Annotated in this window: 50 protein-coding genes, 1 tRNA gene and 2 pseudogenes; 31 read left to right on the top strand and 22 right to left on the bottom strand. The window is 43.5% G+C overall.

All coding sequences use genetic code 11. From position 1 onward, the window contains the following. Window positions 1-39 precede the first annotated feature (39 nt). The 3 genes from V2I46_06990 to V2I46_07000 form a co-directional block, all read right to left on the bottom strand. On the bottom strand, window positions 40-357 hold the full coding sequence (locus V2I46_06990; GenBank protein MEE4177239.1) for a GIY-YIG nuclease family protein: 318 nt from the start codon (window positions 355-357) through the stop codon (window positions 40-42). After that, window positions 339-412 (bottom strand) — tRNA-Arg (locus V2I46_06995). Before V2I46_06995 ends, V2I46_06990 begins: the two co-directional genes overlap by 19 nt. 63 nt (window positions 413-475) lie before the next feature. Further along, window positions 476-1,834 (bottom strand): MATE family efflux transporter, encoded by a 1,359-nt coding sequence (locus V2I46_07000; protein MEE4177240.1) that lies wholly within the window; start codon window positions 1,832-1,834, stop codon window positions 476-478. Between the two features lie 135 nt (window positions 1,835-1,969). On the opposite strand from V2I46_07000, the gene V2I46_07005 reads away from it, so the two are divergent. The 8 genes from V2I46_07005 (at window position 1,970) to V2I46_07040 (ending at window position 9,989) form a co-directional block, all read left to right on the top strand. Continuing rightward, complete coding sequence (locus V2I46_07005) at window positions 1,970-2,923, top strand: glycosyltransferase family 2 protein (protein ID MEE4177241.1); 954 nt, start codon at window positions 1,970-1,972, stop codon at window positions 2,921-2,923. Next, window positions 2,908-4,047 (top strand): glycosyltransferase family 4 protein, encoded by a 1,140-nt coding sequence (locus V2I46_07010; protein ID MEE4177242.1) that lies wholly within the window; start codon window positions 2,908-2,910, stop codon window positions 4,045-4,047. The genes V2I46_07005 and V2I46_07010 overlap by 16 nt, the downstream gene beginning before the upstream one ends. Window positions 4,048-4,050: 3 nt before the next feature. Next, entirely contained in the window at window positions 4,051-4,623 is a 573-nt protein-coding gene (locus V2I46_07015) for a D-sedoheptulose 7-phosphate isomerase (GenBank protein MEE4177243.1), read from the top strand. Window positions 4,624-4,725: 102 nt separating this feature from the next. Continuing rightward, window positions 4,726-5,289, top strand: coding sequence for an HAD-IIIA family hydrolase (locus V2I46_07020; GenBank protein MEE4177244.1), 564 nt, complete (start codon window positions 4,726-4,728; stop codon window positions 5,287-5,289). Between the two features lie 24 nt (window positions 5,290-5,313). Beyond that, window positions 5,314-6,105, top strand: coding sequence for a toxin-antitoxin system YwqK family antitoxin (locus tag V2I46_07025; protein ID MEE4177245.1), 792 nt, complete (start codon window positions 5,314-5,316; stop codon window positions 6,103-6,105). A gap of 79 nt (window positions 6,106-6,184) precedes the next feature. Continuing rightward, a complete protein-coding gene (locus V2I46_07030; protein MEE4177246.1) occupies window positions 6,185-6,853 on the top strand; it encodes a hypothetical protein in 669 nt (222 codons plus the stop codon). A gap of 62 nt (window positions 6,854-6,915) precedes the next feature. After that, the gene (locus V2I46_07035) at window positions 6,916-8,610 is read left to right on the top strand and encodes a S8 family serine peptidase (GenBank protein ID MEE4177247.1); all 1,695 of its coding nucleotides are present in this window, start codon (window positions 6,916-6,918) and stop codon (window positions 8,608-8,610) included. A gap of 827 nt (window positions 8,611-9,437) precedes the next feature. Continuing rightward, entirely contained in the window at window positions 9,438-9,989 is a 552-nt protein-coding gene (locus tag V2I46_07040) for a helix-turn-helix transcriptional regulator (GenBank protein ID MEE4177248.1), read from the top strand. 6 nt (window positions 9,990-9,995) lie between these two features. Here the strand turns inward: V2I46_07040 and ndk are convergent, their stop codons facing one another. After that, window positions 9,996-10,418 (bottom strand): nucleoside-diphosphate kinase, encoded by a 423-nt coding sequence (ndk, locus tag V2I46_07045; GenBank protein ID MEE4177249.1) that lies wholly within the window; start codon window positions 10,416-10,418, stop codon window positions 9,996-9,998. 144 nt (window positions 10,419-10,562) lie between these two features. Between ndk and V2I46_07050 the strand changes: the two genes are divergently transcribed. From V2I46_07050 to lgt, 6 genes and pseudogenes are all read left to right on the top strand, one after another. Then, complete coding sequence (locus V2I46_07050; protein MEE4177250.1) at window positions 10,563-11,567, top strand: bifunctional oligoribonuclease/PAP phosphatase NrnA; 1,005 nt, start codon at window positions 10,563-10,565, stop codon at window positions 11,565-11,567. Between the two features lie 20 nt (window positions 11,568-11,587). Beyond that, window positions 11,588-12,109, top strand: a complete 522-nt coding sequence (locus tag V2I46_07055) for an FKBP-type peptidyl-prolyl cis-trans isomerase (protein MEE4177251.1) — start codon at window positions 11,588-11,590, stop codon at window positions 12,107-12,109. A 103-nt stretch (window positions 12,110-12,212) separates the two neighbouring features. Continuing rightward, window positions 12,213-12,617, top strand: a pseudogene (locus tag V2I46_07060) (hypothetical protein). A 156-nt stretch (window positions 12,618-12,773) separates the two neighbouring features. After that, window positions 12,774-13,100 (top strand): annotated as a pseudogene (locus tag V2I46_07065) (FKBP-type peptidyl-prolyl cis-trans isomerase). Window positions 13,101-13,110: 10 nt separating this feature from the next. After that, the gene (locus tag V2I46_07070) at window positions 13,111-14,337 is read left to right on the top strand and encodes an FKBP-type peptidyl-prolyl cis-trans isomerase (GenBank protein ID MEE4177252.1); all 1,227 of its coding nucleotides are present in this window, start codon (window positions 13,111-13,113) and stop codon (window positions 14,335-14,337) included. 16 nt (window positions 14,338-14,353) lie between these two features. Further along, a complete protein-coding gene (gene lgt, locus V2I46_07075; GenBank protein MEE4177253.1) occupies window positions 14,354-15,160 on the top strand; it encodes a prolipoprotein diacylglyceryl transferase in 807 nt (268 codons plus the stop codon). A 7-nt stretch (window positions 15,161-15,167) separates the two neighbouring features. Here the strand turns inward: lgt and V2I46_07080 are convergent, their stop codons facing one another. From V2I46_07080 to V2I46_07135, 12 genes are all read right to left on the bottom strand, one after another. Further along, complete coding sequence (locus tag V2I46_07080) at window positions 15,168-15,884, bottom strand: SAM-dependent methyltransferase (protein ID MEE4177254.1); 717 nt, start codon at window positions 15,882-15,884, stop codon at window positions 15,168-15,170. A 15-nt stretch (window positions 15,885-15,899) separates the two neighbouring features. After that, window positions 15,900-16,895, bottom strand: a complete 996-nt coding sequence (locus V2I46_07085; protein ID MEE4177255.1) for a pyridoxal-phosphate dependent enzyme — start codon at window positions 16,893-16,895, stop codon at window positions 15,900-15,902. Between the two features lie 4 nt (window positions 16,896-16,899). Continuing rightward, complete coding sequence (locus V2I46_07090; protein MEE4177256.1) at window positions 16,900-17,358, bottom strand: low molecular weight protein-tyrosine-phosphatase; 459 nt, start codon at window positions 17,356-17,358, stop codon at window positions 16,900-16,902. Window positions 17,359-17,442: 84 nt separating this feature from the next. Further along, window positions 17,443-18,894, bottom strand: coding sequence for a chromosomal replication initiator protein DnaA (gene dnaA / locus V2I46_07095; GenBank protein MEE4177257.1), 1,452 nt, complete (start codon window positions 18,892-18,894; stop codon window positions 17,443-17,445). A 132-nt stretch (window positions 18,895-19,026) separates the two neighbouring features. Beyond that, window positions 19,027-19,962, bottom strand: a complete 936-nt coding sequence (locus V2I46_07100) for a metallophosphoesterase (protein MEE4177258.1) — start codon at window positions 19,960-19,962, stop codon at window positions 19,027-19,029. A gap of 35 nt (window positions 19,963-19,997) precedes the next feature. Beyond that, the gene (locus V2I46_07105) at window positions 19,998-20,582 is read right to left on the bottom strand and encodes a 5'-nucleotidase (GenBank protein MEE4177259.1); all 585 of its coding nucleotides are present in this window, start codon (window positions 20,580-20,582) and stop codon (window positions 19,998-20,000) included. Between the two features lie 432 nt (window positions 20,583-21,014). Then, window positions 21,015-21,626, bottom strand: coding sequence for a YigZ family protein (locus V2I46_07110; GenBank protein ID MEE4177260.1), 612 nt, complete (start codon window positions 21,624-21,626; stop codon window positions 21,015-21,017). A 54-nt stretch (window positions 21,627-21,680) separates the two neighbouring features. Continuing rightward, entirely contained in the window at window positions 21,681-22,553 is an 873-nt protein-coding gene (locus tag V2I46_07115) for a DMT family transporter (GenBank protein MEE4177261.1), read from the bottom strand. A 12-nt stretch (window positions 22,554-22,565) separates the two neighbouring features. Beyond that, window positions 22,566-23,624 carry a bifunctional diaminohydroxyphosphoribosylaminopyrimidine deaminase/5-amino-6-(5-phosphoribosylamino)uracil reductase RibD gene (gene ribD, locus V2I46_07120; protein ID MEE4177262.1) on the bottom strand — a complete coding sequence of 353 codons (1,059 nt, stop codon included), beginning with the start codon at window positions 23,622-23,624 and terminating at the stop codon, window positions 22,566-22,568. 138 nt (window positions 23,625-23,762) lie between these two features. Beyond that, window positions 23,763-26,528, bottom strand: a complete 2,766-nt coding sequence (locus V2I46_07125; GenBank protein MEE4177263.1) for a PAS domain S-box protein — start codon at window positions 26,526-26,528, stop codon at window positions 23,763-23,765. 281 nt (window positions 26,529-26,809) lie between these two features. Next, the gene (locus V2I46_07130) at window positions 26,810-27,994 is read right to left on the bottom strand and encodes a SpoIIE family protein phosphatase (GenBank protein MEE4177264.1); all 1,185 of its coding nucleotides are present in this window, start codon (window positions 27,992-27,994) and stop codon (window positions 26,810-26,812) included. An 8-nt stretch (window positions 27,995-28,002) separates the two neighbouring features. Then, entirely contained in the window at window positions 28,003-29,853 is a 1,851-nt protein-coding gene (locus tag V2I46_07135) for a [Fe-Fe] hydrogenase large subunit C-terminal domain-containing protein (GenBank protein ID MEE4177265.1), read from the bottom strand. A 602-nt stretch (window positions 29,854-30,455) separates the two neighbouring features. On the opposite strand from V2I46_07135, the gene V2I46_07140 reads away from it, so the two are divergent. Both V2I46_07140 and V2I46_07145 read left to right on the top strand, forming a co-directional pair. Then, entirely contained in the window at window positions 30,456-30,935 is a 480-nt protein-coding gene (locus V2I46_07140; protein MEE4177266.1) for an NAD(P)H-dependent oxidoreductase subunit E, read from the top strand. Then, window positions 30,925-32,874, top strand: a complete 1,950-nt coding sequence (locus tag V2I46_07145; GenBank protein MEE4177267.1) for an NADH-ubiquinone oxidoreductase-F iron-sulfur binding region domain-containing protein — start codon at window positions 30,925-30,927, stop codon at window positions 32,872-32,874. Before V2I46_07140 ends, V2I46_07145 begins: the two co-directional genes overlap by 11 nt. A 120-nt stretch (window positions 32,875-32,994) precedes the next feature. On the opposite strand, the gene V2I46_07150 is transcribed toward V2I46_07145, so the two are convergent. Continuing rightward, window positions 32,995-33,171, bottom strand: a complete 177-nt coding sequence (locus tag V2I46_07150) for a hypothetical protein (GenBank protein ID MEE4177268.1) — start codon at window positions 33,169-33,171, stop codon at window positions 32,995-32,997. 331 nt (window positions 33,172-33,502) lie between these two features. Here V2I46_07150 and V2I46_07155 point away from each other — a divergent pair, with 331 nt between their 5' ends. The 13 genes from V2I46_07155 to zupT all read left to right on the top strand — a co-directional run bounded on the left by V2I46_07155 (window position 33,503) and on the right by zupT (window position 46,088). Then, complete coding sequence (locus V2I46_07155; protein ID MEE4177269.1) at window positions 33,503-34,618, top strand: [Fe-Fe] hydrogenase large subunit C-terminal domain-containing protein; 1,116 nt, start codon at window positions 33,503-33,505, stop codon at window positions 34,616-34,618. Between the two features lie 10 nt (window positions 34,619-34,628). Beyond that, a complete protein-coding gene (locus V2I46_07160; protein MEE4177270.1) occupies window positions 34,629-36,671 on the top strand; it encodes a [Fe-Fe] hydrogenase large subunit C-terminal domain-containing protein in 2,043 nt (680 codons plus the stop codon). Window positions 36,672-36,683: 12 nt separating this feature from the next. Continuing rightward, window positions 36,684-37,082, top strand: coding sequence for a response regulator (locus V2I46_07165; protein ID MEE4177271.1), 399 nt, complete (start codon window positions 36,684-36,686; stop codon window positions 37,080-37,082). 2 nt (window positions 37,083-37,084) lie between these two features. After that, a complete protein-coding gene (locus V2I46_07170; protein MEE4177272.1) occupies window positions 37,085-38,212 on the top strand; it encodes an ATP-binding protein in 1,128 nt (375 codons plus the stop codon). 15 nt (window positions 38,213-38,227) lie between these two features. Next, a complete protein-coding gene (locus V2I46_07175; protein ID MEE4177273.1) occupies window positions 38,228-38,860 on the top strand; it encodes a redox-sensing transcriptional repressor Rex in 633 nt (210 codons plus the stop codon). A gap of 41 nt (window positions 38,861-38,901) precedes the next feature. Continuing rightward, window positions 38,902-39,822 carry an adenylyltransferase/cytidyltransferase family protein gene (locus V2I46_07180; GenBank protein ID MEE4177274.1) on the top strand — a complete coding sequence of 307 codons (921 nt, stop codon included), beginning with the start codon at window positions 38,902-38,904 and terminating at the stop codon, window positions 39,820-39,822. 26 nt (window positions 39,823-39,848) lie between these two features. Then, window positions 39,849-40,613 carry an MBL fold metallo-hydrolase gene (locus V2I46_07185; GenBank protein MEE4177275.1) on the top strand — a complete coding sequence of 255 codons (765 nt, stop codon included), beginning with the start codon at window positions 39,849-39,851 and terminating at the stop codon, window positions 40,611-40,613. Window positions 40,614-40,723: 110 nt separating this feature from the next. Then, entirely contained in the window at window positions 40,724-42,154 is a 1,431-nt protein-coding gene (gene hydG, locus V2I46_07190) for a [FeFe] hydrogenase H-cluster radical SAM maturase HydG (GenBank protein MEE4177276.1), read from the top strand. A gap of 11 nt (window positions 42,155-42,165) precedes the next feature. Continuing rightward, a complete protein-coding gene (locus V2I46_07195) occupies window positions 42,166-42,432 on the top strand; it encodes a hypothetical protein (GenBank protein MEE4177277.1) in 267 nt (88 codons plus the stop codon). 10 nt (window positions 42,433-42,442) lie between these two features. Continuing rightward, a complete protein-coding gene (locus V2I46_07200; GenBank protein MEE4177278.1) occupies window positions 42,443-42,694 on the top strand; it encodes a hypothetical protein in 252 nt (83 codons plus the stop codon). Between the two features lie 65 nt (window positions 42,695-42,759). Next, window positions 42,760-43,182 (top strand): Rrf2 family transcriptional regulator, encoded by a 423-nt coding sequence (locus V2I46_07205; GenBank protein MEE4177279.1) that lies wholly within the window; start codon window positions 42,760-42,762, stop codon window positions 43,180-43,182. A 120-nt stretch (window positions 43,183-43,302) separates the two neighbouring features. Continuing rightward, window positions 43,303-45,243 (top strand): 1-deoxy-D-xylulose-5-phosphate synthase, encoded by a 1,941-nt coding sequence (dxs, locus tag V2I46_07210; GenBank protein MEE4177280.1) that lies wholly within the window; start codon window positions 43,303-43,305, stop codon window positions 45,241-45,243. A gap of 2 nt (window positions 45,244-45,245) precedes the next feature. After that, complete coding sequence (gene zupT, locus V2I46_07215; GenBank protein MEE4177281.1) at window positions 45,246-46,088, top strand: zinc transporter ZupT; 843 nt, start codon at window positions 45,246-45,248, stop codon at window positions 46,086-46,088. A 323-nt stretch (window positions 46,089-46,411) separates the two neighbouring features. Here the strand turns inward: zupT and V2I46_07220 are convergent, their stop codons facing one another. Then, a complete protein-coding gene (locus V2I46_07220; GenBank protein ID MEE4177282.1) occupies window positions 46,412-47,278 on the bottom strand; it encodes an aminotransferase class IV in 867 nt (288 codons plus the stop codon). Between the two features lie 13 nt (window positions 47,279-47,291). After that, window positions 47,292-47,900 carry a rhomboid family intramembrane serine protease gene (locus V2I46_07225; GenBank protein ID MEE4177283.1) on the bottom strand — a complete coding sequence of 203 codons (609 nt, stop codon included), beginning with the start codon at window positions 47,898-47,900 and terminating at the stop codon, window positions 47,292-47,294. An 88-nt stretch (window positions 47,901-47,988) separates the two neighbouring features. Between V2I46_07225 and V2I46_07230 the strand changes: the two genes are divergently transcribed. Then, window positions 47,989-48,627, top strand: a complete 639-nt coding sequence (locus V2I46_07230; GenBank protein MEE4177284.1) for an HAD family hydrolase — start codon at window positions 47,989-47,991, stop codon at window positions 48,625-48,627. 71 nt (window positions 48,628-48,698) lie between these two features. Here the strand turns inward: V2I46_07230 and V2I46_07235 are convergent, their stop codons facing one another. Further along, a complete protein-coding gene (locus tag V2I46_07235) occupies window positions 48,699-50,309 on the bottom strand; it encodes a S41 family peptidase (protein ID MEE4177285.1) in 1,611 nt (536 codons plus the stop codon). Window positions 50,310-50,584: 275 nt separating this feature from the next. Here V2I46_07235 and V2I46_07240 point away from each other — a divergent pair, with 275 nt between their 5' ends. After that, entirely contained in the window at window positions 50,585-51,364 is a 780-nt protein-coding gene (locus V2I46_07240) for a rhomboid family intramembrane serine protease (GenBank protein ID MEE4177286.1), read from the top strand. A gap of 84 nt (window positions 51,365-51,448) precedes the next feature. Here the strand turns inward: V2I46_07240 and smpB are convergent, their stop codons facing one another. Together smpB and V2I46_07250 are read right to left on the bottom strand one after the other, a co-directional pair. Further along, window positions 51,449-51,892 carry an SsrA-binding protein SmpB gene (gene smpB / locus V2I46_07245; protein ID MEE4177287.1) on the bottom strand — a complete coding sequence of 148 codons (444 nt, stop codon included), beginning with the start codon at window positions 51,890-51,892 and terminating at the stop codon, window positions 51,449-51,451. Between the two features lie 148 nt (window positions 51,893-52,040). After that, window positions 52,041-55,844: a choice-of-anchor J domain-containing protein gene (locus V2I46_07250; GenBank protein ID MEE4177288.1), complete on the bottom strand. Its 3,804-nt coding sequence runs from the start codon at window positions 55,842-55,844 to the stop codon at window positions 52,041-52,043. Window positions 55,845-56,097 lie beyond the last annotated feature (253 nt).

Below are 56,097 nucleotides of genomic sequence, written 5' to 3' on the forward strand. Positions count from 1 at the left end.
TCAACCCTGCCTGCCGGCAGGCAGGCTTCTGATCGGCAGTCAAATGCTCTTGTCTTCTAAATATTTTCTCAAGAATTCCCTTCCGATACCTGATTTAAGATACTTTTCATACTTCCTAGCTTCGTTGAGGGCATCAAATTCTTGGGAGTAAACCAAAACCCAGGGTTGGTATGGTTTGGTGGAGAAGTTTTTACTAGAATTGTGTTCTTTTAGTCTCTGGGAAATGTCTTTTGCAAGGCCTTTGTAAAGCCTTTTGTCCACATCACTTTGTATAACATAAACAGTATAACCCATAGCAAAAAAGGCTGCCAATTTTAGTTGACAACCTTTTGTTTTAGTGACTCCGTCAGGATTCAAACCTGAAACCTTCTGATCCGTAGTCAGATGCTCTATTCAGTTGAGCTACGGAGCCATTTGCGGTTGCAAAGATAATATTTTTTCGGGAATGAAAAACGGTTTTTCAAATTTTTTCGTGCTATTCCATGCGCTGGTTGTTGTCGGCGTATTTGACCACGGCTTTTGAACGCCATTTGCCGGTTCGGTAATAGAACCAGGAGAGGAGCCACCCAAAGAACCAGGCCAGGGGGATGCCCCACCAGATGCCATCGGTACCCATTCGCTGGGAGAGGAAATAGGAACCGGGGATGCGAAGGACCCAGAGGGAGAAAAGGGTGATGAACATCGGGACAATGGTGTCGCCGGCACCACGCATAATACCGTTGGTGGTGAACATCGCCGAGAAGAGGATGTAAAAGCTGCTGACGATGACCAGGTATTCATAGCCGATTTGGATGACTTCGGGGTCCGTGGTAAATGCCCCCATCATTTGGCGCCCAAAGAGCCATGCCAACAGGGACACCAACAGCGATATGATGGTTGTCATGGAAAGGGTACTGCGGTAGCCAGCCTTTACCCGTTCGGGCTTGTTGGCACCCAGGTTTTGCCCCACGAAGGTGGACAGGGCCATGGAGAAGTTCATGGCAGGCATTGCGGCCAGAGAGTCGATGCGTCCGGCAATGGTATAGGCCGCAATGGTGCTGGTGCCGAAGCCATTGACGATCCTGAGGAGTGCCATCATCCCCAGTGAGACGAATGTGTGCTGCAGCCCGGTGGGGATGCCAATGCGCAAACTTTTTCGGAAAATGTCGCGGTCGAACACCAGTCCGGAGTAAGACACGCGGATGAGCTGGTGGTAACGGTTGAGGTAATAAACGCTGAGTCCAAAGGAAATTCCCTGGGCGACAACGGTGGCAATGGCCACTCCGGCAATCCCCCATCCAAATACCAGGACAAACAGGAGGTCGAGGAAAATGTTGAGGATGGTGGCGATGATCAGGAAATAAAGAGGTGTCTTGGAGTCACCCAGTCCCCTGAGCACGGCGCTCACGCCATTGTAGCCAAACATTAGCACCAGGCCCAAGGCGAAAATGTTGAAATAGAGGGTAGCGTCCTTCACCAGGTGTTCGGGCAGGGCAAGCAATCTCCAGATGGGCCCAATGAGAACCAGCCCCAGGACCGTAAGGATGACGGAACCAAAGAAAAGGATGATGAAAGCAGTGTCGATGGCCCGCTTCACCTTCTCATAATCCTTGGCGCCGTAATATTGTGAGATGATGATGGTAGTGCCGGTAGTGATACCTATGACCAAACTGATGAGCACAAAGATGACGGGGAAGGAGGCTCCTGCAGCAGCCACGGCATTGGTGCCAATGTATCTGCCAATGATAATGGTGTCAACAATGTTGTATAACTGCTGAAACACATTGCCCAGGAGCATGGGCAGGGCAAATAAAAAAATCTGTTTCCCGGGGGATCCCGTGGTCAGGTCGCGCATTGAAATTTCCGGATTTGCAATACCTTTATTAACAACGGCACAAAGGTATGGTTTTTCAGGTAGTCGATTATTTGGTAAAAAAAAACGTAAATTTGTCGCATAAGTTGAAATTAGGTGCAAATCAAAGTTTTTATGATGGATATTTCGGTGGTAGTGCCCTTATACAATGAAATGGAATCGCTTCCTGAGCTGACGGAATGGATTGCCCGTGTGATGCAGGCAGAAGGATTCAGCTATGAGGTGCTCCTTATAGATGACGGCAGCCGGGATGGTTCCTGGGAGGTGATAGAACGTCTGGCCAAAGGCAATCCTGCGCTTAAGGGGATCCGTTTCCGGCGAAATTACGGGAAGTCAGCGGCACTGAACGTGGGTTTTCAGCACGTTTCGGGCAAAGTGGTCATCACCATGGATGCCGACCTGCAGGACAGCCCCGAAGAGATCCCTGAGCTTTACCAGATGATCCGCAAGGATGGCTTTGACCTTGTGAGTGGCTGGAAAAAGAAGCGGTATGACCCGGTGACCAAGACCATCCCCACCAAATTGTATAATTGGGCTACCCGTTGCGCTACAGGAATCAAGTTACACGATTTCAACTGCGGGTTGAAAGCCTATAAGCTGGAAGTGGTAAAAAGCATTGAAGTCTATGGCGAGATGCACCGTTACATTCCGGTCATTGCTAAGTGGGCTGGTTTTACACACATTGGGGAAAAGGTCGTACATCACCAGAAACGCAAGTATGGTAAGACAAAATTTGGGCTTGAACGCTTTGTAAACGGCTTTCTGGACCTGATGTCCATCACCTTTGTGACGCGTTTCGGGCGCAAGCCCATGCATTTCTTTGGCTTGCTTGGCACCTTGCTCTTCCTTGCAGGTTTGGTGATAGCCCTTTACCTGGCTTATGCCAAGTTCTTTATGATGGGTTACCGGATGACCGACCGCCCCCTATTCTATTTTGGACTGCTGGCAATGGTGCTGGGAACCCAATTGTTCCTGGCGGGCTTCCTCGGGGAACTGATCTCGCGCAGTGCGGCCGACAGAAATCATTATCTCATTGAAAAAACAACCGAGAAACAGTGGCAAAAGTCGTAATATTGGGATCGGCGCATCCCCTGAGAGGCGGTGGGCTGGCGACCTTCAACGAAAGGCTTGCCCGTGCTTTCCAGGATGAAGGGCACGAGGTTATCATCTATACCTTCTCCCTTCAATACCCGGGCTTCCTGTTCCCGGGGAAGACCCAGTACTCGGAAGATCCTGCACCTGAAGGACTGGATATCCGGGTGAAGGTCAACAGCTTGAGCCCATTGAACTGGTGGAAAGTGGGGCGCGAATTGCGTAAACTGAAGCCTGATTTGCTGGTTGTTCGTTACTGGATTCCCTTTATGGCCCCCTGCCTTGGCACCATTGCTTCAATGGTGAAAAAGAATAAACATACACGGGTGGTGGCCATTGCCGATAACATCATCCCACACGAAAAACGCCCTGGAGACCGCCTGTTGACGCATTATTTCGTAAAACGAATACAAGGGTTCGTAACCCTCTCTGAGTCCGTCAGGGAGGATCTGATGCAGTTTGGCGTACCTGAAACGCGCAGTATCTATTGCGCTCATCCGTTGTATGACAACTTTGGAGAATTCCTGCCGATGGAGCAGGCACGCAAGCAACTGGGCATAGCTCATAAGGGCCCCATCGTGCTGTTTTTTGGGTTTATTCGTGATTACAAAGGGCTTGATCTGCTGCTGAAGGCATTTGCCAGTCCAGAGATTAAAGCATTGCCACTGAAATTGCTGGTGGCAGGAGAGTTTTACACCGATCCTGAACCTTATCACGAGCTTGCCGAGGAATTCGGCATGGAGGAACAGGTCCTCTGGCAAACGCATTTCATCCCAAACGAAAAAGTTCGGGAATATTTTTGTGCTGCCAACCTGGTGGCACAACCTTATAAAAGTGCCACGCAAAGCGGGGTGACGCAGGTGGCCTACCATTTTGAGGTTCCTATGCTCGTAACGCGGGTTGGGGGATTGCCTGAGATGGTGCCACATGGAAAGGTGGGTTATGTGGTGGAACCCGAACCAAAAGAGATTTCAAAGGCTATTGCTGAATTCTTTAAGGAGGGCAGGGAAAAGGCCTACAGGGAAAACATAAAGGAAGAAAAAAAACGTTTCACCTGGCAAAAGCTTGTGAATGCCCTGATTGAACAGGGTAATAAGAGATAAACAATGAAGATAAAAAAACAAATAGAAGATTCCATAGGGCTGAAACAGCAAGTGCTTGCTGACCATGAGTTGCTGGAGGAACTGGAGCGGTGCATAGGGGAAATGATTCATTGTTATGAAAAGGGGCATAAGGTGCTCTTGTGCGGGAATGGGGGCAGTGCGGCAGATGCACAGCACCTGGCCGCAGAGTTGTCGGGCCGCTTTTATTTTGACCGGCCACCACTGAATGCTGAAGCGCTTCACGTGAACACCTCGTTTTTAACGGCAGTGGCCAATGACTATTCTTTCGAACAGATCTATGAGCGGATGGTCATGGCACTTGGCAAGGAGGGTGATATGCTGCTGGCATTTAGCACCTCGGGACATTCACCCAATATCGTCAATGCACTGGTTGCAGCTCGCAAACTGGGGATGATCACGGTGGGTTTTACAGGACAGGAGGGAGGCAAAATAAACGAATTCTGCGACATCCTGTTTAAGGTGCCTTCAGCAGATACCCCGCGGATTCAGGAAGTGCACATTTTGCTGGGCCATATTATCTGCGAGAATGTGGAGGAGATATTGTTTAAGTTATAGCACTTTTTGGGCCCCGTGGGACTAAGGCGACGGAAAGTAGTTTAAGTAAAGATAATGAAGATTATTTGTTTTCGTGAAAAAGTGTGCCATTAGCCATTAAAAATGAATTTATTTCCGGATAAAAACTGGACGCTTTTTCTGGACCGTGATGGGGTGTTGAACAGGCGCCTTGAGGGCGATTATGTGAAGCGCAAGGAAGATTTTGAATGGCAGGAAGGGGTATTGGAAAGTCTGGCCTGGTTAAGCGGGGTATTTGGTACGATTGTTGTCGTAACCAATCAGCAGGGTATTGGAAAAGGCCTGATGACAGAAAAGGAGCTGGAACAGATCCACCACAAGATGCTGAACGATTTAAAGCAAGCGGGTGGCCGGATTGACAAGGTTTATTTTTGTCCTGACCTGGAGAACAGCGGAAGCTTTAACCGTAAACCAATGGTGGGTATGGGCTTGCAGGCCAGACGGGATTTCCCGGAAATAAACTTCCGGCAATCAGTCATGGTTGGTGATACGCTCAGTGACATGCGTTTTGGCAAGCGATTAAAAATGAAAACGGTTTTAATTTCGGAAGATTTAACAATGGCCAGGCAACATCACTTCCTTATTGATTTAAGATTCAGCAGCCTTAAGGATTTTTCTAAATGGGCTGAACAGAAATTAAAGAAATAGGCAGATTTTTGTAAATTCGTTGTAATGATAAGGGTGCACAAAAACATTCGAAATATTCTTTTTTTTCTTATCCTTTTTCAGGCTTTTCCGGCCCTTTCACAAGGGAATGGAGTAAACCAGCGGGATGAGGAAGGCAGGCGGCAGGGACCCTGGCAGGGGATTTTTGCAAATGGGATGCTTCGCTACCAGGGGCAGTTTGTGAATGATATACCCCAGGGAACCTTTAGGTACTTTTATCCGGAAGGGGGGTTGCGTGCTGAACTGCATCATGATACATCCAAGGATGTTGTCCCTGCAGTTTACTTTCACAAGAACAACCAGCCCATGGCAACCGGTCAGTTTAAAAACAATCAGAGAACTGGTCTTTGGCGCTTTTTTTCTGAGTCAGGAATTAAACTGGCAGAAACTGAGTACACGGAAGGTCAACTGGAAGGGAAATCCATCACTTTTTTCCCATCGGGAGAAGTGGCAGAAATCGTTGAATACAGCGCTGGGGTTAAACAAGGAGCCTGGCAGCAATTTTATGAAGATGGAAAGGTCAGGCTGCTGGCTAGCTATGAAAACAACGAATTGAATGGCCCCTTCAAATTGTTCTATGAAGATGGAAAGGAACAACTGCTTGCCAACTATAGCAATAACCTTCCTCATGACAGCTGGAAGTTTTTTACCAAAGAAGGTGAATTGGAGAAAGAAGTTATTTATCAGCATGGTATCATTGTGAAAGAGATGATTTATATTGAGCGGGAGGAAGAAATTACCATTCCCCTGGTACCTGACAGCGAAGCTTCGGAAGATATTTTTACCTCTCCGTTTTAATGAGCGCATAGAGGGTATTTCAAACAAATAGATAACTACATATCTTATGAAAATCAGCCGGAATAACTTCTTTAACAAAATGACTTGGTTGATCACTTTAGGCATGGTAGTTTTTTTTACGGGTTGTAAAGAGGAACAGGCAGATCCGACTGAGATGTATTACGCTTATTTTCCAGAAGCAGTTGGTCATTTTGTGATTTATGAAGTGGATTCGGTGGTTTACGACGATTTCACCGGGCAGGTTTTGGAGTTTCAATATGAGGTAAAGGAATTGATTGAAAGCCGTTTAACCGACGGGGAGGAGGGTGAAAGCCTCCGGCTGGAACGTTATATCAGGCCAGATGCCGCATCCTCGTGGGAGATCAAAGATATCTGGCAGGCCAGGGTATTGGCAGACAGAGCTGAAAAAACAGAAGAAAATATCACTTACATCAAACTGGTATTTCCTCCCAAGCTTGGTAAAAAATGGAATGGGAACGCCTATAATACCCTGCCAGAACAGGAATACAGGATTACTGAAGCGCATAAACCCTATCTGATTTCGCCCAGCCTGTCGTTTGATTCAACCATAACTGTATTGCAAAATGATTTCTTTACACTGATCAGTGAAGATTTCCAGCAAGAAATATACGCCAAGGATATTGGGATGGTGTTTAAACGTTTCAGGAAGGTAGATAAAGAAGTGGACGGAACTATTACCCGGGGGGTGGATTATACCTACCAGTTCAAGGCTTTTGGTCAGGAATAAGAATTAAATTGCATATGGGCAAAACCGGTTTTTCTTTCCTTTTAGTCCTGTTATGCCTTCTCATGGCTTTACCAGGGCTTGCCCAGGATGAATTCAAAGCAGGGTATTACTGGATATCTTTCACAGATAAACTGGGCACTCCCTATAACCTCAATCAGCCGGAAGAATTCCTCTCGCCAAGAGCCCTCAGCCGGAGGGTACATCAGGGTATTGCCCTGACCCCAAATGACTTACCACCAAATCCGGCGTATATTGACAGCCTGAAAGCAGATATTGAGGTGCAGGTATTGTATGCAAGCCGCTGGTTGAATGGTGCCATGATTTTAAGCTCGGAGGCAGAAAGCCTTGAAAGGATCCGGAGTTTTCCGTTTGTTTCGGGAACGGAGCTGGTGAAGCCCTTGCCAATTATTTTCCAGAGCATCGGTGATGATCAGGATTTATGGGAGGGGGAAAGGCGGCCTTCGGCCACTCAGACAAATGAAATTGAACTGGCATATGAGGATCTTTTTGGTAAAAAGGCTTGGAGAAGTGTTTTCCACGGTCTGGATCCAGGATATTCTGGGGCATCTATTGATCAAATCAATGGACAAAAATTACTACATGACGGCTATCGCGGTGAAGGGATGTTGATTGCTGTGTTGGATGGCGGCTTTTATGCTGCTGACCAGTTGTCAGTTTTTTCGCATTTATGGGGATCGGGCCGTATCGCCGGTACCAGGGATTTCGTGGAAATACCTGAGAATCTTTATGCCAGCAGTCCCCATGGCACGTATGTATTATCAGTCATGGGTGGATTAAGGCCAGGTGCACTCATGGGAACGGCAATCGAGGCCACCTACTGGTTAATACGGACAGAAGATGTGGCAACCGAATACCTGATAGAAGAGTACAACTGGCTTGCAGGGGCAGAACTGGCCGACAGTCTTGGCGCAGATGTAATCAATTCCTCCCTGGGCTACACCCGTTTTGATGATCCGGAGCAAGATCATTTTTATTCGGATTTGAATGGCGAAACCACTGTGGTTGCAAAAGCCGCCAACAAGGCTTTTGAAAGAGGCATACTGGTGGTGAATAGTGCGGGGAATTATGGGAATCAGACCTGGCGTTATGTCGGGTCTCCTGCCGACAGTTTTGGGGCTTTAAGTATTGGGGCAGTTGATATTGATGGGTTAGTTGCTGGTTTTAGTTCACGTGGCCCTACTGCAGATGGACGTATTAAACCGGATGTTATGGCTCACGGATTAAGTGTTCCGGTAGCTGATTTGTCAGAGGGTGTGGGACTTGCGAGTGGGACCTCTTTCTCAAGCCCTATGATTGCAGGTATGTCAGCTTCGCTCTGGGGAAAATTTCCTCATGTTAGTGCCAGCCAACTGAAAAGAGCCATCATCGAAAGCGGACACCTGTTTCTTCATCCGGATTCTATCTACGGAAACGGTATTCCTGATTTTAACTGGGCTTCCCGTTTGCTGCAATATGATTTTCAACCTGCGGAACAATTAGTCATTTACCCAAATCCTATTTCGCCTTCCTCTTTTTTAACCTTCCACTCGGAAAGTCATCAGCCATTTCATCTTGAAGTATTTGACCTCAGGGGGCAATTGGTTTATAGTGCCGGGGGAGAATCTTTTTTTCCCGGGTATAACCGCATTCAGCCCTTTGAAGAAATGACGCATCTGGATAATGGGGTTTATTTCCTTCGGATGATTTTGAATGCATCGGGAGAATTTTCTGTTGCAAAATTCATTAAGGTCTGGTAAAGATCCTTAATTTCCTTGTTTGCCCTATTTCCAACGTTTTTTCATTGGAATAAAGTTCCTTTTTTTTAACGCATAATGCGCTGAAAGCTAATATTCAAACCTCCACTACAAAGAAAAAAAGACTGTTTTATCTTTTCCCTATTAAAAAATTCAAGGGTCGGGGACAGGAAAGAAAGATTTTTTCTATTCTCAGGGACTTATCGGTTATTACTGGCAAACACTTTCCCGGATAGGGGAAAGTGAACCTTCCATTTAAACCTAATGACTTAGCCTTAAGTCAAACATAAATATACAGAGTAATTTTAAAAAAGTGATAATTGAGATTATTGAATATAAATTCAGATTTAATTCCAATCCCGGGTTTAATTCATTTTTGTAAACAGTCCTAATGTTTAATTATGTAAACCGCAGCTTCATCAGTTAATTACCAAATGTAAATATCCATATTAATCAGGGTTGTACCAATTGTGAATTATGTAATTGATTACAAAAGTTTATTTGTATTGTTAAACTCATAATTATTTCAATACAAAAACCCTTAGTTTAATAATATTGTATTTTATAACCCTATTTTCCAGTTTTTTATGAAATTCAAATTATGTATTACTTCAATAAAAGGAGGAAAAGGTTTATGTTTCCCAGTAAATTAGAAGTTATCATTTAAAATATTGATTTTTATTATTTTATAAGGTTTATAGAAAGTATAAAATTAATGTAAATTATTATTTACAATGGTGAATCATTTAAATTGTTTACAAATTCAATAGTGGGGTTACAATTTTTTATAATTTTATAATATTGTAAATGGTTTAAAAAATTGAATTCAAATGATCGCACGAATACAAAAGATCATTCAATTAAAGAAATTGACTTCTTCGGGTTTTGCCGACAAGGTTGGAGTACCACGATCCACCATCAGTCATATTCTATCGGGCAGGAATAACCCCAGTCTTGAATTTGTTCAGAAGGTTTTGGATTCCTTTCCTGAAATTCGGACTGAATGGCTTATTCGTGGAGATGGCCATATGTTAAAGGCGAGCAACACACTTTTCCCTGATGAGGACTTTGAAATTTCTGCTGAGCTTGAGGCCCCTTTAGAAGAAATGTCAGGTATGTCAGGAGAAGAAAAGGAAATGTCAGGAAAAACTTTTCAAGATGAAAATGAAAAGATAAGTCTCTCCAGGATCCAAGCCATGCAGGAAATATTGAAATCTGAAGGGGATAAGAAAATAGCAGAAAAAGAAGATAAACCTGACAAGACCATGATATCAGCTGTCAAAAATACTGACATTTCTGATAAATGTAAGAATAAAGCCATCCGGGTTATGTTGTTTTATGCTGATGGCACATTTTTTGAATACTTTCCAGGAGAGCAATAAGATCCTTTAGAAGCGTTCAAGTTCAGAAAAGAAGAAGTTGGCTTCGCGAATGGCATTTTCGTCGGAGTCTGATCCGTGGACGGCATTTTGTTCGATGCTGGCGCCAAATAGTTTTCTAAGCGTACCTTCCTCGGCCTTGGTGGGGTCAGTGGCACCAATCAGGAGGCGATAATCCTCCACTGCATTTCCCTTTTCCAGGATGGCGGCTACGATGGGGCCATTTGACATAAAGCGGGTAAGACGTTCAAAAAATGGTTTCTCGCGGTGCACTTCATAAAAGGCTTCAGCCTGTTGAAGGGACAAGTGAAGGTATTTCATTGCAATTATTCGGAATCCTGCTTCATTGATCCGGGCAAGGATAGGTCCAACGTAACCATGCTTTACAGCATATGGTTTTATCATGGTAAGGGTGGTGTTGCCTTTGGCCATTATGGGTAGAATTATTGGTGCCTTCTGTTATACAAGTTAACAAGGTAATTAGATTGCATAAAAATAATTAATTTGATGGGTAAAAAACAAACTCAGTCTTTTTTTTTACCTTTGTTCAACTTTAAAAAAAAATATAGCTGGGAATTGGACCCTACAAGCATCAACCAGGTTAATAACCTTCTTTCAGATAAGGATCAGCCCATAGCCATTATTACCCACACCAATCCAGACGGAGACGCCCTGGGCTCCTCCCTTGGGTTGTACGGTTATTTGCAACTTTCGGGTTATAAGGATGTGCGTTTTATCAGTCCTGACCCTTATCCTTCCTTTTTGCAATGGATGCCCTGGGAGCAGGAGAGCATTATAGCCAGTCAGTTTCCTGAACGTGCTGAAAAAGCCATATTGGGTGCAGCCGTTGTTTTTTGTCTTGATTTCAATGGCATGGGCAGGGTTAATCATCTTGAAGATTCGCTGAGGAGATCAAAAGGGAAAAAGATACTGATAGATCATCATCCCCAACCTGAACCTGTGTTTGATTTTGTGTTTTCGAATACCAGGGTAAGCAGTACGGCCGAATTATTGTATGACTTTATTGTGGCTCTTGGAGGCGAAAATAAAATAGACCGCAGGGTTGCTGAATGCTTGTACGCCGGGATTGTTACCGATACCGGGTCTTTCAGTTACGGTTGCAATGAGCCAAAAACATATGAGATTACTGCCCGCCTCATCGGGCTTGGGGTGGATGGGGAACATTTACACCGGCTTATTTACAATACCTATTCAGCTGACCGCATACGCCTGCTTGGTTATTGTTTAAGTGAAAAACTTAAAGTGTTACCTGAGGAACAGGCTGCCTATATTAGTCTTTCAGCAAAGGACCTGGAAAGATTCAATCATCAGGATGGAGATACTGAAGGAGTTGTAAATTATGCCATGAGCATTGAGAACATTCATCTGGCTGCATTGTTTATAGAGAAGTCAGACCATGTGAAGATATCTTTCCGCTCGGCGGGAGACGTGGATGTGAATATGCTCGCCCGCGAATTTTTCAATGGGGGTGGACATCGCAATGCTGCAGGAGGGAAAAGCTTTGACAGCCTGGAAGAAACTGTCAGGTGCTTTGAAGAAGTAATTAAAAAGGGGCAGTAATAAATTTGATCGGGGAAAAAATGCGCATTTTGACTGGCTTTTTCGTTGTCTTGATTTTATGGTTTGCTGCTTGCCAACGGACCGGGGAAGAGCAAAAGGTCCCGGATTCAGAACAAATCAGGGAAACCCTGGAGGAAACCAATAAGATTTTGCTTGAGTCGGAAAAGCAGGAAATTAAGGATTTTATTGCCCGTTATGGCTGGGAAATGCAAGAAACCGGAACAGGGCTTTGGTACCAGGTTTATAAAGCTGGGGATGGCGAAAAGGCCAAGGAGGGAAATATCGCCCTCATCCATTACAGCATTCACTTGCTTACCGGGGATCTCGTGTATTCTTCGGCAACAGATGGTGCCAAGGAATTCAAAATAGGGCGCGGGGGTGTAGAATCCGGCCTTGAAGAAGGGATTCTTTTTCTACGTGAGGGAGATAAGGCCCGTTTTATCATGCCCTCACATCTTGCCCATGGGGTGCCTGGAGATGGGGTGAAGATTCCTTCACGGGCAACGATTGTTTATGATGTTGAACTCATTGAAATCAAGTAATTTACAACAAAACTTTTAAAAACGAGCATGTTCGTAAAACCATCACAAGGATGAGATATTCACATGCGGGACTCATCCAATTAACTTTTCAAATAAAAACAGAATGAAAAACCTGAGAATCTTAATTATTTTGTTACTTGCTGTTTTCGTTGCAGCGTGTTCAAACAGCCCGCATAAGGGATTCAAAGAAAATGATAATGGAATATATTATCGTTTTCATGAAAAAGCCGACGGGGTAAAGCCTGAAGTTGGTAAGCTGGTATCCATGACCATGGTTTACAGTGATTCCAAAGGCGAGGTTTTGCTTGACAGTCGGGAAACCGGAATTCCTTTTGTACTGGAGTTTATCGAACCTGAATATCCCGGAGATATTTATGAAGCCATTGGCATGATGTCGGTAGGTGACAGTGCATCCTTTATTATTGATGCAGAACAATTTTTTACTACAACTGCCCAAATGCCCATGATACCGGAGACCATTGAACCGGGATCACATCTGACTTTCGATATTAAACTCTTAAATGTAATGACAGAGGACGAATATATGGAAGAGCAGAAAGTTCTTGCTGAAGAACAGATGCGAGAGAATGAGGTACGTGCCGGTGCTGAGGAAGGACTTCTGCAGGATTATCTTGCAGAAAACAACATCACAATTCCTGCGCTTGAGAGCGGTTTAATTTATGTTGAGAAAGAAAAAGGAACCGGTGCAAAAGCAGAAGCGGGCAAAACCGTTGCCGTTCATTATGAAGGCCGTTTGCTTGATGGGACAGTTTTCGATTCAAGCCTGGAGCGTGGTGAACCCATTGAATTTCCCTTGGGTGTTGGACAAGTTATTCCCGGCTGGGATGAAGGCATCAGCCTGATGCAAGTGGGTGGGAAAGCCCAGTTGATTATTCCGTCACACCTTGCCTATGGCGAGCGCGGTGCTGGCAATCTTATCCCTGCTTATTCCACACTGGTATTTGACGTGGAACTTGTTGAGGTAAAATAATGAACCAGTCATGAAAAAGCACACGCAAGAAAGAAGGTTTCATTTAAGATTCCTAAGGGAGCAAGTTGTACCCATAATCAGTGTGATAGCTTTTCTTATGGTTCCGGGATGTCGTAGTATCCAATTACAGCAGGCTGGGGATGAGTCTCCAGTCATGAAAAGTACAGAATCGGGGCTTCAATATGCCATTATCCCTGAAGGAGATGGTGAATTGGCTAAGGATGGTGACCTGGTTTTTGTGCATTATTCAGGCAGCCTTGAAGATGGCTCTGTTTTTGACAGTTCCCATGATCGTGGTGAACCCATCTCTTTTAAATTAGGTGCCGGACAGGTCATAGCTGGTTGGGAAGAAGGGATTAAAATGCTTAGAAAAGGTGATAAAGCCACCTTTATCATACCCCCTCAATTGGCATATGGTGAAAACGCCATTGGGCCTATACCAGCCAATGCCACTCTGACTTTTTCCCTGGAACTGATTGATATTGTAAATCCAGCAGCGCCATTGAATGCTGAGGGTTTAAAAGGTATAACGACTGAGAACGGGGTAAAAATTTTCGTTTTCCGTGAAGGAGATGGTGCTAAGCTTGATTCCAATATGCGTGTGAAGGTACACTACAATGGCTTTCTTGAGAATGACACGCTTTTTGACGCCTCGTATGAGCGAGGAAACCCCATTGAGTTTGTTCTTGGCCGGGGGATGGTTATCCCCGGCCTAGAGGATGGATTAAAACATCTAAAAGTTGGGGCTCAGGCAAAAATATGGATTCCATATCAACTTGCTTATGGTGAGCGAGGCAGGGGTCCAATTCCCGCGCAGGCTAACCTTATATTTGATGTGGAGGTTTTAGATGCTGTAATTGTTGAGAATCCAAAACCTTTTGACGTGGAAGACCTGCCGATTGTGTCCACTGAATCCGGACTTCAATATATTGTTTTAAAAGAAGGAGAAGGAGAATTACCAATACCTGGCAATCTTCTTCTCGTTCATTATTCGGGGTATCTTGAAGATGGCACTTTATTTGACTCCTCCGTTCAGCGGGGTGAACCCTTCCGGTTTATCCTGGGAAGTAACCAAGTGATTCCAGCTTGGGATGAAGGTTTTGCTTTGTTAAAGAAAGGCAGCAAAGTCAGGTTTATTGTTCCTCCTGAACTTGGATATGGTGATCGGGAAGTAGGCCCCATTCCTGCAGGCTCTAAGCTGATTTTTGATGTCGAGTTGATAGATTTTCAAAATTAATAATGACTGTATGAATATTTTGCAAATCACATGGGATGCGAGTCCCATAATCTTTGAACTCGGTCCCCTAGCTGTTCGCTGGTATGGTCTGTTTTGGGCCCTTTCCTTTTATCTCGGTTACGAAATCATGTACCGTATTTTTAAGTGGGAAGGCATTCCTCTTCAGCAAGTGGATAAACTCTTGTTATACATAGCCATCGGTACTGTAGCTGGGGCAAGACTGGGACATTGTTTCTTTTACGATTTCAGCTACTATATTCAAAACCCCCTTGAAATACTGATGATTTGGAAGGGCGGCCTGGCCAGCCATGGTGGTGCCATAGGAATCATTTTAGCCCTTTATTACTATCAGAAGAAGGTAAGCAATAAGTCCTATGCCTGGCTTTTAGACCGTTTGGTGATACCCATTTCCCTTGGCGCCTTCTTTATTCGGATGGGAAATTTGATGAATTCAGAGATATATGGGCATCAGACAGATCTTCCCTGGGGATTTATCTTTGTCAGGGCAGGAGAGGTTGTGCCAAAGCATCCCACGCAATTCTACGAAGGGATTCCTTACCTGCTTTTGTTCCTTTTGCTTGGATATTTGTACCTGAAAAAGATCAAAGTTCTTCCACCCGCCTTCCTGCTTTCACTTTTTGCAATCATCATGTTTACCGTAAGGTTCCTGGTTGAGCTTGTGAAAGAGGATCAATCGGCTTTTGAAGCCAATATGAGCCTTAATATGGGCCAGTGGCTAAGTCTTCCACTCATTGTTGCTGGTATACTTGTCATGATCAGGTCCCTGAAACAGAAGCCTAAAGGGGAAAAGAAAAAAGGTTGATGAAGTCCTATGAATGATACAAAAGGAAAATGCTCGTCCGTTTATGCAGGTCGGGCATTTCTTTTTTCCAAAAGCCAATGGGCTGGGTTTTGATAAATTCTACTGGCAGCGTCAGGTCGCACGCCACACAAAGGAGGGTATCTCTTCTTAGGGTAGAAACCATGTGATCCATTAGCTGGTTGTTTCTGAAAGGGGTTTCCATAAAGATCTGAGTCTGCCCTTCGTTCCACGCTTTTTGTTCCAGGTTTTTTAGTTTGCTTGTCCTTTCTGGTTTTTGAATTGGCAGGTATCCATTGAAGGCAAAGTTTTGTCCATTGAACCCTGAAGCCATCAGTGCCAGCAGGATGGAGGAAGGACCCACCAAAGGAATGACCCTAATGTTTTTTTGGTGGGCAATGGCAACGATTGCCTGCCCTGGATCGGCAATACAAGGGCACCCCGCCTCTGACAACAATCCAATAGACTTTCCTTTCAAAGCAGCGTTAAGGTATCCGCTAATCTCTATGGGTTTGGTATGTTTATTAAGCAAATGAAAGGGGACATCCTCAAAAGGGCGCGAAAAACCAGCAGAACGAAGAAAACGCCGGGCAGTTCTGACATTCTCAACAATAAACTCGTCCAATTGGTTTACCAAGGCAACATTGGCTGAAGGCCATATGGATGTAATATCATCCCCTCCCAATGACGCGGGTATTAAATACAAATTACCACCTCCGTAATTCATTGCTCATAATTTTTATTAACGTTTGCTAAAAGAGGTATCATTTAACCAGGGTAAGCGGAACAGATCGGTATTACCACCGGAGAGGATCAGCCCAACCCGTTTCCCAGCAAACATATCTTTATTTTCAAACATAACCGCCAATGGTAAAACGCCACTTGGTTCCACGATAATCTTCATTCTTTCCCAAATCAACTTCATCGTGGAAACAATGGTTTCTTCTGAAGCGGTAAGAATATCTTCAACTCCATTTAGGATAATAGGATAAGTAAGACTCCCAAGGGATGTTCTTAAACCATCTGCAATGGTTTGAGGGTTCTGAGAGGGAATGAATTTTTTGTTCTTGAAAGATTGCCAGGCATCATTGGCTTGCAGGGGTTCGCCTGCCATAACTTTCACCTTGGGAGCAAAATACCTTGCTGACAGAATAGTGCCGCTAAGAAGTCCGCCTCCACCGACAGGGGCTATTACAATATCCAAGTCTTTAATCTCTTCAAGCAGTTCCGCACAGGCAGTGGCTTGGCCCGCAATGATCCTGTAATCGTTATAAGGGTGGATTTCGATGGCTCCGGTTCTTTCAATGACCTTCTGCAACGTTGCTTCCCTGGCCTGTAAAGTAGGCATACAGAATGTGATATCACCCCCATAACCTTTAACGGCATCCACTTTTATCTCAGGTGCATTCTCTGGCATCACGATATGGGCTTTAATCCCCCGCATATTGGCGGCTAAAGCTAAAGCCTGGGCGTGGTTTCCTGAAGAATGGGTGCATACTCCAAGTTCAGCATCCGCATTACTTAATGTCATAACGGCGTGAGAGGCTCCCCTGAATTTAAAGGCGCCACCTTTCTGAAAATTTTCACATTTAAAAAAGAGGCTAGCCCCCAAAATCTGATTGAATGTTTGAGAAGTCAGGACAGGTGTTTTGTGAATACAAGGGGCAATAATTTTCCTAACCTTAATAATATCCTCTGCTCCAGGAATATCAGAATTATGAGAAAAAACATTTGCCATAAAATCAATTTTTAAGTTTACCTAAAATAGCCTCACACCCATCGTCGAGCAATCTAAACACCTTCTCGAAACCTTCCTTTCCACCATAATATGGGTCTGGAACCTCTTTCTCTTCGTCAGGGAAAAGATTATCCAGAATCAGATTGACTTTCCGTTTGTCTTTATCAGAGCGCGCTTTTCTGATAATATTACTAAAATTTTCCTGGTCCATGGCAAAAATATAGTCAAAGTGATCAAAATCAGAAACATTAAAAGCTCTTGCAACCTGACCTGAAATATCTATCCCATATTTTGAGGCAATGTCAATGGATCTTGGATCTGGTGGCTCACCAATATGATAGGAAGCGGTCCCAGCTGAATCCACTTTTCCCTCCAGGCCATAATTTTTAAATTTTTCCTTCATAATACCTTCGGCCAGAGGCGACCTGCAAATATTACCTAAACAAACCATCAAAATCCTCATGTTGACTCTTTGAAAAAATAAAAAAACCCGGGAACAAAGATAATTTTTTGTTTCCGGGCTAAAACCCAAAAAATGAAAAGAAAATCAAAGTTTTATTTTAATGATGTTCTCAATTTCATCCACGTATTTCTTAAAATTTTTGTCGGTATCAGCCAGGTTTTTAACTGTTTTGCAAGCGTGCAGTACGGTAGCATGGTCTCTGTTACCACACTTGCTTCCAATGGCAGCCAGGGAAGATTTGGTATAGTTTTTGGAGAAAAACATGGCAAGCTGCCTCGCCTGGACAATTTCACGTTTACGGGTCTTGGATTGAATCTTTTCGACAGGGATGCTAAAATAGTCACAAACCACTTTCTGGATATATTCGACTGTAATTTCTTTCGGTGTGTTTTTTACAAACTTCTCGATGACCTTCAATGCAAGTTCAGGTGTAATCTCTTTCTTATTCATTGAGGATTGAGCCAGGATGGAGATCAGGGCTCCTTCCATTTCCCGGATATTGCTGGTAATCCTGGAGGCAATGAGTTCCACCACTTCCTGTGGCATTTCTACACCATCGTTGTATAACTTTTTTTGCAGGATAGCAATCCGGGTTTCATAATCTGGCGCCTGTAAATCTGCAGAAAGACCCCATTTAAACCTGGAAAGCAATCTGGGTTCAAAGCCTTTCATTTCCACAGGTGGCAAATCGCTGGTGATGATAATTTGCTTGCCATTTTGATGGAGGTGGTTAAAAATGTGGAAAAAGACATCTTGGGTTTTTTCCTTTCCTGCCAGGCAATAGATATCGTCAACAATCAAGACATCAATCATTTGGTAGAAATGAATAAAATCGTTTTGATTGTTGTTTCTTACTGAATCTACAAACTGGTTGGTAAACTGCTCTGATGAAATATAGAGAACGGTCTTCTCGGGAAAGTTGTTTTTTACTTCAATGCCAATGGCATGCGCCAGGTGGGTTTTTCCCAAACCATTTGCGCTATAAATTAACAAGGGGTTAAAACTGGTTTTCCCAGGATTCTGACCAACTGCAAGACCAGCACTTCGGGCCAAACGATTACAGTCACCCTGGATAAAATTATCGAAATTGTAAGAATCAATAAGCTGAGGATGGATGTTCAGTTTTTTTAGCCCGGGAATGACAAAAGGGTTGGGTATGGATTTTCCCTGCTCTTTGTTCAGGTCGATGGGCATGCTAACCGGAGGGTTCTTCAGTGCCTTTTTATTCAGGGTTGGAGCACTGACAGTGTAAGGATTGGCAGGGGAAGCATGAAAATTAGTATCCATAATAATGCTGTACTCCAGTCTGCCTTCAGGACCTAACTCTCTTTTAATGGTTTTCTTTAGCAAATCAATGAAGTGTTCCTCAAGCCATTCATAAAAAAACTGGCTGGGAACCTGAATGGTAAGAATACTGTTCTCCAATTTCACAGGTTTAATGGGTGCAAACCAAGTATTAAAACTATTGGGACTGATATTATCCCTGATAATACTTAAGCACCTTGACCAAACCCTTTCGTGTACTCTCTCCATCATCCTGTACTTAACTTCCTATGAAAAAAATCTTGCTAATTTTCCTTTTTGATTGATTCTCAGACATTGCAAAAAAGAAAAGGCCTCAATTGATTTGTTAACAAATTTTACTGAAAAATAGTTAATAAAAAAACATTAAGCCTCTTGATTTTTATAAATTTTTGTTGTAATGGATTCGACAAGTTTTTCTTCTGAGGAAGGATCAAAGATTACCTCGATTTTTCCCAATCGAACACCACCCGATCCAGTTTGTCCAATTATTACATCCTGATTTCTCATGTTCTTCTCAATTACCGCAGGGTCGAGAAGAGTATGTGTATGCCCGCCGATGATAATGTCAGTCCAGCGGGTTTGACGAGCCACGACAACATCGCTTACTTTGTCATGATTATAACTAAACCCAAGGTGTGAGAGACAAACAATTAACTGGCACTCATGTTGATTTTTTAAAGTTTCTTCTGTAGCACGAGCCACTTCAACGGGATCATTGTATTTCAGTCCGGCAAACATACTTGGAGCCACTAAGCCACGCAATTCAATTCCAAGTCCATAGATTCCCACTTTGATGCCATTCCTTTTCAAAACAATAAAGGGTTGGATCTTACCTTTCAGGAGTGTATCTGAAAAATCGTAGTTGGCATTTACAAACGGAAATTGAGCATGTTTGATTGCATTATTAAATCCATAAACCCCATTATCAAATTCATGGTTACCCAATGTGGCCGCATCATACCCTAATGTACTCATAAGTTTTAATTCAACTTCTCCTCCAAACATATTGTAATAAGGAGTTCCCTGGAAGAAATCCCCAGCATCCAGCAAGAGCAATTCAGGATCCTCAAATCTTAGCTGCTTAATCATGGCCGCTCGCCGGGCATAGCCACCCATGTCTGGAAAATTAGGATCGTTTTGAGGGTATGGATCAATCCGACTGTGGGTATCATTGGTATGAAGAATGGTAATTTTTTTCTTACTGCTTTTCATAGCTGCCATAACAGGAAATCCCCCAAAAGTAGCGGCTCCTGTTAGACCCGCCATGGCAATAAATTTTCTTCGACTGATAGTATGCATTTTCTTAACAATTTTTGACAATCGAACTGGATAACCTAGTCCATAAAATAAATCCTGCCATCCAATTCAGAAAAAAGTTCCCTTCCGCTTGCTGCTTCACGCTCCATAAACAAAATGATGGCATCCCTAATTCTCATTCCAACCACTTCAGTGTTCAGCGGGTTGAGAAAGAAACGCATCCGGTCACCACCTTCAGCCAGGTAATCGGAAGTAACCACTTTATAATTCTGGTTTGGATTAAATTCTTTTCCCTGAATTAAAACGTGTCCCAGTTTTCCTTCTTTAATTCCTAACTTCAGGCCGGAAATGGGCATTCCCCTGTCGCTGCTGGCAACATATTCAAACAATTCGTAAGCTTTCTCACCAGATAGGGTAATTACCACCATTTCATTCTCAAAAGGCATGATTTCAAAAACTCGGGACTTGGTAATAGGGCCTTCAGGAAGGCTTGCCCTTAATCCACCATAATTTAAAAGGCAAAAATCAATTTTCTGTCCATCTTCGGGGACATAAAATTCATCTGCAACCTCAAAAACCAGATCCGCAATAAAATTGTTAAGTAAGCCTTCCGGCGATGCTTTTCTCATTGGGAAAGGAGAGAAAGCCAGAACCTGGTTCATCTCTTTCTCAAGTTCAAAGCGGTAACCTGAAATAAAAGAATCTATTTCTGGGTCTGGATCTGGTATTGTTTTTGAATCAACCGCAATCAATTCACTGCTTATTTCCTTTGAAAAATGTTTTTGCTGGCAAGCAGGGAAAACCAGAAAAATACAAATGATAAGAGAAAACACAAGCCTTTGGTGGATAACCATTGCAAAACTTTTTTAAATATTATGATTTACAGGGAAAGCAATATTATAACTAATTAAAGTAATATGCAAAAAAAAATGTATGTATTACTTTATTTATAAAGACTTTAACCAAGCCGATTTTAATTTACTGTGTAGAGTTATAAACTATTAGTATTAAATTGTTTATGAAATAGTCATAAAAAAAAAGAAAAATCATTTAGCAAATAAATCAAAAACATTTTGAAAACAGGATAATAAGAATTAATCTTCTGCAATTTTAGTTACACTAATCTCCTGTATCAAATCTAGGCTTTCAATTATCTGGCGGGACAGACTCTTTCGAACCTTAAATTTTAGATTACATTTTAAATCAAACTTATGATCAAATTGTTCCAGGTCAAATTCTTTCATGATCTTCATTACATCATTCATCGCCAGGTAGTCAAAATCAATCTGATAATATTCGTGTAAAATCCTTATAACCAGGTTAGCATTCTGCAAGGCATCTAAAGTTGCTCCTTTGTATGCATCAATCAGACCACGGACACCGAGTTTTGTTCCACCGAAATACCGCACAACAATCACAAAAACATTGGAGAGGCCATTAGAAAGCAACTGGCCATAAATTGGTTTTCCTGCAGTTCCTGAAGGTTCACCATCGTCATTCATGCGATAATGCTCACCGGTTTGCCCCAAAATCCAGGCATAACAATGGTGGCGTGCATCATGATATTCTTTTTTTACGGAGACCAGAATCTCATTAATCTGTTCTTCATTCTCAACAGGCCAGGCAAGGGCAATGAATTTACTTCCCTTATCCTTGTAAAGGCCTAGGGAGGGCCCATCAATTGTAAGGTAAGTATCCCCTTCCATAAAAAAGAAATTTAACTATTATTCAGTGACAAAAAGATTTGAGCTCATTTGGCTTTAACCTCCCATAGCAACAAGTATTATGGCACAAACTGCCAGGAATATTCCAAACCAATTTACTGGCAGTAGTTTTTCCTTGAAAAGGAGAAAGCCCGAAAGAGCTGAAAGACCTACAATGCTAACATTAAAGATTGGAAAAAATACGGAGCTGTCGAAGTACCCGAGTGCAACAATAAAATAGTAACTCGAGCCAAAGTTTAGCAGACCAAGCCAAGTTCCCGCCAATATGCTTTTAGGTGAAAATTTAGACGAAGTATTTTTTTTATAAAGCCCGGAAACCAACCAAATACTCAGACCAATTAAAAAACTTACGGAAAAAACCACTCCAAGGAAAAGCATGAAATCATTACCAAAATCGGGCAGTTTGGTTGTGGCATGCTTGGTAAGCGAATCATTGGAACCATTCCCGAGGAACAAGAAAATTGGTAAGATGATGAGGCGAAAATCAATCCTGATGTTACTTTTCTTTTTAAATGTAAGGTAAAAGGCCAAAAGTGAAATTAATATCCCAGCTAATTTAAGGGTCGTTGGAGGTTCAGCATAAAGGAAAATACCAATTGAAACCGGGATAACCACCGACATCTTGCTTGTTACAGAAGTAAGGGCCACCCCAACCTTTTGGGCCGAGAGGGCAAAAAGGAAAAAGGTCAGAATAAATGTGACCCCTATTATGCATGAAAAGATAAACCAGTTCTTTTCAGGTAGCCCTGCAAAGGAATATGTTTCGGGATGCAAAACAAAACTCAGGATGGCCGCTATCAGGTAATTTGCTGTGATGGCTTGGGTGTTATTGATAGAGAACCGGGTAAAAAGCCTAAAAGTTATGACAATGCTAGTTGATATGATGATTGCAAGAAGCAGGTAAACCATGGTTAGAGGATGTTAATAATTTAAAAAGTTTTTAAACCAGAAAAAGCCTTCATTCCCAATTATTATATGCGCTAAATTGGAGGGTTTAATTGAGGGGGCTTTTATCCCCTCACCAAAAAATTGAGGTCCGCTAAAAACCCTGGCTTCATCCCATAGGTCTTGTTTAACAAAGGATTGAATAAGCTTTTGTCCGCCTTCAACAAAAACAGATTGGATTCCCTGACTATAAAGATATTGCATCAGATGTGACAAGCTTACCAGTTCACCATCAAAAGGAAGTTTTAAAAAAGTGGAAGTGCCGTCTTTTTTATCCAGCCTTTCATTCAATATGAGGGTTTCCTGTTTTTTGTCAAAAAGGTGCAAGTTTTGGGGTAGTGCCAATTTCCGGTCAACAACAATACGAAGCGGTTGGTGCCCAGACCAGTCGCGAACATTCAAACGTGGATTGTCTGCCAAGGCTGTGTGTGTTCCTACCATGATTGCAGGTTCTTCACTGCGCCATTTATGTACAAGAATACGCAGATTCTCACTTGTTATCCAGGCTGGGCGTAGCACAGAACCAGGGGGACGCAATGAATCAATAAAGCCATCAGCGGTTTGCGCCCATTTAAGGATAATAAATGGCCTCTTCTTTTCGTGAAAGGTGAAAAACCTTTTATTTATGGCCTGACATTGGTTTTTCAAAACCCCAACGGTCACTTCGCATCCATTATTTCTTAATCGGGCAATCCCTTTTCCGGTGACCACATCAAAAGGGTCAACACTTCCAATGACTACACGCCTGATTCTTTTACGGATAATCAAATCAGAGCAGGGAGGTGTTTTTCCAAAATGACTGCAGGGTTCCAGATTTACAAATAAGGTGGATTCAGAAAGAACTGAAGAATCCTTGACTGATGCTATAGCATTGACTTCAGCATGAGGACCTCCATAAACACGATGGTAGCCTTCACCTATGATTTGGTCATTATAAACAATTACACTACCCACTAAAGGGTTCGGTGCCACCGACCCAAGCCCTTTGGAGGCTAGGTCGAGGCACCGTTGCATGTATTGCTCATCTTTGGTCATGAAACTACTCCGGAGAAATTCAAAAATTTCAGGCCAAATGTAGCATTTTATTCTGAAAGGTTAAATAGTAGGGTTGTTATCAAAGGCGCTTGTTTTGTTAATACTTTTTTCGTTTTCTGACTTTTTTTGTTTAGTTTATCAGGTTTCACCTGGTTCACTGGATTCAATATCCTTAAGTATCTCTATAAGCACATGCATGATCTTCGTTATGTCGCTTTCGAGGACCAGCATGTGCTTGCGTATGTCTCCCGGAGCCCTGGCTTTTCTAATCACTTCCTGCAGTTCTTCTACCTTAATGGCAGTTTTACTGAACCCAAGATAGTGAAAACCTGGTTTAATACGGTGTAAGGCCTGAGCTGCAAACTCGCCTTCGTCCTGCTCAATATATTCATTGACACGATCGATAGTAGCAGGGATCTGCTTCATGAAATGTTGAATCATTGAAGTAGTAGCCCCGGTATTATCTTCAAAAATCTCCTTTAGGGCAGATTTTACTGTAAGCTTAAGTTCTTTCAACTCATATCCACTAGTGAGCGTAGTTGTACCATAGGTATCTTGCCTTTCTTCAGTCTGCTCAACCTCAAGTTTAGAGTTTTCCAATACTTTCTGAAATAACACATCTGGCTCAGAAGGCTTCGTAATGAAATCATTCATTCCCGTTTCTCTTACCCGGGTGCGGGTTTCGTTATTAACATCCGCTGTAAGGGCAATGATCGGTACCTGGTGATCCAGAACGCTGGAAGATTCATCGCGAATCACCTGGGTAGCTTCAAACCCATCCATTTCGGGCATGTGAACATCCATCAAAACCAAGTCAAAGTTCTTCTCAGAAAGTTTCTTAATCGCCAAACGCCCGTTTTCAGCAGTCTCAACCTGGGCATTCCACTTCTTGAAAAACTGTGACATTACAAACTGGTTCATGCGATCATCCTCAACGAGAAGAATCCGGATGCCATGAAGGTCTTTAACCCCTTGAGACAATTTGCCAGTTTCAACTTCCATTTTCTTTTCGCTGATTTCCATGGGAAGTTCAAACCAGAATGTTGAACCAATTCCTTCGATGCTTTTTAAGCCAATTTCACCGCCTTGCAGTTCAACCAGCTTTTTGCTGATGGAAAGTCCAAGACCAGTGCCACCAAACTTCCGGAAAGTATTTTCTTCAGCCTGAGTGAAACTTTCAAAAATGCTTTGACGCTTTTCCTCTGGGATCCCAATGCCAGTATCAGAAACTGAAAACCTCAATCGACAGCTTTGTCCACTTCGCTCAAGCATTTTCACATAAACATCAATGTGCCCTTCAGAGGTAAACTTAACTGCATTACCTAAAAGATTAAGCATGATCTGACGTAACCTGCCGGCATCTCCAACTACTGTTTGAGGAACGTTTGGATTAATACGAACCCTTACCGGAATGCCCTTTTCGTGTGCCTTAAAATCAATGGCTCTGGAGGTTTCATTAACAAGTTGTTCAAGGTTAAAATCAGTTTTATCCAGATTAACTTTCCCTGCTTCCAGCTTTGAAAAGTCCAGCACATCATTGATAATGCCTAATAAATGATCGCTTGAGAATTTAAGGGATTTAAGGTTCTCAGCTTGTTGTTCACTAAGTCCTTCTTCCTGAATCAGCAAGTCTGCCAAGCCGATAATGGCATTCAGAGGGGTCCGGATTTCATGGCTTACACTTGAAATAAAACTGGATTTGGCCCTTGCAGCTTCTTCTGCAGCTTCTTTTGCAGCAATGAGTTCCTGCTTGCTCTTCTTGGTTTCAGAAATGTCACCTTGCGATCCAAGTACCCGAATAGGTTTGGTGTTTTCGTCATAAACAACGGTAATCTTCACTTCTACCCATTTATAGGTACCATCACTACATTTCATTCTGAATTCAAGATCTTTCTGAGGAACAATGCCACCTTTAATACTGTCAAAAAGCAAGCTTGCAGAATCCTTGTCATCTGGATGAATCAACATTTCCCAGACGCTAAGGGTATTTTTTATCTCCTGTTCATTATAACCCAAAATCTCCTTCCATTTGGGTGAAAGGTAGAGTTCATCGGAATTCAGGTCATAATCAAAAACGCCATCATTGCTGGCTAAATGGAGAAGAGATAGCCTCTCAGAGGACTTGCTCTCATTGCTTTGCTCTTGAACTCGCTCTGTAACGTCAATAGCTGTGGCCAAAAATGCAGGCTTTCCATAAAAGTCAATAAGCCGTGCAGAGAAATCAACCCATTTTTCGGTCTGGAATTTATTCTGTAAACGAAATTCAAATCGCATCCCACTGTCTTTCTTTACAAGAAACCAGTTCTCGGCGCGAATACCTGAAAGACTGTCAGGGTGAATGAGCTGCCAGATTTCCATTGTCAACAATTCTTTTTGGGCATACCCACTTAAGTTTTCCATGGCAGGATTCACATATTCAATTCTCAAATCCTGAAAAATGACCATGGCGAGGGGAGACTCATCAATAAGTGCCCTGAAGAATGCTTCGCTGGTTTCAGCATCACGTTTTGCTTTTGATAATCTTAGCAAATAAATACCAAAACCAATAAAAATGCCAAGCATTAATAATAAGGCCAGGGCATAATAAACAAATACCTTCAAAGAAAGCGGACGGAATAACTGGCTTGTCAGCCTGAGCATGCTCAACCCTAAAATTTGGGCAGTTTGGCCCTGGTATCCCAGCGGCTCTGTACCCATGAATTTTAGGGGAGCAACATTCTCTTTGGCTGAAAAAAGAATGAAGTGCCTTTCAGAATTTGGGGAGGGGAGGTCTGAAAAGCCTTGTTGCTCAGAATATACCTGTATTTCTTCCCCTTGCGACAGACGTATTCTGTCAGTAATGGGGATTGAGATTGTTTGGTATGTAAGTAGGCAACAAAAAACAGAGAGTAGAATTTTTTTCACGCAGTTTATTTAGTTATACATTCAATTTTCTTGTCGGACTGTCAAATTTATTCTGCTTTGACATTACAAATGTAAAACAAAAAAATCGTTTTCCAAATAAAAAAGTATGTTATAATGTAAAAAAATGTAGACTAAAATTAAACCTATTCGTAAAAACCCTTATTTATCAAGGGTTTTTACTAGTTAACAAACTAGAAAAAACACGTACTTTTTTTAAAATTTAGAATCAATCTAAATAACTATTAAATAATATCATTAAATTAATTAATATGTAAGTATCTCTAAATGAAATGAAAGCTTATTTCTTTTAAAAATTTGCTTTCAAGTATTTTTGCAATTTTTTTCATAACTGTCCGGCGAATTTCTAATTCAACAGGTAAATTTGGGTCTTGGTGAGCTACATTAATGGCTGTGCCGATCCAGAGATGAATAGAATCACTTTCTAAAAACAATTTTACTATAATATCTGCTGGTCCTTTGCCAAGCTCTGTGCGGGTGCTATACTTTTCCAGAATCTCTGATACCTTGCTTAGGGTTAGGATTCCTTCCGTAACAAGATCAATACCTTCCATAAAAGAAATTGGGGGGAGTTCTGGATCATCAAATTCAAGGGTATCTTTTATGGGAATATTCAATTCCCTGGAGATAATATCTGCAGTAGTACCACCACAAATAATTTTTTCTCCATTAAATCCCCCTACTATTTGCGCCAATTCTTTATCCTTTGCCTGGTCAAAAGGAGGTCCTGAACACAATAAAAGTTGTCTGGGTTCACGAAAATAAATAACAACCACACTCATATCATCCTTAGCCTGGTAGTTATCATTGGCGTGTGCCTTATTCACGATTTTTCCAGCCAGTTTGGCTGCTGAAATCTCTGGCTTTTCCCTTACACGATCCAGAACGAGTTGCTCAACGTTTTCAAGTCCCCAGCCTAGCAGATAATTACCCTTACCCATACCTGACTGAGTGATGCCGTCACTCATTAGAATAATCCTGTCTTCTTTTTGAGCTAAAAAGGAACAGGCTTTAATTTCCTTTCCAGCATTGTTTTCCGACTCCAGCATTAAATATTGCCAGTCAGGCTTAAACGTATCTTTGTCCCTTAAAACAATGGGGTCAGGATTATCATAGTTTATAATTGTCGTTTGCCCTGAATCCTCCAGGTCAACAATAGTAAAGGTTGAATAACTAATTTTTCTTTCACTGCAAACCGGCAGTGTGTTCATTATTATCTCGGCAATTTTCCTTGCATCCTTATGCTCGCGAGTAAAATTCATACCCATTGTAGCCGTAAGGGTAGCAAGTAAATTGGCCTTAACACCATGCCCCATGCCATCCGAAAGCACTACAACCGTGCGATTTTCTTCTTTCACTTTCTGGGAAACGAAAACGTCCCCGCAGATTCTTTCACCTGCATGACTCTTTTGAAATGAACCAACCTCAATATAAAATAGATCCTTCATGCTTAATTTCAGGGTTTATTGATTTTTTGATACGTTTCAATAATTGAGTTAAGCATTTTTTCAGTTGTGCTGGCCCCTTCACCAAGTAAAAATGCAATGTTCTGTACCATTTTCAGGTTTTCGTCAATGACCTCGGTTACACGATTTATGATCTCTTCCTGGCGCACCTCTGCCACATACATATCGCGGAAAACCGCACCTACTATTTTATTTGGCTTCAGGCTGTAAACACTAACGTTTAATAAACTGTCACCATGTGTAACATCTTTTCCTACAACATTTTCATCATTTTCAAGGACATAAGAAAACAGGTTATAAATTGGATATGGCAACAAGGTCTTAAGATCGGCCCCAACCAATCCCGGAATAACTTCATTGATCATTTCCGCATCTTCACCCAATACTTTAATAAAACTTTTATTCGATTCAATGATCTTTAGTTTGTCGTCAACAATGACAGCAGCTGAAGGTAAGTTTTGAAGCAGTGTGGAGATAGTATCTGTTTCCTGTATAATTTTCTGGTTTTCTGACTTTAACGCTTTTTCTGTCTCCTGTAAAAGTTCATTCTGCTTTTTCAGCTTCTCATTATTATTTTTTAATGTTTTAATATATTCAGTCTTGCTTTTCAGTGAAAAGGTCTGACACATTTCCGGCTTGCTCAAACCCTGGCTAATGGATATGGCAAAGTCCTTGCAACTGTTGAATCCACAGGCACTGCATGCAGAGCGATCTTCCATGTCCTTTCCCAAGCTTTTCATAATTTCCTCAACCTGGTCATTACTTGGAACCGGTAGCCTTTGATCGTCCTTTTGAAAAGTTCTTGAAAGGTCTAGACCCGAATATTCATTAAGTTCCTTTTCCCATTGTTTGGAATCAAAATTCTTTAGTCTTTTATTAGAGTATGCCAGAACCATTGAACGGCGTAGGAATTTATGGGAGCGGTCTGTGGTACCAGGCCCCATCAAGCATCCCTGATCGTAAAACAGGCTGAAATGTTTTTTTATGGTTTCAGTATTCTGGCTGAACTCATCCACAGCCTGAATCATGTTTTCTTTCCCGCTGGCTGAAATAGTTGACCCTGAAAGCAAGTCAGCATTAATCCCTGCTGCATAGACAAACCCACTGGGAAGGGGATAAAGAGAGCCCAGGTTGCCAATTGGAGAGTCAAATTCAGAATACTCAACTTTTCCCTCCTTAAAATTAAAGCGCGAAAAAAGTTCCCTTAATTCCTTAAAGGTTAAAACGCCATCTACTTTCCCATCGTCCTCAAATAAACCCGCATCATATTTAGCCGAAAGACAGGGGCCAAAACAAACCACCTTGACATCCTTGCCATAAGCCTTCCTGACCACCTTTGCCATGGCGGTCATTGGTGTAACCAATGGTGCGAGGTTATCGCTGAGTTCCGGAAAATATTTTTCAACATAGGAAACCAAACTAGGACAATTGGCTGCCAAATAATACTTCCCCTTAAAGTTCTCGAACAGCTCTTTATATTTTTTTGCAACCAGATCAACTCCAAATGAAATCTCGCTAACATAAGCAAAGCCTAGTTTACGTATCATCTCAACAAATTTCCTGTAATCCTTTATGTCAGGAAATTCTCCGCTGATCGTTGGGTCGACAATAGCAGCCACCTTGTTTTCTGAATTAAGAAGTTCAATGACTTGCTCCAAATCACTATAATGAGATATTGCATTGGATGCACAAACTGAAAGACAACTTCCGCATCCAATACAACGGTCATGGTGAACAACAGGCTTGCCATCACTTCGCGTTGCAATGGCTTTTACCGGGCAAACCCGGATGCAAGCATAAGATTGAGTACAGCGACTATGGTCAATGTTTATGATTCGCATAATTCCCTGGTCTTTAATTTTTTTCTGACATTTTCGTACCTTACTCGTGGTTTTCAAAAAATTGCTCAAGAATGTTAATCACATTCCCCTCTGTAACCTGGTTAAACTGAATGTCATTTATTTTAATCATGGGACCAAACTCACAGGTTCCAAAACAATGCGACCCTTGAAAAGTAACTAATTCCAGCCTTCCGGTTTCTCTGAGATAATTCTGAATTACTTGTAAGGTTTTCTTGTTTCCACGTGAGAAGCAACTGCTTCCCATGCAAATGGTGATTGTTATGCCCTGTCCATCCATATATTTCTTAAATATAATTTTTTGTGCTTCAAGGATTAACAAAATTACTCAATCCTTTTAAATTAATCGTTATTGGTATAACATCTCAAGGTCTTTTTAGCTTATTCTGAATTAATCTAAATTACATTTAACCCTCCAATAGAATAACAAAATTCCTTTTTATTAGGTTTTTAGCATAATAATGCGTTATCCATAAGCAAACCTGACCTATACAACCCATTGAAATTACAATATTTAAGGAAAAAAACTTTTCATTATCCTTAGATTTGAGTATTATTGTGAAAAAAATTACAACTTACATTCCATGCCCCCTTCAATTGATTCAATTCTTGAACGATTCCCCAACAAACAAAGGGAAGATCTGATTCCGATGCTTCAGGAAATACAGGATGAATTTGGCTTCTTGTCCGAAGAAATCATTAACCACGTGGGTGCTTACTTATCCATTTCTGTAAATAAGATTTACGGAGTGGCCACCTTTTATGACAATTTCAGGTTTGGACCAACCGGAAGGTTTCATATCAGGCTTTGTCATGGAACCGCATGTCATGTGGCCGGAGCTTCAACTTTTATCCAGGAATTAGAAAAACAACTTAAAATTAAATCCGGAGAAACAGACAAAGAGGGGCTTTTCAGTCTTGAGGTTGTTTCTTGCGTTGGAGCTTGTGGTCTTGCCCCAATTATTGAGATCAATGGTGAATATTTTACCCAGCTTACATCCGAGAAACTTAACGATATTCTTCAATCCTTCAGAATAAAAGACCAAGATATTTATGAAAGCTAAATCGCCCGATGCTTTAAAGCAGTTTTTAATAAATCAGGTATTGCTTGATCCAAATCGCCTTGAAAATGAACGGTTGGAGAAAGAGCTTTCATACATTAGCCGTGAGCGGGTCAACAATCCTATTATTTATGTTGGAATGGGTACCTGCGGCCTGATTGCCGGCGCCGGTAAGACTTTCAAAGCAATCCAGGAGTATATTGATGACCATGGAATTGATATTGAGTTGATTAAAGGGGGGTGCATTGGTCTTTGCAGTGCTGAACCTATTGTTGATATTCAGCTTCCGGGAAAGTCACGTATTTCTTTCGGAAATGTCAAGCAAGACAAGGTTCAATATCTTTTGGATGAGATTTTAAATCATAACATTCCTGACCTCCAAACCATTGGTCAATATAAAAATGACATCTCTCAGCCTTGGGAAGGAATCAATCCTATTTTTGACCATTCCTTTTTCTCTGGTCAGCAAAGGGTCCTGCTTGACAATTGCGGCCTGATTGATCCTGTATCCGTTGAACAATATATTGCACGGGGTGGCTATTGGGCCTTTGCCGATACAATTTCCAGTCTGACACCTAAAGGAGTTTGCCAGCTTATTGAAGAAAGCGAGCTTTCTGGAAGGGGAGGAGGAGGTTATTCCACTGGCAAAAAATGGGCAAATACATTAAAAACCTTCTCCGATCAGAAGTTCCTGGTTTGCAATGCTGTAGAAAGTGATCCAGGTAGTTATATGAACCGGGTGATTATCGAAAGCAATCCCCACAGGTTAATAGAAGCTGTTATAATTGCAGCCTATGCAATTGGTGCTACTAAATCCTTTATTTTTATCCGTCAGGAATTTAAACTCGCTATTGAGCGGCTTGAAAAAGCCATTGAAAATGCACGCGGATATGGCTTGCTGGGACATCATATTTTTGACTCAGGAGTCAATATCGATATTATCGTTAAACGAGGGGCAAGAGCATTTGTTTGTGGCGAAGAAACAGCCCTCAATAATAGTATTGAAGGGAAGAGGGCCATGCCCGAATCCAAACCGCCCTATCCTTCGGAAAAGGGATTATGGAACAAGCCCACCATAGTCAACAATGTTGAAACGCTTTTCAATATCCCCTTGATCCTTAAAAACGGGCCCGATTGGTTTAAGAAAACAGGAACCGACAACAGTAAGGGAACCAAGCTTTTCACCCTTTCAGGAAAGGTTAAAAATTATGGTACCATTGAAGTCCCAATGGGCACAACATTCAGGGATATCGTTTGGAAAATTGGAGGCGGTACCTCTGGAAAGCAGAAATTTAAGGCCGTAATCCTTGGCATTAACTCAGGAAACTATATCACGAAAAAAAACCTTGACAACAGAATCGATTATGAAGAATTGAAATCCATTGGCACATCCCTTGGAAGCGGAGGTTTTGTGGTTATCGATGAGTCAACCTGTATGGTTGATTTGGCCAAATACTTTACCAATTTCTTTAAAAACGAGAGTTGTGGGAAATGTATTCCATGCAGAGAAGGTACTGCAAGACTTCTGGAGATCATGGAAGTAGTTACCCAAAGACCCGGGAAAAATAATCATTTTCAATCACTTGAACGTTTCAAAGGGGTCATGCAACTGCGATCACTGGCAAATGTCATGAGGGATACTTCTCTTTGTGCACTAGGGAAATCTGCACCCAATGCCATACTCAACACCCTAAACAATTTTAAGGAAGAATTTGATGCGCATATTTTTGAACGGAAATGCCCGGCCAATGTTTGTCGCGACCTGCGTGTCTTTTCTATTGATGTAGATTTGTGCACTGGATGCACCGCCTGCTACAAGAAATGCCCAGTCGATGCCATCATTGGATCTGCCAGACATCCCCACTTTATTGTTGAAGAAAAGTGTATCGGATGCGGGCTTTGCTATGATGCTTGTAAATTTAATGCCGTATTAATTCAGTAAGGTTCAAAAAAATAATATGGACTTTCAAATAGAAGTGAATAACAGCTTGATCGAAGTGAGTGAGGGCGAAACGCTGCTCACTGCTCTTCAACGAAATGGCATAAAGATTCCAACCTTGTGTCACATGAACAGGTTTACTCCCACAGGTGCTTGCAGACTCTGTGTGGTGGAAGTAGAGGGTAAACGCGATCTAATCACCTCCTGCAGTTTCCCTGTCGAAAAAGGAATGAAGGTTTTCACCAACACCCAGCGGGTTATCAGGGCCAGAAAATCTATCGTTGAGATGTTGCTTTCCAACCATCCCGACGATTGCCTCTATTGTGAAAGAAACGGTAATTGTGAACTCCAGTGGCTGGCAGAAGAAATGAATGTAAAAGAGAGAAAATTTTTTGCCAGGAAAAATGCGCAATACCCTGATAATTCCAGCCCAAGTGTTTTCAGGGATCCCGCCAAATGCGTTCTTTGCAGCCGTTGTGTTCGGATATGCGAGGAAACACAGTACGTCACAGCCATCGATTTTACTTCCCGCGCTAACAATATCAAAATAACCAGCGCATTCAACAAGGGCTTAAATGTCTCCACCTGTATCGATTGCGGACAATGCATTATGGTTTGTCCTACCGGTGCTTTGACAGATATTTCCCATTTAGAAAAGGTTCAGGCGAACATTGATAAAAAGAAAAAGGAGGTGATATTTTTTGTATCCCCTTCCGCTACAGCTTCTATTGTCGAACATTTTGGGATTAAGCCCGATCAAAACCCGGGATGGTATGTTTGCTCTGCAATAAAAAAAATGGGGGGCAACAAGGTCTTTGATCTTGGGGTTACTTCTGACCTCAACATCCGTGAAGAAGCAAGACTATTAATTGAGCGGGTAAGAAAAGGCAGTAAGCACCCCTTATTTTCTTCCTGCTGTCCATCCTGGGTAAAATTTGTGGAAGAGTTCCAACCCGAATTAATTCCTTTCCTTTCCACTTCCAAATCCCCGCAGCAAATTTTTGGAACACTTCTAAAAACATGGTATGCCAAAAAGGAAAATATTCTACCAGATAATATTTTTAGTGTTGCTGTCATGCCCTGTACAGGGAAAAAATTTGAGGCTTCCCGTGATGAATTAACCGTTAAGGGCATTTCAGAAGTTGATGCGGTTTTGACCATACGGGAGTTCATTCGAATGATTAGGGCTAATGGGATCGACCTAAGGAAAGTCCATCCAGTTCCATTTGACGAACCATTCTCAGGTTCCAGCCGAAATGCCCTTAAACTAGGTTATTCTGGGGGAAAGGCAGAAGCCGTCGCCTTCGAATTATTTGAGAACCTCAAATCTTCAGGAAAAGAAACCTTCAAGTTCAACATTCCTAAAACCATTTCTGGAAGGAAGGAATCAAAACTTACAGTTGGGAAAAAGACTTTTGGATTTGCCTGGGTCAGTGGGATCAGCAATGCCAAGGCTTATATTGATGAGTTGATCGCTGAAGGACGCAACGACATTCATTATATCGAAGTAATGGCATGCCTGGAGGGATGCGTTGGAGGAGGGGGTCAACCAATAAACAGAATCCCGGATATACCCAGAAACCGAAAAAAGATTTGTCAGGATATGGAAAAATTCACATTAATCCAAAAACCCTCCGAAAACCCTTGCCTGGATAATATTTTCAGGACAATGGAGGAAAAACCTGACGAAGAGAATCTGCCAGTACTTTTCCATACGCGTTTCATCAAAAGAGAGATAACGAGATAAAAATTTTTAAATGGATCAACCTGTTGTAAACCAGTTTATTTTCACGGTTAAAGACCGTTGCAAGGTTTGTTACACCTGCGTCAGGGAATGCCCTGCCAAAGCCATAAAAATTATCAATGGCCAGGCCGAGATCATTCCATCACGTTGTATTTCCTGTGGAAATTGTGTAAAGGTCTGCAGCAGGGATGCCAAGATGTTTACTTTCGCTATCGACAAGGTAAAAAAACTCCTTAGAGAAGAAAAAGAAGTCGCTGCAATCGTTGCGCCAAGTATTGCGGCTGAATTTACTGATATCTCCGATTATCATGCTTTTGTAGGCATGATACGCGCCCTGGGTTTTCGGTATGTCAATGAAGTGGCATTTGGCGCTGAGCTGGTTGCAAATAAATACCAGGAACTCCTTCAAAAAAATCCTGAACGTTCCTATATATCAACAAGTTGCCCTGCCATTGTCAACTATGTTGAAAAGCATCATCCCCAGATTATTGAATCATTGGCTCCTGTTGTTTCCCCAATGGTTGCCACAGCTAAGGTCTTGAAAAAAATGCATAGCGACGGCCTGAAGATTGTGTTTATTGGACCTTGTATAGCTAAGAAGGGAGAAGCTGTCATCGATGATTTTAAAGGTCTTGTTGATGAAGCTATTTCTTTTATCGAACTAAGAAGGATGTTTGCTGAGAAAGGGGTGACCGAATACAATGTAGAACCCTCCGATTTTGATCCTCCTACCGCCGGAAAAGGTGCAGTATTCCCCATCAGCGGTGGAATGCTTCAGACTGTTAACCTTGAAGAAGACTACATTAGCGGAGAGATTGTTGTGGCTGAAGGCCGCCAGGATATCATTGAGGTTTTGCGGGAGTTTGAGGAGGGTTACCTGGAGGCAAAGCTTTTTGACCTGCTTTGTTGCAATGGTTGTATCAACGGGCCTGGGATGAGCAATAAACAGCAGTTTTTTAATAAAAGGAAAAGCATCTCAAATTTTGCCAAACGAAAATTTGACAAACTCAACATTGCTGAATGGAAAAAGAATATCGATACCTACCTCCAGCTGGACTTAAGCAGAACATTTGTTCCCGATGATCAGCGTTTTCCAAACCCGCCGAACTCAGAAGAAATCCGAAACGTACTCACAAAACTTGGCAAAGTTTTACCTGAAGATGAATTAAATTGCGGAGCTTGCGGTTACGACACCTGTTATGATCATGCTGTAGCCATATTGAAGGGAATTGCCGAAACCGAGATGTGCCTGCCTTACACCATCGATAAACTTCATGAATACATCAAAGAGCTGGATATCTCTAATAAAAAACTGGAATCCACCCGGGCCGCACTTAAACAAAGTGAAAAACTGGCCTCCATGGGACAACTTGCTGCAGGAATCGCTCACGAAGTTAATAATCCACTTGGGGTGGTTATTATGTATGCCCATATCTTACTGGATGAAGTGGAAGAAAACTCTCCATTATACCGTGACCTGAAATTAATTGTGGAGCAGGCCGATCGTTGTAAAAAAATTGTTGGTGGCTTGCTCAACTTTGCCCGGAAAAGCAAGGTCTCCATCAGCCAGGTGAATGTAGATCAGCTCATTAAAGACGGACTCCGGACCCTTGTTTTGCCACCGAACATTAAGCTGGTAATCCAAAACAGGACAAAGGATCCCTTGGTTGAATGTGATCATGACCAAATGATACAAGTCTTTGGAAACCTTTTTAAAAATGCGGTGGATGCCATGTCAGAGGGAGGAACCCTCAGGGTGACCATTGACGAAAATGACAATAACGATGATATTTTGTTTGAAGTCTCTGACACTGGGACCGGGATAGCACCTGAAAATCAGGAAAGGATGTTTGAGCCTTTCTTTACCACTAAAGAGAATGGAAAGGGTACTGGGTTGGGGCTTCCAATTATTTACGGTATTGTCAAAATGCATCGGGGAGCGATTAAGGTTGAAAGCAACAACAATCCAGATAAAGGAGATACAGGAACCAGTTTCTTTGTTACAATCCCGCGCCAGACGGCCAATCTGGAAGAAGAAAGTTTAAGCATTGCATAAAAACGACTTGTTATGTTAAAGAAAGTAAAAAGAACCATCTTAGTGGTTGACGATGACCTGGATTATCTTTTTCAAATGAGATCAGCCATTCAGGACATGGGGTTTGAGGTGATCACGGCAGCGACCCAAAAAGAAGCCGAGAACATTATTGAAAGGACAAAACCCGACCTGGCTATCCTCGATTTAATGATGGAAAGCCAGGATACTGGATTTATCTTGTGCCATATAATCAAAAATAAATATCCCGGTGTCCCGATTATTATTGCTTCAGCTGTAACCGCTGAAACCGGTATGATATTCGATGTTAATACCCAGGAAGACCAGGACTGGATAAAAGCTGATCTTTTCCTGGATAAGGGAATCAGAAATGACCAACTTCACAAGGAAATCAACAAATTACTGAAGATCTAGCCATGGGAAAACTGAACTTGCTGGTTGTTGATGATGAACCCGGGATCAGGAGCGGAGTAATTCGTATCCTCGAAAATTTTTCTGTAAGTTATCCTTTCATGGATGAGGATTTTGATTACAATGTTGTGGAGGCACCCACCGGAGAAGATGCCCTGACCTATTTGGTCGACCAAAAATTTGACATTGTATTACTTGACAACAAACTACCTGGAATCCAGGGAATTGAAGTGCTTGAATTTATTAACAAAAAGCAACTGGATGTGGTAGTTGTCATGATCACTTCCTATGCCTCACTTGACCTGGCCGTCAAAGCTACTCGAAAAGGGGCGTATGATTTCGTTCCCAAGCCCTTTACCCCCAAGGAACTTCGTGCCACCGTCGAAACCATTACCAAGCAGTTGTTTCTGAGACGAATGACCCAAAAACTTAATTTGGAAGGAAAACAAATCCGGTTTCAGTTCTTATCGGTGCTTTCTCACGAGCTGAAAGCGCCTATCAACGCCATTGAAGGTTACCTCAAAATGATGCAGGGAAAAAAAGAAGGTGACCAGATTGATGATTATATGGAAATGATTGACCGGTCTTTGTTTCGTGTTCAAAGTATGCGCAACCTGATTATGGACATGCTTGATTTCACCCGCATCGAATCAGGGAAAAAATCAAGGAATATTGAATCTATCATGTTGTGTGAAATTGCCCAGCAAAGTATCGACTCCTTCCAGCCCCTCAGCATCCAGAAAGGCATTGACATTTACCTCAATTGTGGAACCAAAGTTCCAATCCAGGCCGATCGCCAGGAAATTGAGATTGTGCTGAACAACCTCATCAGCAATTCCATCAAATACAACAAAGAAGGAGGCAGGGTTGATGTCAGCCTGGGTAAAGAAGAAAGCAATGCCATCATCAGGGTTGAAGATACCGGTATTGGCATGAACGCTGACGATCTGGATAAACTATTCGAAGACTTTGTGCGGATCAAAACAGAAGAGACTAAAAACATCAGTGGAAGTGGCCTGGGCCTTTCCATTGTCAAAAAGATACTCGAGCTGTATGAAGCTGACATAAAAGTTGAAAGCACACCAGGAGAAGGTAGCAGTTTTACTGTCATTTTTCCCATTGAAAACCAATAAACCATTTAAACAGCCATGCCAAACAAAAAAATAATAGAACTTCCGGGAAAAACCGTAGAACGCCTGAGCCAATATCGTCGGCTGCTCTACAATAGTGTCCAGATGGGGAAAACCAATATTTACTCCCATGAGTTGGCCCGTATGATGAACCTGACACCCGTCCAGGTTCGCCGTGACCTGATGCTGATAGGGTACTCCGGGAGCCAAAGCAAAGGCTACGTAATCAAGGACCTCATTACGCTCATTGGGAAAATCATTGACAGCGAATCGGGTCAGCGCATAGCAGTCATTGGAATGGGTAACCTAGGACGGGCCATTACCAGCTATTTTACAGGAAAACGCGAAAAGCTGTCCATTGTAGCTGCATTCGATAATGACCCCCAGAAATACGACCGTATTATCGCGGGGGTTCCCTGCTTCCATATCAATAAGATGAAAGAAATTGTCGAAAAGGAAAATATCAGCATTGCAGTACTTACCGTTGCCCCCCAGTCAACCCATGAAGTGACCAAAATCATGCTGGATGCCGGTGTAAAGGGAATTCTGAATTACACTTCCGTGCCGGTTTCCGTACCCGAGGGGGTTTTCCTGGAAGAATATGATATTATCACCTCCCTCGAAAAACTGGCTTTCCTGGTAAAGAAATAGACTTTAATCGGCCTTTATTTCAGGCCAGAATTATTTTCATGATGAACGTATATTTTAGCACTGTCCAGGCTGCAGGAAAAATTAGGAATGCCGTGGTTACCACCGGCTCTTTTGATGGGGTTCATATTGGCCACAAGGTGATTATTAACCGCCTGAATCAAATTGCCAGGGAGATTGGAGGCGAATCTGTGCTGATAACCTTTCATCCCCATCCACGAAAAGTTCTTTATCCTGAGCAAACTGACCTCAAACTGATCAACTCCCAGGAGGAAAAAATTGAATTGCTCAGAAAGTCTGGCTTACAGAACCTGATCATTATTCCATTTACACTTGAGTTTTCCAAAACTTCTTCCCATGATTTTGTGAGTGAAATTCTGATCAAACAACTTCACGCTAAGGTCGTGGTTATTGGACACAACCATCATTTCGGACATAACCGGCAGGGCGACTTCGACTATCTGCACCGATTGGCTGAAGAACTTAAATTCGGGGTCGAAGAAATCCCCTTGCAGGATATCGAAAATGAAACCGTCAGCTCAACCAAGATCAGGAAAGCACTCTTTGAAGGAAACATCCAGCGAGCAAACGCCTACCTCGACCACCAATATATCATTACAGGTAATTTGTTGGGCACACACGGAGTCGTTTCCCTACCTGCCGGGAAAGCATTTCAAATGGAAATTCAAGAAAAGGAGAAACTGGTTCCGCCCCAGGGAATTTATGCTTCCAATCTTTTCCTGGAAAACAAAGTCCTTAAATGTGCCACTTTTATCCTTGGAGATGGCCAAACACCTCCTTTGGTCATTTCCCTCCTTCTTTTTGATGCCCTTGGCCAGGATGACCAGAAAGGAACCTTATACTTTTATAAAAAAGTAATGAATATCCCTGCTTCTGTTGATGGCGGTATCAGCAAAGAAGTTCTGGCAGAGGCCTTAGAAAGGGTGGAGGACCTGATTTATTGATCATTGAATGGAATAGTATGCTACCCATGACCATTACTTTTCTTGGAACCGGAACCTCTACAGGTGTCCCTGTGGTCGCCTGCAACTGCGAGGTATGCCGCAGTGCCGACAAGCGCGATTCCAGGCTCAGGACTTCGGTGATGGTAGATGTCAAGGGGCAAAAATTTATTATTGATTGCGGACCTGATTTTCGGTATCAGATGATACGTGAAAAAGTAGAAGATATTTCTGCCATCCTTTTCACCCATGGCCATCGCGACCATATTGCAGGGATTGATGATGTAAGAGCCTTTAATTACGTGTTAAACAAAACCGTCGATATCTTTGCAACACAAGAAGTCATTAACGCCATTAACAAGGAGTTTCCTTATATCCTTACCGAAAAGCGGTTCTTTGGAGCCCCCCAGCTTGAATTCCATGTCATCGAAAACAAACCCTTTTTAATCAACGGCGTAAACATCCTGCCAGTCGAGGTCCTCCACCATAAACTGAGTGTATTTGGGTTCAGGATCGGTGGCTTTACCTATATCACCGATGCCAGTTTTATTTCTGAATCAGAGAAACCTAAAGCCATAGGATCGGAAGTACTGGTGATCAATGCCCTTAGAAAATCAAAACACATTAGCCACTTCTCCCTTGATGAAGCTCTCGAATTGATACGGGAATTGAAACCCCGAAAGGCCTTTATCACCCACCTGAGCCACTTTATCGGACTTCACCGAAATATTCAGGAAAGCCTGCCTGACAACGTTTTCCTTGCTTACGATGGACTTAAAGTTGAAATACTTTAAGTATTTTAGGTATTCGTGGTATTTAAATCTTACAATACAAAAAACCTTCCTGAAAATACCTTTTCACACAAAGTTTAAGTAAATTTGCCGGAGTATTAAGTATTGATGAAATGATCTACAATCCAGAAATATATCGTATTAAGGATGAGCGGATGAAACCGTTCATAGATGCGGAAGAAATATGGGACTTCATAAACAATACCCGGGCCGACAAGCAACGGGTTCGTGAAGTTATCCAGTCTTCCTTAAATAAGAAACGCCTTTCCCTTGAGGAAACTGCCATTTTGCTAAACGCTACGGACCCTGAACTGATCGAAGAAATCAAGGAAGGGGCTCGTCAGCTGAAGGAAAAGGTCTATGGTGAAAGGATCGTCCTTTTTGCCCCGCTTTATGTAGGTGACTTATGTACCAACAACTGCCAGTACTGCGGGTTTCGGGCCACCAATAAAGATGTTAAACGAATTACCCTTAACCACGATGAGCTGGTCAATGAAACCAGGGCACTGATTGACCAGGGGCATAAGCGGCTCATCCTGGTGTACGGCGAACACCCTAAATATTCTGCCGAATTTATTGCTGAAACCGTTCGCACCGTTTACAGTGTAAAACACGATCACGGCGAGATCAGGCGGGTGAATATCAATGCCGCCCCCTTTGATGTGCCCGGGTTCCGTATCGTCAAGGATGCTGGCATTGGCACCTTTCAGATCTTCCAGGAAACCTATCACGAACCCACCTACGCCAAGGTGCATCTGGGCGGGATGAAACGCAATTTCGAGTGGCGACTCACCTCCCTCGACCGGGCGCAGGAAGCCGGAATTGACGATGTGGGCATTGGAGCCCTCTTCGGCCTTTACGACTGGCGCTTTGAGGTGATGGCACTCGTCAGGCACGTGAATCACTTTGAAGCCGTTTATAATGTCGGGCCACACACCATCTCATTCCCGCGCATTCAAAATGCCCTGTCTTTGAATATCGACAAGGACCATCTGGTAACGGACGAAGAATTCGTTCGCCTGGTGTCTATCCTCAGGCTCGCAGTGCCTTATACCGGAATGATCCTTACAGCCCGCGAGCCCTCGCATATCCGTGACCAGATCCTGCGTTTCGGAGTCTCACAAATCGATGGCGGAACCAATCTTGAATTTGGGGGCTATTCAAAAGGGAAAAAAGAGGGGGAGCAAGACCTCAGCATGGAGCAGTTCCAGATCAATGACACCCGCTCCCTGAACGAGATCATGGATGAGTTGATCCGTACCGGATATATTCCCTCATTTTGTACCGCATGCTACCGCCTTGGCCGCACTGGTGAACACTTTATGGAATTTTCCGTGCCAGGATTTATTAAAAGGTTTTGTTCACCCAATGCCATGCTAACTTTGGCAGAGTACCTTGAGGACTACGCTCCGCAAGAAACAAAAGAGGCCGGTTACCAGCTCATTGACAAAAAAATTGACGAGTTGGCTAAAACCACCAGGGTCGACAGCCTGAAGGAAAAACTCAGCCTTATCAAGGAAGGAAAACGTGATTTATATTTCTAATGCCACAGGATATGAAACAAACCATGATTTTGGGAATTTTAATCTTTGACCGCATCAAGGAAGCCGGAAAAACACAGAAAGTGTTGTCAAAACATGCTGCGATCATTCGCACGAGGCTTGGTTTTCATGAGCTATCCGAGGCTGTTTGCAGCAGGATAGGTTCCATCCTCCTGATCCTGGAAGGTACCCCCGATAAATGGGAAGCGTTGGAAAAAGACCTTGCTTTGGTTGGGGGCATCGAAATCCAGAAAATGAAGTTCGATTATTTGTCAAAATAATTCTTTTAAAATGTCAGAAATCAGGATATTAGGCGTTCTGGTAACAGAAAAAAGCCAGGCTGCAATCAAGGTTCAGGAAATTCTAACCAAGTATGGTTGCAGCATAAAAACCCGCTTGGGACTGAATGAAATTGAACAGGAAAATTGCCCGGGGTGCGGATTGATCATTCTTGAACTGATGGGTGACTTGAATGAGTGCCTCAGGCTGGAAAACGAATTATGGTCAGTGCCCGGGGTAAGTCTACAAAAAATGGTTTTCTGATTTGTTTTAACCCTGATCAATTTTTTTAAGCATAATACCGGAGTTATATACCTAACCAAACATTAATGGCAAAACTTGTTCATCTTTCCGAAGCCGCCTCTCTGGCCTTGCATGCCATGGTCATGATCGCCCGAAGCCAGACCCACGTGAATGTAAACACCCTGGCAGAGGAAATGGGCGCCTCACGCAATCATCTGGCCAAAGTCCTTCAGCAACTTGTGAAGTTTAATTATTTGCGGTCCGTCAGAGGACCAAGCGGCGGATTTCTGCTTAACAAACCTGCTTCCGAGATTTCTATCCTTAATATTTACGAGGCCATTGAAGGAAAGATTGAAACCCCCGAATGCCCCCTTGACCGGCCCATATGTCCATTCGATAAATGCCTTATGGGAGGCCTGATCAAGGATGTAACCCTGCAATTCAAAGCTTATTTTGAAGAACAAACACTCGATAAGTACATCCCTAAGAATTACGCCATTTCAAATTAATGTCCCCTTCGCCTTTTTTATCAGGCAATTGGTGTGACCCCATAAAGACCTTCAAATCCTATGAAGTAAAACGGCAAATTCTTAATTATCTTTGCCAGTGTAAAACCTGCTTATATTACAATGGCTGACTACTCAAAAATCTCTCTGCTGGATGGAATCCAATCGCCGGGCGACCTGAAGAAACTATCGCAGGACGATTTGGTTACTCTTTGCGGGGAGATTAGGCAGTTCCTCATTGAATCGGTCAGCACCAATCCCGGCCACTTTGCCTCCAGCCTGGGTGTTATCGAACTCACCGTTGCCCTTCATTACGTTTTTAATACCCCCTACGATAAGATCATCTGGGATGTAGGTCATCAGGCATACCCCCATAAGATTCTGACCGGAAGACGCGAGCAGTTTCATTCCAACCGCCGCTATAAAGGAATCAGTGGCTTTCCCAAAATGTCTGAAAGCCCTTATGATGCATTTGGTACAGGGCATTCTTCAACCAGCGTCTCCGCCGCCCTGGGGATGGCCATGGCGTCGCAATTAAGAAAAGAAGAGGACCGTCAGCACATTGCGGTCATTGGCGATGGGAGCCTAACGGCCGGGATGGCATTCGAAGCACTCAACCACGCAGGCGTTTCCAATACCAACATCCTGGTCATCCTTAACGATAATGGCATTGCCATTGATAACAGTGTTGGTGCGCTCAAGGAATACCTTACCGATATTACCACCTCCTGGACCTACAACCGCCTGAAGGATGAAATATGGAATACCCTGGGGGCCCTTAGCAAATATGGCCCTGATGCGCGTGGTGTGATCCAGAAAGTTGAGACAGCAATTAAAACTGCCGTATTCCGGCAAAGCAACCTCTTCGAATCGCTCAATTTCCGGTATTTCGGTCCCATCGATGGTCACGATGTGAATCACCTCACCCGCATCCTCAGTGACCTGAAAAACATTAAAGGCCCAAAGCTTTTGCACGTAAACACAGTGAAAGGGAAAGGCTATTCTTTTGCCGAAAAAGAACAGACCCGCTTTCATGCGCCCGGATTCTTTGATAAGCTAACCGGGCAAAGCGTGGTGAGCCCCGAAGAAAAAAACAAACCACCCAAGTACCAGACCGTTTTTGGAAAGACCATTCTTGAGCTGGCCAGGCAAAACCCAAAGATTGTTGGCATTACCCCCGCCATGCCTACCGGTTGCTCACTGAATATCCTCATGAAGGAAATCCCTGAACGGGGATTTGATGTCGGCATTGCTGAACAGCACGCGGTTACTTTCTCTGCGGGTCTGGCAGCCCAGGGACTCATCCCTTATTGCAATATTTATTCCAGCTTTTTGCAGCGGGCCTACGACCAGATGATCCATGATGTTGCCCTCCAGAACCTCCCGGTGATTTTCTGTCTCGACCGCGCCGGACTTGTTGGTGAAGATGGCGCCACCCATCATGGTGCTTTCGACTTGTCCTTCCTGCGCTGTATCCCCAACATTATCCTCTCTGCCCCTATGGATGAAGTGGAGTTGCGCAATCTGATGTACACCGCCCAGCTTAAACCAAAAGGACCCTTTGTTATACGCTATCCACGCGGGAATGGGGTGCTGACCGACTGGCAGCGCCCTTTTGCCAAAGTGCCCATAGGCAAGGGACGACAACTTAAGGAAGGCCATCACGCCGCCATCATTTCAATCGGCCACGTTGGAAATATTGCTTTGCAGACTGCTCAGGAGCTCGGAAAAACCACCGGCCTCAGCCTGGCTCATTTCGACCTGCGGTTTCTGAAACCTCTCGACGAGGACCTCCTTCACCATGTCTTCAGAAACTTCAGCAATGTAATCACCATTGAGGATAATGCCCTTGCTGGTGGTATGGGTAGCGCCGTCATCGAATTTATGGCTGACAACGGCTATCAGGCCTCTGTAAAAAGGCTGGGAATACCTGACTATTTCGTTGAACAGGGAACCCTCGAAGAGTTATACGCCGAATGTGGCTTTGATGCCGCCGGCCTAAAAAAAACGATTCTGGAAGAATGCGAAAATTTTCTGCCAACAAAAGATATTAAACACCATTGACCGTGGAAAATATTGCCGATTGCTATTCCGACAATTGTCAGCTGTTGATTGCCTTTGGGCTGACCCTTTTTGCCGGCCTCTCGACAGGTATCGGAAGTGCCATAGCCTTTTTCGCAAAAAAAACCAACAAAAAATTCCTGTCAGTCTCCCTTGGTTTCTCGGCAGGCGTGATGATCTATGTATCCTTTGTTGAGATTTTTTTTAAGGCCAAGGAGATCCTTATCATTGAGCATGGCCTACGACACGGATATTTGCTGACCCTGCTGGCTTTTTTTACAGGAATGGTTTTTATTGCCATCATCGACAAACTGGTTCCTTCTTTTGAGAACCCCCACGAAATCAAAATGGTGGAAGAAATGAAGAATCAGCCTGCTGAAATAACCAAAATGAGCAAGCTTTACCGCATGGGTATCCTCTCGGCCTTTGCCATTGCCATTCACAACTTCCCCGAAGGCCTAGCCACCTTTGTTGCAGCCTTGCAGGATCTTTCGCTGGGCATCCCCATTGCCGTGGCCATTGCCATCCACAACATCCCTGAAGGCATCGCCATTTCAGTGCCCATCCATCATGCCACTGGCAGCAAGCGCAAGGCTTTCAAATATTCCTTCCTTTCCGGGCTGGCCGAACCTATTGGAGCCATAGTCGGTTATCTTGTCCTGATGCCGTTTATGAGCGACTCGGTTTTTGGTTTTCTCTTTGGTGCTGTGGCTGGTATCATGGTTTTCATCTCCATCGACAACCTGCTTCCTGCGGCCCGCGAATACGGCGAACCCCACCTTTCCATTTATGGCCTCATCGCGGGGATGGCCCTGATGGCTGTCAGCCTGTTGATGTTTACCTGGTAAGCAACACCCGGATTTTTCCCGGCAACTTTTTTATAAAATTTGCCCTTCAGCAAACCGAAGGCTCCGGAGTTGTTTTTTTTTAAGAACTTATCCTGACAGCTTAATTTCCTGCTTAAATTTCCAGTAAAAAAATGGCTAAGGCCCCTCGTCTGAAACAGGGAAGAAGCAGCAACCAGGTTCGGAGTTAATACGGAGTTTATACGGTTTAAACCGTATAAACTCCGTATTAACTCCGTATTAACTATTACCGTGATATGTCAATAGTATTGATTTCCATATACTTAAATAAATATGAAAAATATTAAAAAAGGGAAAAAAATAGCTTAATGGTGTTTAAGAACATAGTCCCTGGCTGCACGATTCAGCAATCCTTCCAAAGTCCTGGCCATTTTGTTGTAAAAGCGTTTTTCACGGAAACCTACCACCCATTGAATGCCTGAGATGGCATTGGTGAGAAATATCTCGTCGGCATCTGACAATTCGAAAGACTCAAGGGGGCGTTCTTCCACCCCGATGCCCTGGCTTCTTGCCAGATCGATGACTACCGATCGCATGACACCCTCCACGCAAGCCTGGTCAAGCGATGGGGTCACTATTCGCTTATCTTTTACCAGAAACAGGTTTGAGCTGGTGGCTTCAGCCAGGAGGCGTTCATCATTGATCAGCAGACAATCGTCCAGGCCCTTTTCTTTGCAAAAGATCCCGGCCATCACATAGACCAGTGCACTTGAACTTTTGATGTTGCTTAATGCATGACAGGATTTATAGTAATCCTCAAAGATGTCAACAAGCAAGCCTTTCTTATTGAGGCTGTAATAAGCGCTTTTGAGGGGGGAAGTTTCAATCAGGTAATCCACCCCATTTAGTTGTGGTGTATAAAAGCCCCCTTCCTGGCGAAACAGGGCAAACCTGACCCGTGCGGGTTCGTCCTCCTTATGGTTTTCCCTGTAAAGATTCAGAATATCCCGGGCAAACTTTTCCTGATCATAGCCACTGGGAAGTTCCATTTTCAGCAAGCCTGAATCTTTTGAGAGGCGCTGAAAATGTCTTTCAGCCCATAGGACTTTCCCGTTTTCGACCCGGATGGTTTCAAACAGCCCATCGCCATAACGAAATGAACGATTTGCCAGTGAAAGCCCGAAGCCATCACGATCCAACAGTTTACCATTGAACGATATCTTACTTGGCATAAGACTCTCAGCGTTAAAAAATATACCGTAGGAAGTTTCTGATAAATTCAGGGTGTATCAGGGCGATGAAAAGAATCCCATATACAGCACCCCAGAAATGTACATCGTGGGCCACGTTGTCAGCACCCCGCCTGGCCATCCAGACAGAATAACCCAGATAAAAAACCCCGAAAATCACGGCCGGAATGGGAACAGGGATAAACATAAAATAAACACTTCCCTGGGGGTGCAGAATGATACTCGCAAACAGAATGGCAGATACGGCACCACTGGCGCCTACGGCATTGTAATAATAGTTTTTTCGGTGTTTGAAATAGGAGGGAAGCACACTGAAAAAGAGGGCGGAGATATACAGGAGCGCATAGAGCAAACGGCCTGTCCCGCCAAATTCAGCCACGATGATCTCTTCAACCAGGCTGCCAAATGAATACAACACAAACATATTCACCAACAGGTGCATCCAGTCGGCGTGAAGGAGGCCATAGGAGAAAAACCGGTGCCACGAGCGGTGTTGCCTGATCTCGTAAGCGTTGAACTTCATCCTTTCGAAGGCCAGGCGGTTTCGGAATGTTGTATAGGACACCAAAACGGTGAGGATAATTAGAAAAAGGGTGATGCTCATACGCCATAATTTTTACAAAGATACTTTTTCCCCGGCATTTTGCAGTTAGGGAACAAGCACCTAACTTTGAAACAAAAAAAATATGCCCTTGAATAAAGAGATTATCCTGTGGGACTGGAACGGAACCCTGCTCGACGATGCGGACATCTGCCTCCAGGGAATGAACACCCTGTTGAAAAAACGCAACATACCCGCGCTGGACATGATACGCTACCGGGAGATCTTCACTTTTCCTGTCAGAGACTATTATGAGGCTGCAGGATTCGATTTCAGCATTGAACCCTTTGAGACCCCCGCCGAAGAATATATCGTGCATTACAAGCGTTTATTGCCCCTTGCAGGGCTGTTTCCCGACGCCAGGGAAATCCTCGGTGCTTTACGCCAAAAAGGATACAGGCAATTTATCCTATCGGCAATGGAAAAAAATGCCTTGCTTAAATCGGTAAAGGATCTGGAGGTGGATGAATTCTTTGATGACATCTGTGGCCTTGAGGATAACCTGGCCTTTTCAAAAGCTCACCTCGGCCACCGGCTTTTTGAACGTGAAGGACTGGATCCTCAAAAAACCATCATGGTAGGTGACACCCTGCACGATGCAGAGGTAGCCAGTCAACTAGGCATTGACATGGTCTTTATCTCGCGCGGACACCAGTCGCTGGAAAGACTCAGCCACAATGGTAACCAGGTCTTCCCCGACTTAACTTCCTTCTGCAAATACCTTTTTTAGGAAAACCGGGCAAGGTTCTCCATGAAACTTAGATCATCAATTATTAATTAAAAATCCTTGCCCCATGCCCATTACCGATACTGTATTTTCATTTCATCAAAAGTATCGCTCTGTATCAAATGAACGGCTTTCTGGAAGGCATCGTCCATTTCGGTGGCTACCTGGATGTAGGCACTGAAATCGAACAGGTTGCGCGCAACCAGGCCTTTAAGCTGAATCTTAAGATAGGGGAGGGTTTCCGCGAGGTCTTCCTCACCAGGAGTGATGTCCTGTTTTTCGGCGTAAGCATATAAATCGTTCAGCAGGCGGTCATCCACCTTGAAGTTTTGAATAAATGTATTAACATCGGGGTAGCTTGCCTGGAGCTGGACACGGTTGTCGTTGGCATATTCAATACCAAAAGAGTTGATCACCCCCTGGCGGACCAGCCTGGAATAGAACTCAGAAGCCCGGGTAGTGTCGAGGGGGATAAATACATCGGGCATGATGCCGCCCCCGCCATATACTTCACGTTTATTGACTTTGGTAAAGTATTTCAGCGAATCGGGAAAGGTAATGTTCTCGGGGCTAACCAATTCACCCATGCGCAGGCGCTGAGTCAGATCTTCAAAGTATTTGTCATTGCCTTCATCATAAGGCTTCTGGATAGAACGTCCGGTAGGTGTATGATATCTGGCTGTTGTGAGCCTGATTGCTGAGCCATCGGGCAGGTTAAAGGGTTGCTGCACGAGTCCTTTTCCGAAGGAACGTCGACCTACGATCAACCCGCGGTCCCAGTCCTGGATGGCGCCGGCGAGGATTTCGCTGGCGGAAGCGCTGCCCTCGTTGATAAGCACCACCAGTTTCCCTTTCTTAAAAGCGCCGCGTGAAGTGCTGAAACGCTCCTGAACAGGCGCTGCATGGCCTTCCGTATAGACGATCATTTTATTGTCTTCAAGAAACTGATCGCTCAGATCAATAGCCACATCAAGGTATCCGCCCGAGTTATAGTTCAGGTCTAGAATCAGGTGTTCCATACCTTGTTTTGAAAGGCCACTCATGGCCTCATAAAACTCGCGCATAGTTGTGCGTGAGAAACGGTTGAGCTTGATATAGCCAATTCCCGGGGCAGCCATAAAGGAAGCGTCCACAGAGTTAATAGGGATACGATCGCGGGTGATGACGAAGTCAAGAATATCGCGGCTGCTGCGACGGAAGATGCCCACCGACACTTTTGAGCCACGCTCGCCCCGCAGCCGGTCCATCACATATTGGTTGTTTACTTCACTACCAGTAGATTTTTCTCCATCGATGGAAACGATTTTATCGCCAGGCATGATGCCAACCTTTTCGGAAGGACCACCCGGAACAGGGCTGACCACAACAATGGTGTCGTTAATGATGTTGAACTGAACGCCAATTCCTTCGAAGCTGCCTTGCAGGGGTTCATTGGCCTCCTTCAGCTCTTCGGCCGAAAGATATACGCTGTGGGGATCGAGTTCCTTGAGGAGACCCTTGATGGCATCCTCAACAATTTTCTCTTCATCAACAGGCTCAACATAGGCCAGTTTAACGACCTGGAGCACCCGGGCCATCTTTTCAAATTGCAGGTTATCGACCTGTCCAAAGGAGGATTGTACGAAAAGCACCAGGAAGGCGGTCAGGATGAGTAAACTCCTGCGGAAAACAAAATGGAATTTCATTCTATGTGGGTATTTAATAACAAAATCGGTTGGTTGCAGATAATATTATCTATAGCAAAAATTAAACCAAATTAACCCTTCTATTGTTTAAAAGAATTAAGATGATCAAGGACGCAAAAGGCATTCTCAACAAGAGAGGCCGTTTGCAAGGCTTCAAATTTAAGGGTTTTCATCCCAAAAAGCCCAATAAAATTTAAAAACCTTTGTCTATCCTTTGTTTCAGAATGGCAATGTCCTTACATTTGATTCTCATTTCATCCAAAAGCTGAAGCGACTTGAATGATTTCCTGCTCCATAGCGATGCCCACAAACATGAGAAAAACCGCCTGCTGCGAAGCATGGTAATTCCTCTGGCCTTTGTGGTAGTGATGTGGATTGTCAAGTCTGTAGAGATTTTTTTTGATTTTGACTTTTCACGTTTTGGTATTTTCCCCCTGGAAGCCAGGGGATTGCCGGGTATCTTGCTGTCACCATTCATTCACGGCGACCTGAAACACCTGTTGAATAACTCCATCCCCATCCTCATTCTGGGTACCACGCTGTTTTATTTTTACCGTGAGGTAGCTAAAACCGTTCTGGTACTATCAGCCATAATTACCGGGGCCTGGGTTTGGGTGTTTGCGCGCGATGCCTGGCACATCGGGGCCAGCGGCGTGGTTTACAGCCTGGCCGCTTTTCTTTTTGTCAGCGGGGTGATCAGGCGTCACCCAAGGCTGATGGCCATATCGCTGCTTGTGGTGTTCCTTTACGGAAGCATGGTATGGGGCCTGTTCCCCATTCGCGAGCGCGTCTCCTGGGAGTCACACCTGATGGGCTCGATTTCGGGACTTATCCTCGCCTTGCACTTCAAACAATACGGCCCCCAGCGCAAACGATATGACTGGGAAATGGAAGAAGAGGAAGAAGAACCTGGTGATGACTTCGCCGAAAGGGTCATCCGCTCGCTGGAGGAAGACAACAGCAGCCCTCCCGGTGAACCTGGCCGTTTCTCAACAGATCCAAACATTAAATACACATTCAAACCAAAGGATAAACCGGACGAAGCAAAGGATTAGGGATTAGGGTTCATGGATTAATGGAACAGGTATAAGGTTGTGGTGTAATCAGAATCCTGGATCTTTGAACCTTAAACTTTTAACTTAAACATTTCGTTCCATTTCACGTTGCACGTCTTTTTTCTTCAGGGTTTCGCGCTTGTCGTATAGCTTTTTCCCTTTCCCCAAGGCGATTTCGAGTTTTGCCAGGCCGCGTTCATTAATGAAAAAGAAGGTTGGGATCAGAGTCAGGCCTTTTTCGGCCAGTTTGGTTTTGAGTTTGCGGAGTTCGCGGGCGGTGAGCAAAAGCTTGCGGTCGCGTTTGGGCTCGTGGTTATTGTAGGTGCCGTATTCATATTCGGCAATGTGCATATTCTTCACAAACAGTTCATCGCCCATAAAGGCACAATAGGCCTCATTGATGCTGGCCTTGCCGGCCCGAAGCGATTTGATTTCGGTACCCGTCAGCACAATGCCAGCTGTGAACTTCTCCAGAAGGAAATATTCAAAGCCTGCCTTTTTGTTCTTTATGTTGATTTTTCCGGCCATAGGCAGATAGGAAGGCAAAATTACAATAATTCAGGAAGCAAATGACCGGCAGTCATAAACAATGTTCTTCCTGTCTTTTTTCCAAAGGGCAAAAAAAAGGGAGGCACAATGCCTCCCTTTTCCTATGACTATGAAGAGAAAATTACTTTTATTGTCCTGTTACCTGCATGCGATGGGTAGAAATACCTTTGGGATAAAACACCCTGATCATATACATCCCGTTTTCCATTCCAGCTACATTAAATTCAGCCTTTTGATCATTGACTTCCTTTGAATAAAAGGTTTGCCCGAGCATATTGATGACCTCAAATCTTATCATTTTTTCGAGGGCAGCGATATAAACGGTATTCCTGGCCGGGTTGGGGTAAATGCTGATTCCGGCAAAAGCAGGATCCTCCACTGAAGTATTATCGGGTTCTATTTCAAGGTCTACCGGGATGATAACCAAAGGATTATCCACATCATTGCTTGAGATCCTGATGTTAGCCGTGTAGGTTCCGGATTCAAGCCCTGATGCATCAAAGGAAAGGGTCATGTCTGATGCATTGCTTTCTTCGATAATTCCATGATTGCCATCCATCGTAAGCCAGTTCATTCCATTGAAATCTAGCCCTGCACGAATATTCCAGTTCCCTTCCAGGCCATAATCGGAGAGGTGCTCCCAGTTGGCCCCATCAGATGATAACCAGTTGCCTTCTATTACCGTGGGTCCACCGTCAATGCCTAAAATGAAGGTACCAGCTTCATTGGTGATCTCAAATCCTATCCAGAGATCTGCTCCTGAAATTTCAACAGGGGAGTCCAGGACGATGGTGTTCCAGCTGTTACCTGCGGGTTCAAACACTTGATCATAGATAATCTGGCCTGGAACAGTGGTGGTTCCGGCATCCCAAACAAGCAGTTTCAGGCTGGTGGGGATGTCGTTGATAAAAGCTTCCACCGACTGAAGGGTATAGTTCTCAAACGGAGCTATCATATCCGTTGGGAAGCGGATTGCCGTATAAAAGGTTCCTCCGTCAATCAATCCAATGGCATCAAAATTATCCCCGTCGTAATGCAACATAAGGTTTTTGTTTGTTTCATTCTTATTCAAATTGCCGGCAACACCTGTTCCTTTTTTACCCAGCATCAGGTCTCCCGAAAAATAAGGCTCACCCTGAGGCGAGTACCTGTACTTCGGCTCACTGGCTGTGTATTGCACCAGGGCATTGAAGGAAAGCATTCCAGTCCCGACATTGCTTACAGTTATGTTTTGTGTGGACGAACCTTCTATTTCAAGTGTTTCTGATAATTGCATAGGAAAAACCTGGATGGTTGGCTTTCCGGGGTTTAAATTCAGTACGAAACTTATCCATTCGCCTGATGGCAACTCGGCTGCTCCAATGAATACATTCCCATCAGGAGTAACATCATTGATGCTGAAGAAGATCCAATCGGAAGCCTCAAACCAGCCCCTGCTCTCAACATATTCATTGAACGTTTGCATAAACCCATCGGGGTGGCGTACGAATGCCCTCCTAAGGTCTGGGGATGGCGGAAAACCTTCGGCGGTGTAACCGAATATGGTCCCATCCTCCAGAACAACCATGGGACTGATGCTACCCAGATTCAAGGTATTTTCAAAAAGAGTTACACCTTCAGCAGGCGACCAGAGGAATCCACCCATTCCAATAGCACCTGTTACAAAGTTACCGCTGGCAGAGGCGCCAAAACTTTCCCCGTATTGCGCATTATCAATAAAGATCATCTCATCGTTGAACCAGATCACGGGGGTCCTGGTCCAGTTGGGCTCAGCCCAGCCATAAATTACGCTCCCGTCGCCACTGATTCCATTGGCCCGGGTATTATACTCAACTGAAGGTTCAAGCGCCTGATAGCCTTCCTCTTCAGTCCATTTGAAAGCCCTTACAGTCCAGTCGGCGTACCACTGCATTCCCACAACGGTTTCAAAATCATGGGTTGCCCCATACGCACTGTTATAATAAGAGCCAAAGAATTCAGGCACTTCAGGGTTCATTCCCAGAAATTCCCACTGCTGGGATTCCTTTTTCCAAAAGCCGGCCGTGCTTACATCCATGCCCTCAAAGTCAAACTCAGTGTTATAGGTCCCCACAACAAGCCCATTGTCAGTCACATCCTGGGCTTCACCTGAAAAGTCAACCGTTGACCCAAACAGGGTCCACAAATAGCTGTTAAGTCCACCAAACTGGCTTCCTGTAACATACATCCCATCGGATGAAATGGCCGTGGGGAAAGTATATTCGGGGTAGATGATGGTAAAGTTGACCGCTTGGGCCTCCCTCACATCAATGGTTACTACCACGGTCGTCTCTGGATTCAATGGGTCATTGCTGGTAATGTTCAGATTCGCTTGGTATATGCCAAGTTCGAGGCCGGCAGCATCGAAGGCCAATGAAATATCCAGGGAGGAAAAGGTTCCAATACTTCCGTTCATCGGGTCAACACTCAGCCAGCCCTCACCATCCAGGTATTCTGTTTCTATATCGAAGGTAAGATCCAAAATTCCATCGTTAATGACCTTAAAGGATTTATTTCCAGACCCGTTAAAACCAACAGTCTGATTTATGGCCAAGGTGCTGACATTAAATACGGGTGAGTCATCCACTTCCAAGCCCAGTTCAATATCGTCAATTACCCAATAATGAGCATACTCCCCTTCATACCTGAATGCTATATAAATATCCTGTCCAGCAAACGCTTCAATGTTTATAAAATGCTGAACCCAGGTTTCTGTTACTTCCTCAACAGTCCAAACCTCAACAAAATCTCCATCAATAGGGTTTCCACTACCGGTACTGATAAGTACGCTGTTCTTAGCATAATATGCGGCATCGCCAACCATACTCCAAAACGAGAGGTAGAAGAAACCCTCTTCAGGCACGGTTATTTGAGGTGCTACCAGCCAGCCATCCTGCAGGGTCCATCCAAATCCATGATAGGCAGAATATTGCCCGCCAGGGGTGGTGTTAAACCAACTCAGGGCCCATTCGGTTTCGTCTCCATCAGTATTAAAATTTGACCATCCGATTGGAGGGAAATTCTCGCTTTCAAAACTCTCAACATATGGGTAAACGTTTACATCTACCACATCCATCGTTACCAATAAGGTAGCCATTGGATTCACAGGATCGTTAGAAGCAATGTTCAGGTTTGCCTGGTAAGTTCCGGGGGCAAGGCCAGCTGCATCAAAATTAATGGAAACGGTATCTTGCCATTGTGAACTCACACTCCCGCTAATAGGGTCAACCGTAAGCCAACCATCCGAATTTAAATACTCAACCTCAACATCATACGTGAGATCAAGAATACCTTGGTTACTTATCATAAAGGATTTTGAGCCCATCCCATTTATTCCCAGCGCCTGGCTAATCTCAAGAGTGCTTAGGTTTATTAAGGGCGAATCATCAACTAATGCCACATCATCCACATACCAGGTATGCCCCCAGGTATCTCCCTCATATCTGAAAGCGATGTAAATCTCCTGACCCACGTATTCCTCGAGATCAATAAAGTAATGAGCCCACATCCATCCATCATTCGAGATCCCTGCCCATTTTTCAACGTAATCACCGTCAGCCGGATCGGGGCTACCTGTGCTGACCAGCACGCTGTTCTTCTTGTACGACCAGCTATTGCCCAAAAAACTCCAGAATGAAAGATGGTGAAATCCATCGGAGGTAATGCTGATTTGGGAGGTCACCAACCAGTTGTCTACCGACGGTTCTTCCGAAGTACTGTTATGATATGCCGATTGGGTTCCTCCCGGGGTATTGTTTTGCCAATAGTCAAGTGTCCAGTTCTGTGCAACATCAAGCTGGCTGTATATAGTCCAGCCTTCGGGAGGAAAAGCTTCGCCTTCAAAATCTTCAGAAAAAGGATAATCCCTTGTTTCAGTTAGTGGTTCTAATGACTTGCCTCCTTCATTCTTCAACAAAAGAGGAAATGCACTCGTTGAAATTGGCAGCAACAGAATTAGTGATACAATCGCTAAGACTGTTTTCGTTGTAAGGTTTTTAAGCATGATAAATGGTTTAAGATTTGGTTTAAAAGGTCAAATGGTTGTTGGTTTTAATTCATGTTTGTTTTGTCAAAAATCCCTGAAAGCATTCAATTAATAATTCTGATAAAAAAACAACTTTATAAGGACCGGTTTTTATCATCATTCAGTTCAGGTTATTCTTCCA

The organism is Bacteroides sp., assembly GCA_036351255.1.
GTDB lineage: Bacteria > Bacteroidota > Bacteroidia > Bacteroidales > UBA7960 > UBA7960.

Coding starts and splice junctions, on each gene's coding strand:
- V2I46_07000 (MEE4177240.1), bottom strand. CDS start 1,834: ATGCGCGACCTGACCACGGGATCCCCCGGGAAACAGATTTTTTTATTT.
- V2I46_07005 (MEE4177241.1), top strand. CDS start 1,970: ATGGATATTTCGGTGGTAGTGCCCTTATACAATGAAATGGAATCGCTT.
- V2I46_07015 (MEE4177243.1), top strand. CDS start 4,051: ATGAAGATAAAAAAACAAATAGAAGATTCCATAGGGCTGAAACAGCAA.
- V2I46_07020 (MEE4177244.1), top strand. CDS start 4,726: ATGAATTTATTTCCGGATAAAAACTGGACGCTTTTTCTGGACCGTGAT.
- V2I46_07025 (MEE4177245.1), top strand. CDS start 5,314: ATGATAAGGGTGCACAAAAACATTCGAAATATTCTTTTTTTTCTTATC.
- V2I46_07030 (MEE4177246.1), top strand. CDS start 6,185: ATGACTTGGTTGATCACTTTAGGCATGGTAGTTTTTTTTACGGGTTGT.
- V2I46_07035 (MEE4177247.1), top strand. CDS start 6,916: ATGGCTTTACCAGGGCTTGCCCAGGATGAATTCAAAGCAGGGTATTAC.
- V2I46_07040 (MEE4177248.1), top strand. CDS start 9,438: ATGATCGCACGAATACAAAAGATCATTCAATTAAAGAAATTGACTTCT.
- ndk (MEE4177249.1), bottom strand. CDS start 10,418: ATGGCCAAAGGCAACACCACCCTTACCATGATAAAACCATATGCTGTA.
- V2I46_07055 (MEE4177251.1), top strand. CDS start 11,588: ATGCGCATTTTGACTGGCTTTTTCGTTGTCTTGATTTTATGGTTTGCT.
- V2I46_07070 (MEE4177252.1), top strand. CDS start 13,111: ATGAAAAAGCACACGCAAGAAAGAAGGTTTCATTTAAGATTCCTAAGG.
- V2I46_07080 (MEE4177254.1), bottom strand. CDS start 15,884: ATGAATTACGGAGGTGGTAATTTGTATTTAATACCCGCGTCATTGGGA.
- V2I46_07085 (MEE4177255.1), bottom strand. CDS start 16,895: ATGGCAAATGTTTTTTCTCATAATTCTGATATTCCTGGAGCAGAGGAT.
- V2I46_07090 (MEE4177256.1), bottom strand. CDS start 17,358: ATGAGGATTTTGATGGTTTGTTTAGGTAATATTTGCAGGTCGCCTCTG.
- dnaA (MEE4177257.1), bottom strand. CDS start 18,894: ATGATGGAGAGAGTACACGAAAGGGTTTGGTCAAGGTGCTTAAGTATT.
- V2I46_07100 (MEE4177258.1), bottom strand. CDS start 19,962: ATGCATACTATCAGTCGAAGAAAATTTATTGCCATGGCGGGTCTAACA.
- V2I46_07105 (MEE4177259.1), bottom strand. CDS start 20,582: ATGAACCAGGTTCTGGCTTTCTCTCCTTTCCCAATGAGAAAAGCATCG.
- V2I46_07110 (MEE4177260.1), bottom strand. CDS start 21,626: ATGGAAGGGGATACTTACCTTACAATTGATGGGCCCTCCCTAGGCCTT.
- V2I46_07115 (MEE4177261.1), bottom strand. CDS start 22,553: ATGGTTTACCTGCTTCTTGCAATCATCATATCAACTAGCATTGTCATA.
- ribD (MEE4177262.1), bottom strand. CDS start 23,624: ATGACCAAAGATGAGCAATACATGCAACGGTGCCTCGACCTAGCCTCC.
- V2I46_07130 (MEE4177264.1), bottom strand. CDS start 27,994: ATGAAGGATCTATTTTATATTGAGGTTGGTTCATTTCAAAAGAGTCAT.
- V2I46_07135 (MEE4177265.1), bottom strand. CDS start 29,853: ATGCGAATCATAAACATTGACCATAGTCGCTGTACTCAATCTTATGCT.
- V2I46_07140 (MEE4177266.1), top strand. CDS start 30,456: ATGCCCCCTTCAATTGATTCAATTCTTGAACGATTCCCCAACAAACAA.
- V2I46_07145 (MEE4177267.1), top strand. CDS start 30,925: ATGAAAGCTAAATCGCCCGATGCTTTAAAGCAGTTTTTAATAAATCAG.
- V2I46_07160 (MEE4177270.1), top strand. CDS start 34,629: ATGGATCAACCTGTTGTAAACCAGTTTATTTTCACGGTTAAAGACCGT.
- V2I46_07165 (MEE4177271.1), top strand. CDS start 36,684: ATGTTAAAGAAAGTAAAAAGAACCATCTTAGTGGTTGACGATGACCTG.
- V2I46_07170 (MEE4177272.1), top strand. CDS start 37,085: ATGGGAAAACTGAACTTGCTGGTTGTTGATGATGAACCCGGGATCAGG.
- V2I46_07175 (MEE4177273.1), top strand. CDS start 38,228: ATGCCAAACAAAAAAATAATAGAACTTCCGGGAAAAACCGTAGAACGC.
- V2I46_07180 (MEE4177274.1), top strand. CDS start 38,902: ATGAACGTATATTTTAGCACTGTCCAGGCTGCAGGAAAAATTAGGAAT.
- V2I46_07185 (MEE4177275.1), top strand. CDS start 39,849: ATGACCATTACTTTTCTTGGAACCGGAACCTCTACAGGTGTCCCTGTG.
- hydG (MEE4177276.1), top strand. CDS start 40,724: ATGATCTACAATCCAGAAATATATCGTATTAAGGATGAGCGGATGAAA.
- V2I46_07195 (MEE4177277.1), top strand. CDS start 42,166: ATGAAACAAACCATGATTTTGGGAATTTTAATCTTTGACCGCATCAAG.
- V2I46_07200 (MEE4177278.1), top strand. CDS start 42,443: ATGTCAGAAATCAGGATATTAGGCGTTCTGGTAACAGAAAAAAGCCAG.
- V2I46_07205 (MEE4177279.1), top strand. CDS start 42,760: ATGGCAAAACTTGTTCATCTTTCCGAAGCCGCCTCTCTGGCCTTGCAT.
- dxs (MEE4177280.1), top strand. CDS start 43,303: ATGGCTGACTACTCAAAAATCTCTCTGCTGGATGGAATCCAATCGCCG.
- V2I46_07220 (MEE4177282.1), bottom strand. CDS start 47,278: ATGCCAAGTAAGATATCGTTCAATGGTAAACTGTTGGATCGTGATGGC.
- V2I46_07225 (MEE4177283.1), bottom strand. CDS start 47,900: ATGAGCATCACCCTTTTTCTAATTATCCTCACCGTTTTGGTGTCCTAT.
- V2I46_07235 (MEE4177285.1), bottom strand. CDS start 50,309: ATGAAATTCCATTTTGTTTTCCGCAGGAGTTTACTCATCCTGACCGCC.
- smpB (MEE4177287.1), bottom strand. CDS start 51,892: ATGGCCGGAAAAATCAACATAAAGAACAAAAAGGCAGGCTTTGAATAT.